This window comes from Ruminococcus sp. NATIVEDY160, assembly GCF_045819885.1.
GTDB lineage: Bacteria > Bacillota > Clostridia > Oscillospirales > Acutalibacteraceae > Ruminococcoides.
The window spans coordinates 1-57,671 of the sequence record NZ_CP162391.1; the positions used below are offsets into that span (position 1 = coordinate 1).

55 protein-coding genes (1 of these 55 running past the window's edge) are annotated in these 57,671 nt (G+C 52.8%); 28 read left to right on the top strand and 27 right to left on the bottom strand.

Annotated elements, in window-relative coordinates; translation table 11 throughout:
- Nucleotides 1-302: 302 nt before the first annotated feature.
- The 7 genes from AB1I49_RS00005 to AB1I49_RS00035 all read right to left on the bottom strand — a co-directional run bounded on the left by AB1I49_RS00005 (nt 303) and on the right by AB1I49_RS00035 (nt 7,489).
- Nucleotides 303-836: a hypothetical protein gene (locus AB1I49_RS00005; RefSeq protein WP_316612066.1), complete on the bottom strand. Its 534-nt coding sequence runs from the start codon at nt 834-836 to the stop codon at nt 303-305.
- Between the two features lie 104 nt (nt 837-940).
- On the bottom strand, nt 941-2,074 hold the full coding sequence (locus tag AB1I49_RS00010) for a resuscitation-promoting factor (protein WP_407721076.1): 1,134 nt from the start codon (nt 2,072-2,074) through the stop codon (nt 941-943).
- Nucleotides 2,075-2,355: 281 nt separating this feature from the next.
- Nucleotides 2,356-3,195 carry an AraC family transcriptional regulator gene (locus AB1I49_RS00015; RefSeq protein WP_316612063.1) on the bottom strand — a complete coding sequence of 280 codons (840 nt, stop codon included), beginning with the start codon at nt 3,193-3,195 and terminating at the stop codon, nt 2,356-2,358.
- Between the two features lie 78 nt (nt 3,196-3,273).
- Nucleotides 3,274-4,185, bottom strand: coding sequence for a dihydroorotate dehydrogenase (locus AB1I49_RS00020; RefSeq protein WP_407721077.1), 912 nt, complete (start codon nt 4,183-4,185; stop codon nt 3,274-3,276).
- Nucleotides 4,178-4,936, bottom strand: coding sequence for a dihydroorotate dehydrogenase electron transfer subunit (locus AB1I49_RS00025; protein ID WP_316609059.1), 759 nt, complete (start codon nt 4,934-4,936; stop codon nt 4,178-4,180). The genes AB1I49_RS00020 and AB1I49_RS00025 overlap by 8 nt, the downstream gene beginning before the upstream one ends.
- Before the next feature lie 27 nt (nt 4,937-4,963).
- Nucleotides 4,964-6,211, bottom strand: a complete 1,248-nt coding sequence (locus tag AB1I49_RS00030) for a transglutaminase domain-containing protein (RefSeq protein ID WP_407721079.1) — start codon at nt 6,209-6,211, stop codon at nt 4,964-4,966.
- Nucleotides 6,212-6,217: 6 nt separating this feature from the next.
- Nucleotides 6,218-7,489, bottom strand: coding sequence for a transglutaminase domain-containing protein (locus AB1I49_RS00035; protein WP_316609061.1), 1,272 nt, complete (start codon nt 7,487-7,489; stop codon nt 6,218-6,220).
- A gap of 129 nt (nt 7,490-7,618) precedes the next feature.
- Here AB1I49_RS00035 and AB1I49_RS00040 point away from each other — a divergent pair, with 129 nt between their 5' ends.
- Nucleotides 7,619-8,155, top strand: a complete 537-nt coding sequence (locus AB1I49_RS00040; RefSeq protein ID WP_407721080.1) for a QueT transporter family protein — start codon at nt 7,619-7,621, stop codon at nt 8,153-8,155.
- A 69-nt stretch (nt 8,156-8,224) separates the two neighbouring features.
- Nucleotides 8,225-9,010 carry a hypothetical protein gene (locus AB1I49_RS00045; protein ID WP_407721081.1) on the top strand — a complete coding sequence of 262 codons (786 nt, stop codon included), beginning with the start codon at nt 8,225-8,227 and terminating at the stop codon, nt 9,008-9,010.
- A 26-nt stretch (nt 9,011-9,036) separates the two neighbouring features.
- On the opposite strand, the gene AB1I49_RS00050 is transcribed toward AB1I49_RS00045, so the two are convergent.
- The 11 genes from AB1I49_RS00050 to dnaA form a co-directional block, all read right to left on the bottom strand.
- Nucleotides 9,037-9,744: a hypothetical protein gene (locus AB1I49_RS00050; protein ID WP_316609064.1), complete on the bottom strand. Its 708-nt coding sequence runs from the start codon at nt 9,742-9,744 to the stop codon at nt 9,037-9,039.
- A 51-nt stretch (nt 9,745-9,795) separates the two neighbouring features.
- A complete protein-coding gene (gene gyrA, locus AB1I49_RS00055) occupies nt 9,796-12,315 on the bottom strand; it encodes a DNA gyrase subunit A (RefSeq protein ID WP_407721082.1) in 2,520 nt (839 codons plus the stop codon).
- A gap of 14 nt (nt 12,316-12,329) precedes the next feature.
- A complete protein-coding gene (locus AB1I49_RS00060) occupies nt 12,330-12,761 on the bottom strand; it encodes an acyl-CoA thioesterase (protein ID WP_216523267.1) in 432 nt (143 codons plus the stop codon).
- Nucleotides 12,762-12,782: 21 nt separating this feature from the next.
- The gene (gene gyrB, locus AB1I49_RS00065; protein WP_216523266.1) at nt 12,783-14,753 is read right to left on the bottom strand and encodes a DNA topoisomerase (ATP-hydrolyzing) subunit B; all 1,971 of its coding nucleotides are present in this window, start codon (nt 14,751-14,753) and stop codon (nt 12,783-12,785) included.
- A 2-nt stretch (nt 14,754-14,755) separates the two neighbouring features.
- Nucleotides 14,756-15,067, bottom strand: coding sequence for a hypothetical protein (locus tag AB1I49_RS00070; RefSeq protein ID WP_316609069.1), 312 nt, complete (start codon nt 15,065-15,067; stop codon nt 14,756-14,758).
- A 2-nt stretch (nt 15,068-15,069) separates the two neighbouring features.
- Complete coding sequence (locus AB1I49_RS00075; protein ID WP_316611274.1) at nt 15,070-15,798, bottom strand: hypothetical protein; 729 nt, start codon at nt 15,796-15,798, stop codon at nt 15,070-15,072.
- Between the two features lie 166 nt (nt 15,799-15,964).
- A complete protein-coding gene (gene remB, locus AB1I49_RS00080) occupies nt 15,965-16,219 on the bottom strand; it encodes an extracellular matrix regulator RemB (protein ID WP_316609072.1) in 255 nt (84 codons plus the stop codon).
- 8 nt (nt 16,220-16,227) lie between these two features.
- Nucleotides 16,228-17,340 (bottom strand): DNA replication/repair protein RecF, encoded by a 1,113-nt coding sequence (gene recF / locus AB1I49_RS00085; RefSeq protein WP_407721083.1) that lies wholly within the window; start codon nt 17,338-17,340, stop codon nt 16,228-16,230.
- On the bottom strand, nt 17,337-17,552 hold the full coding sequence (locus AB1I49_RS00090; protein ID WP_316609074.1) for an RNA-binding S4 domain-containing protein: 216 nt from the start codon (nt 17,550-17,552) through the stop codon (nt 17,337-17,339). Before AB1I49_RS00090 ends, recF begins: the two co-directional genes overlap by 4 nt.
- Entirely contained in the window at nt 17,542-18,648 is a 1,107-nt protein-coding gene (dnaN, locus tag AB1I49_RS00095) for a DNA polymerase III subunit beta (RefSeq protein ID WP_407721084.1), read from the bottom strand. Before dnaN ends, AB1I49_RS00090 begins: the two co-directional genes overlap by 11 nt.
- Before the next feature lie 231 nt (nt 18,649-18,879).
- Nucleotides 18,880-20,202, bottom strand: coding sequence for a chromosomal replication initiator protein DnaA (gene dnaA / locus AB1I49_RS00100; RefSeq protein WP_316609076.1), 1,323 nt, complete (start codon nt 20,200-20,202; stop codon nt 18,880-18,882).
- Between the two features lie 876 nt (nt 20,203-21,078).
- On the opposite strand from dnaA, the gene rpmH reads away from it, so the two are divergent.
- From rpmH to AB1I49_RS00165, 13 genes are all read left to right on the top strand, one after another.
- Nucleotides 21,079-21,213 (top strand): 50S ribosomal protein L34, encoded by a 135-nt coding sequence (gene rpmH / locus AB1I49_RS00105; RefSeq protein WP_216524665.1) that lies wholly within the window; start codon nt 21,079-21,081, stop codon nt 21,211-21,213.
- Nucleotides 21,214-21,273: 60 nt separating this feature from the next.
- Nucleotides 21,274-21,621 carry a ribonuclease P protein component gene (rnpA, locus tag AB1I49_RS00110; protein WP_316609078.1) on the top strand — a complete coding sequence of 116 codons (348 nt, stop codon included), beginning with the start codon at nt 21,274-21,276 and terminating at the stop codon, nt 21,619-21,621.
- Nucleotides 21,622-21,626: 5 nt separating this feature from the next.
- Complete coding sequence (gene yidD, locus AB1I49_RS00115; protein ID WP_407721085.1) at nt 21,627-21,842, top strand: membrane protein insertion efficiency factor YidD; 216 nt, start codon at nt 21,627-21,629, stop codon at nt 21,840-21,842.
- Between the two features lie 18 nt (nt 21,843-21,860).
- On the top strand, nt 21,861-22,856 hold the full coding sequence (locus tag AB1I49_RS00120; RefSeq protein ID WP_316611277.1) for a YidC/Oxa1 family membrane protein insertase: 996 nt from the start codon (nt 21,861-21,863) through the stop codon (nt 22,854-22,856).
- Between the two features lie 27 nt (nt 22,857-22,883).
- Nucleotides 22,884-23,669 carry an RNA-binding cell elongation regulator Jag/EloR gene (jag, locus tag AB1I49_RS00125; protein ID WP_407721086.1) on the top strand — a complete coding sequence of 262 codons (786 nt, stop codon included), beginning with the start codon at nt 22,884-22,886 and terminating at the stop codon, nt 23,667-23,669.
- Between the two features lie 42 nt (nt 23,670-23,711).
- On the top strand, nt 23,712-25,082 hold the full coding sequence (mnmE, locus tag AB1I49_RS00130) for a tRNA uridine-5-carboxymethylaminomethyl(34) synthesis GTPase MnmE (RefSeq protein ID WP_407721088.1): 1,371 nt from the start codon (nt 23,712-23,714) through the stop codon (nt 25,080-25,082).
- 22 nt (nt 25,083-25,104) lie between these two features.
- Entirely contained in the window at nt 25,105-26,979 is a 1,875-nt protein-coding gene (mnmG, locus tag AB1I49_RS00135) for a tRNA uridine-5-carboxymethylaminomethyl(34) synthesis enzyme MnmG (protein WP_407721090.1), read from the top strand.
- Complete coding sequence (gene rsmG, locus AB1I49_RS00140; protein WP_407721091.1) at nt 26,976-27,680, top strand: 16S rRNA (guanine(527)-N(7))-methyltransferase RsmG; 705 nt, start codon at nt 26,976-26,978, stop codon at nt 27,678-27,680. Before mnmG ends, rsmG begins: the two co-directional genes overlap by 4 nt.
- Before the next feature lie 128 nt (nt 27,681-27,808).
- Entirely contained in the window at nt 27,809-28,627 is an 819-nt protein-coding gene (locus tag AB1I49_RS00145) for a ParB/RepB/Spo0J family partition protein (RefSeq protein ID WP_407721684.1), read from the top strand.
- A 319-nt stretch (nt 28,628-28,946) separates the two neighbouring features.
- Nucleotides 28,947-29,714: a ParA family protein gene (locus AB1I49_RS00150; protein ID WP_316609085.1), complete on the top strand. Its 768-nt coding sequence runs from the start codon at nt 28,947-28,949 to the stop codon at nt 29,712-29,714.
- Entirely contained in the window at nt 29,714-30,580 is an 867-nt protein-coding gene (locus tag AB1I49_RS00155) for a ParB/RepB/Spo0J family partition protein (RefSeq protein WP_316609086.1), read from the top strand. The genes AB1I49_RS00150 and AB1I49_RS00155 overlap by 1 nt, the downstream gene beginning before the upstream one ends.
- Nucleotides 30,573-31,853, top strand: a complete 1,281-nt coding sequence (serS, locus tag AB1I49_RS00160; protein WP_407721092.1) for a serine--tRNA ligase — start codon at nt 30,573-30,575, stop codon at nt 31,851-31,853. The genes AB1I49_RS00155 and serS overlap by 8 nt, the downstream gene beginning before the upstream one ends.
- 12 nt (nt 31,854-31,865) lie before the next feature.
- Entirely contained in the window at nt 31,866-32,333 is a 468-nt protein-coding gene (locus AB1I49_RS00165; protein ID WP_316609087.1) for a zinc ribbon domain-containing protein, read from the top strand.
- 52 nt (nt 32,334-32,385) lie between these two features.
- Here AB1I49_RS00165 and AB1I49_RS00170 read toward each other — a convergent pair whose 3' ends face one another.
- The gene (locus AB1I49_RS00170; protein WP_316609088.1) at nt 32,386-33,336 is read right to left on the bottom strand and encodes a glycosyltransferase family 2 protein; all 951 of its coding nucleotides are present in this window, start codon (nt 33,334-33,336) and stop codon (nt 32,386-32,388) included.
- Between the two features lie 154 nt (nt 33,337-33,490).
- On the opposite strand from AB1I49_RS00170, the gene AB1I49_RS00175 reads away from it, so the two are divergent.
- The 6 genes from AB1I49_RS00175 (at nt 33,491) to nifJ (ending at nt 43,724) form a co-directional block, all read left to right on the top strand.
- Entirely contained in the window at nt 33,491-36,256 is a 2,766-nt protein-coding gene (locus tag AB1I49_RS00175) for a YfhO family protein (RefSeq protein ID WP_407721094.1), read from the top strand.
- A 206-nt stretch (nt 36,257-36,462) separates the two neighbouring features.
- A complete protein-coding gene (gene guaB / locus AB1I49_RS00180) occupies nt 36,463-37,944 on the top strand; it encodes an IMP dehydrogenase (RefSeq protein WP_407721095.1) in 1,482 nt (493 codons plus the stop codon).
- A 52-nt stretch (nt 37,945-37,996) separates the two neighbouring features.
- On the top strand, nt 37,997-38,365 hold the full coding sequence (locus AB1I49_RS00185; protein WP_316611284.1) for a CotH kinase family protein: 369 nt from the start codon (nt 37,997-37,999) through the stop codon (nt 38,363-38,365).
- 78 nt (nt 38,366-38,443) lie between these two features.
- Nucleotides 38,444-38,902: a dockerin type I repeat-containing protein gene (locus AB1I49_RS00190; protein ID WP_316611286.1), complete on the top strand. Its 459-nt coding sequence runs from the start codon at nt 38,444-38,446 to the stop codon at nt 38,900-38,902.
- A gap of 81 nt (nt 38,903-38,983) precedes the next feature.
- Nucleotides 38,984-39,934: an ROK family protein gene (locus tag AB1I49_RS00195; protein ID WP_407721096.1), complete on the top strand. Its 951-nt coding sequence runs from the start codon at nt 38,984-38,986 to the stop codon at nt 39,932-39,934.
- A 229-nt stretch (nt 39,935-40,163) separates the two neighbouring features.
- Nucleotides 40,164-43,724 carry a pyruvate:ferredoxin (flavodoxin) oxidoreductase gene (nifJ, locus tag AB1I49_RS00200; protein WP_316609092.1) on the top strand — a complete coding sequence of 1,187 codons (3,561 nt, stop codon included), beginning with the start codon at nt 40,164-40,166 and terminating at the stop codon, nt 43,722-43,724.
- 128 nt (nt 43,725-43,852) lie between these two features.
- Here the strand turns inward: nifJ and AB1I49_RS00205 are convergent, their stop codons facing one another.
- Nucleotides 43,853-45,067, bottom strand: a complete 1,215-nt coding sequence (locus AB1I49_RS00205) for a dockerin type I repeat-containing protein (RefSeq protein ID WP_407721097.1) — start codon at nt 45,065-45,067, stop codon at nt 43,853-43,855.
- Nucleotides 45,068-45,162: 95 nt separating this feature from the next.
- Nucleotides 45,163-45,519, bottom strand: a complete 357-nt coding sequence (locus tag AB1I49_RS00210; protein ID WP_316611290.1) for a SpoVA/SpoVAEb family sporulation membrane protein — start codon at nt 45,517-45,519, stop codon at nt 45,163-45,165.
- Between the two features lie 224 nt (nt 45,520-45,743).
- Between AB1I49_RS00210 and AB1I49_RS00215 the strand changes: the two genes are divergently transcribed.
- From AB1I49_RS00215 to leuD, 6 genes are read left to right on the top strand one after another with little or no spacing between them, the layout of a single operon-like run.
- The gene (locus AB1I49_RS00215) at nt 45,744-46,691 is read left to right on the top strand and encodes an ABC transporter ATP-binding protein (RefSeq protein ID WP_407721098.1); all 948 of its coding nucleotides are present in this window, start codon (nt 45,744-45,746) and stop codon (nt 46,689-46,691) included.
- A gap of 1 nt (nt 46,692) precedes the next feature.
- Complete coding sequence (locus AB1I49_RS00220) at nt 46,693-47,397, top strand: ABC transporter permease (RefSeq protein ID WP_407721099.1); 705 nt, start codon at nt 46,693-46,695, stop codon at nt 47,395-47,397.
- Between the two features lie 12 nt (nt 47,398-47,409).
- A complete protein-coding gene (locus AB1I49_RS00225) occupies nt 47,410-48,894 on the top strand; it encodes a DUF7088 domain-containing protein (RefSeq protein ID WP_316609096.1) in 1,485 nt (494 codons plus the stop codon).
- Nucleotides 48,894-50,372, top strand: a complete 1,479-nt coding sequence (locus tag AB1I49_RS00230; protein ID WP_407721100.1) for a DUF4340 domain-containing protein — start codon at nt 48,894-48,896, stop codon at nt 50,370-50,372. Before AB1I49_RS00225 ends, AB1I49_RS00230 begins: the two co-directional genes overlap by 1 nt.
- A gap of 27 nt (nt 50,373-50,399) precedes the next feature.
- Nucleotides 50,400-51,665 carry a 3-isopropylmalate dehydratase large subunit gene (gene leuC, locus AB1I49_RS00235; RefSeq protein WP_201428195.1) on the top strand — a complete coding sequence of 422 codons (1,266 nt, stop codon included), beginning with the start codon at nt 50,400-50,402 and terminating at the stop codon, nt 51,663-51,665.
- Between the two features lie 12 nt (nt 51,666-51,677).
- Nucleotides 51,678-52,157, top strand: a complete 480-nt coding sequence (gene leuD / locus AB1I49_RS00240) for a 3-isopropylmalate dehydratase small subunit (protein ID WP_201428194.1) — start codon at nt 51,678-51,680, stop codon at nt 52,155-52,157.
- Nucleotides 52,158-52,199: 42 nt separating this feature from the next.
- Here the strand turns inward: leuD and AB1I49_RS00245 are convergent, their stop codons facing one another.
- The 5 genes from AB1I49_RS00245 to AB1I49_RS00265 all read right to left on the bottom strand — a co-directional run bounded on the left by AB1I49_RS00245 (nt 52,200) and on the right by AB1I49_RS00265 (nt 56,663).
- Entirely contained in the window at nt 52,200-52,757 is a 558-nt protein-coding gene (locus tag AB1I49_RS00245) for a hypothetical protein (protein WP_407721101.1), read from the bottom strand.
- Nucleotides 52,758-52,832: 75 nt separating this feature from the next.
- Nucleotides 52,833-53,468, bottom strand: a complete 636-nt coding sequence (locus AB1I49_RS00250; protein ID WP_407721102.1) for a type I phosphoribosyltransferase — start codon at nt 53,466-53,468, stop codon at nt 52,833-52,835.
- A 146-nt stretch (nt 53,469-53,614) separates the two neighbouring features.
- Entirely contained in the window at nt 53,615-54,307 is a 693-nt protein-coding gene (locus tag AB1I49_RS00255) for a bis(5'-nucleosyl)-tetraphosphatase (RefSeq protein WP_316609098.1), read from the bottom strand.
- 36 nt (nt 54,308-54,343) lie between these two features.
- Nucleotides 54,344-55,723: a DHHW family protein gene (locus AB1I49_RS00260; protein ID WP_316609099.1), complete on the bottom strand. Its 1,380-nt coding sequence runs from the start codon at nt 55,721-55,723 to the stop codon at nt 54,344-54,346.
- Between the two features lie 115 nt (nt 55,724-55,838).
- Nucleotides 55,839-56,663, bottom strand: coding sequence for a DNA-3-methyladenine glycosylase family protein (locus AB1I49_RS00265; RefSeq protein WP_407721103.1), 825 nt, complete (start codon nt 56,661-56,663; stop codon nt 55,839-55,841).
- Between the two features lie 78 nt (nt 56,664-56,741).
- Between AB1I49_RS00265 and AB1I49_RS00270 the strand changes: the two genes are divergently transcribed.
- The gene (locus tag AB1I49_RS00270) at nt 56,742-57,452 is read left to right on the top strand and encodes a DUF6062 family protein (RefSeq protein WP_201428189.1); all 711 of its coding nucleotides are present in this window, start codon (nt 56,742-56,744) and stop codon (nt 57,450-57,452) included.
- Here AB1I49_RS00270 and AB1I49_RS00275 read toward each other — a convergent pair.
- A protein-coding gene (locus AB1I49_RS00275) for an HAD-IIB family hydrolase (RefSeq protein ID WP_407721104.1) crosses the window boundary here: on the bottom strand, nt 57,444-57,671 show its 3' end. 588 nt of this gene lie beyond the right edge of the window; 228 of the gene's 816 nt are visible here — the last part of the coding sequence; its start codon lies off the right edge, out of view; it ends in the stop codon at nt 57,444-57,446. The genes AB1I49_RS00270 and AB1I49_RS00275 overlap by 9 nt on opposite strands.

Below are 57,671 nucleotides of genomic sequence, written 5' to 3' on the forward strand. Positions count from 1 at the left end.
TTGTTCGATTTCAACAAGAAACCGTATCTCACTTTAGTGATATTTCACATCGTCGTGAGGCGTTTCTCTCAACCGAACATTGCTATTATACGCCCTTAATACGAAAAAGTCAAGGGTTTTTTCGAAATTTTTTCAAAATATTTTGATTTTCTTTCCTGTTAGCGGTATCTTGACATTTTTCGCCTTTGGAAACACAAGATGTTGTGCTCTACTTTTACACTTTATTTGTTTAAACTATTAGTATAAAAAAGTATATTGCAAAATAAAAGGGCCGGTTTTCATCAACCGACCCTTAATTTGTATTACTTATGGAATTCCTTGAACTTGGTGACGATCTCGTCGCGGAGCTTGTACTCGTCGCTCTCGGTGTTCTCCTCGTTGATTGACTTATCAGTATAAATCATCATATACTTGCCGTTGTCCGAGAGAAGAGCCTTTACCTCGGGCAGGTCGTAGATTTTGAACACGCCGTCATTTTTGACGCTCTTGATTACCTCGTCCGCTGTGGCGTTTTTCTTGTCGGTATTGAACTCGTAGATTTCGATAGTTGCCTTCTTCTTGGTCTGCTCGGTGAACTTTCTGCCCTTGTCCGCGCCGACAAGCTCGTAGTCCATCGAAACGTAGGTGACGTCCTCGTTATCACTGACGGGGTTGATGTAGCCGAAGGACGCGAGGTAGTTGCAAAGACCCTCGAAGTTATTCTCGTAATCGGCAGCTTCCTGACTGAGCGCCTCGTCGCCTGTTGCGACCGCAGTCTTCTGACCCATTCCGAAGCAGCCTGTGGTAAATACTGAAATCATAAGTGCCGCCGCGAGCGCCGCGATAATCTTTTTCATTAATATCAATCCTTTACAAAAGAAAATAGGTGATGTTTGCAATACATCACCTATTATACATGAAAACTCTTGAGAAATCAATCATTTTCTTAAAACACCCGAATTTATTCGATGACGTATACGTTTACGTCGCGTCTGCCCCAGCTGTAGCAGGAGTCAAGCGAGAAGTAGAACACGTCGACAATAGCTGAACCGTCCATAAGCGCGCCGCCTGTATCGATAGCCTTGGCGTAGCCGTAAACATGGCTGCCGTCGGTGGACTCGATGTAGAGCTTTGAGCCGTAAGGAATGAGGTTGGGGTTGATAGCGACGCCGCCCTCGTAAACGGGAGTACCTGTCGCGGTTGACGCACCCGCGGGAGCTGTGTACGCTGTGCCCGAGCCTGTCAGCTTATATTTATAAGAAACCTCGACGCCGTTTTCGTCGGTGAATGTGCCTGCGCCGTCAGCGGAAGCCGCGCCCTTTGTGCCGACGAGAGTGACCTCGTCAACGGGCTTCCTGACAAACTTCTCGGCGATTGTTTCGCTGCTGTCGCGCTCGCCGTCGATGTACTTGACGCGCTTTACGACAGCCTTCTCGCCGTCAACGCCCTCGGTCTTGATCTTGCTCTCGCCGAGGTCGAGCTTGTCGGAATTTTCCTTTACCTTGTCGAAGGGAATCGACTCGGAAACGGTTTCGTCCTTATATGTAACGCGCTTGATCGTGATTGAATCAACCTTGCTGACGGGAGTTGTGCGCTTTACGTCGAGGATATCGTCCTTGCCGAGCTTTACGCTGCCGAGCTTGAGAGCTTCCTCAACCGTGCCGTCGGGAAGAAGAACTTCCTTTGTCTCGCCGTCGGCTGTGATAGACACGGGCTTCGCGTCGAGAATGCGAACCTCGCAGTCGCCGCTGATCTCGCTGTCCGCTGCGGGATAGGAAATCTGATTCTCGCCGAGCTCAACGCCCGCCTGCTCGAGAATATCGGAAACCTTGCCGCCGTTTGAGAGCAGCTTGACAGTATCGTCGCCGTTTACTACGGTGACCTCGTAAGCGGAGAGAACGTGGAAATCGCCGTCGCCGTTGAGATAATCATAAACGGTCTTTTCGGTTGTTTCAGCAGCCGCTGTGTTTACGTTTTCGTCGGGTGTGGTTGCCGCTGCAGCGACAGCGAAGATCGAGCCGAAGCCTACGACCGCCGCCATACCGACAGCGCAAGCCGCCATAAATTTATTGGGTTTGGAATTGTTAAGAGCCATTTCAAAACACTCCTTTGACATCAATTGAAATTGATTTGCAATCGTTTTGCAGGCTGTTCGCCTGTAACGTGACGCATTATAACGCGGTCTTTTGGTAATGTCAAACTAAACAAGTGTTCTGATTTTGTGCAACTCTTACAATGAATTTGCCTATTATTTCAAATTAGAATTATTTTCACGGTATATAGGGCGTGTCTTTCCTGCAAAAAGTTAGTCAATTTGCAAGAATCTCAAAAATAAGCAAAACCCCTCCGATTCGGAGGGGTCAAAGCGTTTTTTTATTATGTTCTGATAGCTATCCGCTTTTTGTACTGGGCGGGAGTGCAGTTATATATCTTCTTGCACTGTGTGATGAACGATTTCACGTTTGCAAAGCCGTTTTCCATAGCCGCTGTCGACACGGTGGAGTTGCCCGTGAGCATGTCGTTGATCGCATTTTCGAGTCTGAGATTAGCGAGATATTCCGAAAAACTGACCTGTGTGACGTTCTTGAAATACTTCGAGAAGTACGACGGCGAGAGGTTGACGACTGCCGAAATCTCGACAAGCGGGATCTCGCGGCGGAAGTTTTCATTGATATATGCGATCGCTGTCTTTGCGTAGGAGAAATCACGCTTTGGCAGCGCCACCGAATCCGCCGAACGGCGGAAGCACATACAGTTGTTCAGAAGCAGGTAGTATATCTTATTTATATATGAAATCTGCAAAAGCGAGGAATAGTCGCCGTTTGTGTCGACCTCGGACATCTTTCTGAGCAGCGCGGCAATGCGGCGGTGCACTTCGTGGTTCTCGCCGATGTCAAAGAACACGCTGTCGATAGACTTGCAGAACATACGTATATACTCAAACGAGAAGTTCACGCAGAGCAGTCTGCAGCTCGTGCCCGAAACGGGTCTGACGAGATGAACGTCCTCGCTGTTGAACAGAATGAAATCGCCCTCCTCGACGATTTTGAATTCGCCGTTGCGGCTGCACTCGCTTCTGCCTTCAATTACATACACAATCTCGGGCTCGCGGTGCCACTGAAGCTCGGTTTTGCGGGTATCTGATGATAGATTTAAGTACATGATTGTTGCGGGAATATTTTTATCATAATTCACAACATCATACTGATAATTCATTTTGCCGTTTTCTCCTTGCACTTGTTGTGTACCGCCGCCTACGCTGACAAGCGGCGGATTAGAATGATATTATAAAAGTTACCACGGTCTGACTGTACCTGTCAGCTCCGTTACGCTTGAAATATTGTTGTCGTCGAGGAACTTGTTGACGCCCTCGGCGATCTTTATCGGCGCGTATGGGTCAGAGAATAGCACCGTGCCGATCTGGAGCGCGGTCGCGCCCGCAATCAGCATCTCAACCGCGTCCTCCCACGTGGTGATGCCGCCCATGCCGATAATCGGGATCTTGATGGCGTTGCTGACCTGCCACACCATTCTCACCGCGACGGGGAATACCGCCGCGCCGCTGAGACCTCCCGTGTTGTTGTGGATGATCGGACGGCGGGTGTTGATGTCGATTTTCATGCCCGTGAGGGTGTTGATCATCGAAACCGCGTCCGCGCCCTCAGCCTCGGCAGCCTGCGCAATCGAGGCTATGTCCGTTACGTTCGGGCTTAGCTTTACGATAAGAGGCTTTTTGCAGTGCGCGCGAACCTCTTTTGTGATGTTGCCGACCGACTCGCAGCTCGTTCCGAACTGCACGCCGCCGCTCTTGACGTTGGGGCATGAGATGTTGAGCTCGATCATGTCGGTGTCGGTCTCGCTGAGCTTCTCCGCCATCATGCAGTACTCCTCGACGGTGTTGCCGGCGATGTTCGCAATGACGACCGTACCCTGCTCCCTGAGCCACGGCAGATCCTCCTTGATGAATACGTCCACGCCGGGGTTCTGGAGTCCGACCGCGTTCAGAATGCCCGAGGGCGTCTCGGCGATTCTCGGCGGCGGGTTGCCGTCGCGGCGCTTGAGGGTTATGCCCTTGCAGGAAATTCCGCCAAGCCTGCTCAGCGGATAGAACTCGCCGTACTCTCTGCCGAAGCCGAAGGTTCCCGAGGCGGCGATAAGCGGATTATTAAAGCTGACGCCGGCTACTTTTACGGATAAATCAGCCATTGAACACTACCTCCTCAGCGTTGAATACGGGGCCGTTCTTGCAGACGTGCTGCATGATCTCCTCTCCGTTTTTGCGTACCTTCACCGCGCAGACAAGACACGCGCCGATACCGCACGCCATTCTCTCCTCGAGGGAGATCTGACACGGCTTTGAGAATTCGCGGCAGACGTCGGCAATAGCCTTTAGCATCGGTGTGGGGCCGCAGGCACATACCTCGTCGACCTGAGAGATATTCTCTCTGAGCAGGTCGGTAACAAAGCCCTTTCTGCCGGCGGTGCCGTCGTCGGTGCAGAGCATAAGCTCCGCGCCCGCCTTGACGAAATCGTCCTGCAAAATCACGAGCGACTCGTTGCGGAAGCCTGTGATAACGAGGGGATTTTCGCACTGAGCTGCGGTGTAGAGCATGGGCGGAACGCCGATGCCGCCGCCGATAAGCGCGTATCTCTTTCCCTTTTCGATATCAAAGCCGTTGCCGAGAGGAGCGAGCACGTCGACCGTACCGCCTGCCTTCATCTGCGACATGATTTTCGTACCCTCGCCCTTGACCTGATAGACAAGGCGGAGCACTCCGTCGCGCGCGTCGCAAACGGAAATCGGACGGCGAAGGCTCTTGTTCGGCACATAGACGTGAGCGAACTGTCCGCAGGCAACGGGAATCTCTCCGTCGCCGTACTCGAGACGCATATCGTAGATGCCCCCGGCGATTTTCTCGTTTGATATCAGCCTTAGCTGACGGATATCATATTTCATTGAACCAGACCTTTCGTTTGGATTGATTTACTCATATTCAAGACTGAACGCCGCGACGTTCAGCTCCTTGTAGGAATAGACCATACAGCCGTCGCCGAGCTGGTGACTTTCGTCGTTGACGCTGTTGCTGTAGTCGAACCAGTCGAGCGCGTAGCTGTCGATGATTTTTTCGACGGTGCCGTCGTAGTCGAGCGAATCGTCGATGCGGAACTCAAAGGTATCTCTTCCCTGCTCGACCGCGATTGAGAGAGCCTCCTCGAACTCGTAGCAGTCGTCGAGGTCGCTCAGCAGCGGCACGCTGTAGTTGAAGTAATTGTACTTCTCGGCGGTGCATTCGGGCACATAGGCGTTGCAGTAGTCCATGTCGCTTTTCTCGCCGTAAACGGGACTTATTGTGTGATCCTGCTTTATGCGCTCGGTCGTCACGTTGAAGTAAAGGTGGCGCTCGATATCGGTGAGCATATATTCAGAGTCCTCGGGCTGGAAGTCGTTCCACGTCGAATCAACATAGTACCACTCTCCCTCAAGGCAGACGGCGTTCCAGATGTGGTTGCCGCCCATCGGGGAATCGCTCTCGCAGGTGCCGTTGATGGGAACGCAGTCGATGCCTGCCTTCTGACAGAGCAGCTGAAAGGCTCGGGTGTAGCCCTCGCAGACAGCTTTTCCGTCGACAAGCGCGCCGTAGGCGTTCTGTTCGTTGCCGATGACCTTGTCCTTCTTTGCCGCCTCGTCGTCGTACTCGCAGCGGTCGAGAAGTGTGTCGTTAATATACAGCTCCTTCTCATAGTCGCTCAGTCCGTCGGGCATATCGTTGAGGATTCTGTCAACGGCTTCGTTGAACTCCTCCTTAGCCTTTGACAGCTCGGAATCCTGCATGGAAATCAGAACGTCGATCTCGGTGTAGGTGGCGTAGGACACATACTCATAGCCGTAGCTGTCGTCGATCCAGAAAACCTCGGGGTGATCGGACTTGTACATCTCGAGAATGTTCCCCATATTGTCGAGCGTGCCGTCGTTGTTGATGACAAAATGCGGGTTGCCGCCCTCGGTCAGGCTGACGTCGAGAATCGAGTAAGCACGGCGTTCCTCGTCGGTTTTCAGAGCCTTATAGCCGTAGCCCTCAAGCTCCTCGCGCCGCTGCTCAGCCGCGCTCTCGATCTTCGGGTCGTTCGCGTTCTCGTCAACAAGAAGCTGATTGAGCAGGCTGACGGGATTGCAGGCGGTCAGTGTAATTGTAAGGCTTGCCGCCAACGCGGCAGTCAGGAATTTTTTCATACGGTTCTATTTATAATCCAGGTCAATAACAATACAGTGGGTCTTATCATAAGAATATAATTTTTTCGGGCGTTCTATCGACGGGTCGTCCTTGTTGTAGAAGTTCGCCGCGTCTGTCCATCGAACGACGTATTTATCCGCAATCTCATCCCTGGCACTGCGGAAATCAAGCCCGTCGCTGATGCGGAAATCAATGCTCGTTCTTTTTTCCTTTGCCGCCTCGATGATCGCGGCGATGATCTCATCATCGTCGTTCGGGTCGGTGATCTCCGTGCAGGATTTTTTGTAGTAATTATACTCGGTAGCGTCGCACTCGGGAATAATCGAATTAAATAACGAATCCTCCCGATCGGGGTCGTCCTCATATAAGGGATTGAAGGTTCGGGTGGGCATTAAATCATCATAGGTTACGTTGAAATAAGCGTGAGCCATTATTCCGCCCATCTGACTGATATCGTTCCATGTAACGTCGACGTAGTACCAGTCTCCCTCGATTTTTACGCAGTTCCACTGGTGGAGCGTATTCTCCTCGGTCTGGTTGCCCTCGCCGTCGGTATGCGTTATGTAGCCGTAGATTTCTGCGCACTCAATACCCGCGCGGTTGCAGAGAAGCTGGAACGCCTCCGAATAGCCCGCGCATACAACTCTTCCGAAAAGCAGTGCACCGTAGGAATTTCTTATCATAGGTCCCGATTTCTCGGTGTCGTATTCGATATTTTTCGTCAGGTAATCGTTGAAATACAGCTCGAGCTCGTAATCCGACGCTTCTTCCGGTGCCTCAGCCATGATTTTTTCCACACGGTCACTGAGCTCCTCCTTCATTTCGTCGAGCTCGTCTCCCTCAAAGGCAAAATAATACTCAACGTCAATGCTGTCGCCGTAGTCCCAGTAGTGATATTCGGTGCCGTCGGCTCCAAGCCAGAAAACCTCGGGGTGGTCGTTTCTGTACGCGCTCATAACACTCCTGAACTCATCGTGACTGCAGTCTGCCGTAAACCTCTCGGGCTCGCTTTTGTTGACAAACTCGTCAACCGTGTCATATGTATCCTTCAGACTGTCGTCTAGAGTATCGTAGCCGCAGGTCATCACGATCGCTTCTCTGTCAGCGGTCAGCTTCTGCTCTCCGAAATCACGCTCGGGAAGCTGAGGCTCGGGTCTGAAAATATAATGCACATTTGACAGCGGCACTCCGGACATATTCAGAAACAATAACACCATAGCGATGATAAATACCGCCGCACAGACGCACATAATGATTTTTCTAACTCTGGGATTCACACACAATCACCTTTAATCACATAGATATACATTATAATTTTATCCTATTTTTGCCATTTAGTCAATTGAAATTTACAATTTTTTGTGATATATTATTGAGTAATATCAACAGATTACGGAGGAATGATTTTGAAAAACAAATCCGTCTATTACCTCACCCAGACGGCTGTTATCGCCGCGCTTTACGCCGTTCTGACAATATTCCAGAGCGTGATCTTTCCCGAGTCGACCTCGGCGGCGATACAGTTCCGCGTCAGCGAGGCTCTCACGATCCTCGCCCTCTACACAAACGCCGCCATTCCCGCACTGACTATCGGCTGCGTGCTCGCAAATATCTCATCTGTCGCTGTGCTCGGCCCTCTCGACATGATATTCGGCTCTATCGCAAGCCTGCTCGCCGCACTGACGATATATCTTCTCAGAAACGTCAGATTTTTCAGGCTCCCGATTCTATCACTTCTCATGCCCGCGCTCTTCAACGGACTTATCGTCGGCTTCGAAATCGCGTTTTTCTTCACGGACGGAGGCTTCTCTCTGAACGCGTTCATTTTCGCTGGCGGCTTTGTGGCTCTCGGCGAACTGGGCGTGCTCTTTGTGCTCGGACTTCCGCTAAGTATTTTTCTCGAAAAGTCGGAACTGTCAAAAAAGCTCTTTATCAGACGCTGACACTCTTTTGGTTGACAATTCAGGCAATAAGGTTTACAATTTATACATCAAAACAACGAGGTAATCAATATGAAAAGATTTACGAGAATACTCACCCTTTCACTGGCGGCGCTTGCGGTATTTTCGCTCGCGGCTTGCTCAGACAACAGCAGCTCCTCGGAATCCGAAGTCACCACCGCCGTGACCGAGGGTACTGTTGACGAGAAGGAAAAGGAAAACGAAACGACTCCGAAGCGCGACGTCAATCTCAGCGAGCTGCACGCTATTAACTACGACGGCAACGACTTCGCCGGAGCGTGGCACATCACCGAGCGCGAGGAAGGCGATACCTACAATAGCTTCACCTATGTTTTTGACGGCGACAGCTCCGCCTACCTGATGATGGGCAGCATGGGATATATCAGCAACTACGAGCTCAATCCCGACATAAACCAGATTGCGACTCAGATGATGTTCGGAATCAACGGCAAGTATACCTACGAGTTTTCCGACGACAAAAATAGCGTCACCCTGACCGACTCCAAGACAAAAAAGAAAACGACGCTCGAGAAATACATGTCCTTCTCCTGCATTCCGCTTCCCGAAGCCGACGCGAAGATCGACAACAACATAGTCGGCGCGTGGAAGGACGACAGCGGCGGATTCCTCTACTTTGACGATCAGGGTATCATGTATGAAACCCAGAAGGGTCTGAGCTTCACCTTCTACAACTACTCCGCCGAGGACGGCAAGATCAACACCAAGTGCTTTATGCCGGACGAAACAAAGGCAAGCGTCGAATATTCCATCGACGGCGACACACTCACCTACAACGGCTACAAGTACGAAAAAGCCGAAACAAGTGAGCTGGTATAACAAAAAGGTGCCTTTCGGCACCTTTTTTATATATCCTTATAATCCTTGAGCTTCCACTCTTCCCTGTGCTCCTCAGTGACGGGAAATACTCTGAAAAGCATCAAGCCCTTCTGAGGGTCGCTGTTGTCCATCTTTGTGCTGAGCGCAAAGACAAAGCCGTCATAGTAGAGCGAGGTATCTGACCCCGTCGTCGTCTTGTAGAAAATATCCTGCAGGGTATTCAGATAGCTGCTGTCGTAGCCGCAGACAACCTGCGCCGCGAGAGCCGCCTTGAGCAGGATACCGTCGCTGTTGTTCTTTCCGTTTTCCTTGTCCGTAAAGCGTTTGACGGTTGTGCCGCAGCCGATATTGACGAGCTTTTCGCTGTCATCCTCTATCGTAGCGGTAAAGTTGATATTCTCGTCGTCGTAGTAATAGTACTGTATCTTGACGCCTTTGTTGTCCTTCGTGACCTGACCGTTTTTTTTCCAGTTATCCATCTTTAGCAGGTCTTTATCGCCGCGGAGCTGCTTCTCGGCGTTGTATTTTGAGGTGAACTCATAGAGCGTCAGGTTGAACCGCCTGCCGTTGACGTTGAAGCTCTCCTCAACCGCGCCGTTATCCTCCGTGAGGTAAGACGGCTCGTCGAAGGTCGCGAGGTGCTCGGGCTGGCTGATGTCGATGCCCGAACCTCCGCAGGCGGCAAGGCTGAGCGCAAGCACAGCGGCAAGCAGGATTGCAATTATTCTCTTCATATAACTCCTTATATTTTTACAGGGCTGTAGATTTTTACAGCCCTGCGATTTTTATTCGTTTGTTTCCTCAGCGGGTTCGGCGGTATCCTCTGCGGATTCATCAGCCGAAGAGTCGTCGGCAACCTCGTCGGTTTCTCCTTCCTCATGCGGAGCGCGCGCGACGGTGACGACCTTGTCGCCCTCACCCATCTTCATGACGGTAACGCCCTTTGAGGGACGTGAGCAGACGCGGATAGAATCGGCAGCGATTCTGATGATGATGCCGTCCTGCGAGATGATTATGATATCGTCGTCGAGGTCGACAACCTTGATCGCGGCAACCATTCCGTAGCGCTCGACATGGTAGTTGATAAGACCCTTACCGCCGCGGCTCTGGATTCGGTAGTCCTCGGGATTGGAGAGTCTGCCGTAGCCCGTCTCGCTGACGGTCAGCACAAGTCCGCCCTCTCTGACGACGCTCATTCCAATGACCTCGTCGCCTTCCTTAAGGGTCAGCGCCTTGACTCCTCTCGCCTGTCTGCCCATCTGGCGGACGTCGTTTTCATTAAAGCGGATAGCGGCGCCCATGCGTGTAGCGACAATGACGTTAGCGTTGCCGTCGGTCATTCTTACCCACGCGAGCTCGTCGCCCTCGTTAAGCTCGAGCGCGATCAGACCGCCCTTGCGCGCGGTGTTGTAGGCGTTGAGCGCGATACGCTTGATTATACCTCTGCGAGTTACCATTACGAGGTACTTCTCCTCGTCAAACTCGTGGACGCGGATCATCGAGGTGACCTTCTCCTCGGGAGAAATCGGGAGGAGATTTGCTATATTGATACCCTTCGACTGGCGGCTGCCCTCGGGAACCTCGTAGCACTTGAGGCGGTAAACCCTGCCCTTATCGGTGAAGAACAGCACGTAGTCGTGGGAATTGATGATGAACATTTCTGTGGCGACGTCCTCTTCGCGGCGCGACATACCCGAAACACCTCTGCCGCCTCTGCGCTGTATCTTGTAGGTGTCAACGGCAAGGCGCTTGACGTAGCCGAACTGTGTGAGCGTGAGGACGCATTCCTCCTGAGGAATCAGATCCTCTATATCGACCTCGCCGCTTATCGCGCATATCTCAGTGCGGCGCGGGTCGGCGTACTTGTTGCGGATAGCGATAAGCTCTTCCTTTACGATTTCGAGCTTGCGGGTCTCGCTGGCGAGAATCTCGAGGAAGTCGGCTATATTTGCCTTCAAGCCCTCGATTTCCTCCTCGATCTTATGGCGTTCCATATTGGTCAGCTGTCCGAGACGCATCTGGACGATAGCCTGAGCCTGTATCTCGTCAAGACCGAAGCGCTCCATCAACGCGGCACGCGCGGACGGCTGGTCCTTGCTCGCGCGGATAATGCGGATAACCTCGTCGATAAAGTCGATCGCGATCTTCAAGCCCTCGAGAATGTGCATTCTGTCCTGAGCCTTCTTGAGGTCGAACTCCGTTCTGCGGCGGATAACGTCCTCCTGGAACTCGATGTAGCACTTGAGCATATCCTTGAGCGTGAGGATCTTCGGCTGACCGTCGACGATCGCGAGCATGATAGCGCCGAAGGTGACCTGCAGCTGGGTGTATGAGAAAAGCTGGTTGAGGACGATCTGCGGAGAAGCGTCGCGCTTGACGTCGATCTCGATGTGCATACCGATACGGTCGGAGTGGTCCTCAATATTCGAAATGCCCTCAATGCGCTTGTCCTTGACGAGATTTGCGATGTTCTCGATCAGGCGCGCCTTGTTTACCTTGTAGGGCAGCTCTGTTACGATAATCTTGAATCTGCCGTTCTTCGCCTCGACGATTTCCGTGCGGGCGCGGACGGTGATTTTTCCCTTGCCGGTCGCGTATGCGGCGCGGATACCGCTCCTGCCCATGATGATGCCGCCCGTCGGGAAGTCGGGTCCCGGCAGACATTCCATCAGCTCGGCGAGCTCGATGTCGGGATTTTCTATGTAGGCGCAGGCGGCGTCGATAGTCTCACCGAGGTTGTGCGGCGGAATTTCGGTAGCCATACCTACGGCGATACCGCTCGAGCCATTAACGAGAAGGTTCGGGAAACGGCTGGGCAGCACGACAGGCTCCTTTAGTCTGTCGTCGTAGTTGGGCACGAAGTCAACCGTGTCCTTCTCAATATCGGTGAGCATCTCCATCGAGATTTTGCTCATTCGCGCCTCTGTGTAACGGTATGCAGCAGGCGGGTCGCCGTCGACGGAGCCGAAGTTTCCGTGGCCGTCAACGAGCATGTAGCGCATCGAGAAGTCCTGCGCGAGCCTTACCATAGCGTCGTAAACAGATGCGTCGCCGTGAGGGTGGTACGCACCGAGCACCGAACCGACGGTGTCAGCGCACTTATGGTAGGGCTTTGAGGGGTCGAGACCGCGCTCAAACATGGTGTAAAGAATACGGCGGTGAACCGGCTTGAGACCGTCGCGCACATCGGGAAGAGCGCGCGCGACAATGACGCTCATGGAGTAGTCCAGAAAGCTCTGCCGCATCTCGTTTTGCAGGTCAACGTCTATAATTCTGTTTTCATTCATCTGCTGTTCGTTACTCATGATTTAACCTCAAATCATAAAACCTTGATATTCTGATTCATTTTTTCATACAGCTCGGGCATGCGCTTTTTCGCGTTGCACGGACGGAAGGTTTTCGCGTCCACAAAGCCGTGCTCAGTGCTGCCGTAGGCGAGCTCGGTCTGGGTATCGTCGGCGTTGATCCGCTTGACGGTGTATGAGAACTCGATCCTCGCCGCCGAAAGGTGGGTGCACCAGGTGCGGATAACCAGCCTGTCCTCATACTGCGCCGGCAGAATGTAGTGCGCCGAAAGATTGCACACGGGAGTCATTATGCCCGACTCCTCCATCTCGGTGTAGGTCGTGTCAAAAAGACGTATAAAATCCGTTCTGCCGATCTCAAACCAGATCGGAAAATTCGCGTGGTGCGCGATACCCATTCTGTCCGTCTCGGCGTATCTGACGGTAACATATGTTCTGGAATGCATGGTTTCCCTCCCTGTCTTATATTAAACGTCCAGATTCTGCACGTACTTGGCGTTCTGCTCGATGAACTCGCGGCGCGGCTCAACCTTGTCGCCCATGAGAATGGTGAAGGTTTCGTCGGCAGCCTCGGCGTCCGTCAGCTCGACCCTGAGCATCAGGCGCGAGTCGGGATTCATCGTGGTTTCCCAGAGCTGCTCGCTGTCCATCTCACCGAGACCCTTGTAGCGCTGAATCTCTGTTTTTCCCTCGATAGTCGCAAGGATCTGGTCGCGCTCGAGGTCGGAATATGCGTATTTATGTTCTTTGCCCTTTGTGATCCTGTAGAGCGGCGGCTGCGCGATATAAACGTGACCCGCCTCGATAAGGGGCTTCATATAGCGGAAGAAGAATGTCAGAAGCAGCGTGCGGATATGCGAGCCGTCGACGTCGGCATCTGCCATGATGATTACCTTGTCGTATCTGAGTTTGCTGAGGTCGAATTCGTCGCCGATACCCGTGCCGAGCGCGGTGATTACGGGCATGAGCTTGTCGTTGCCGTAAACCCTGTCGATACGCGCCTTCTCGACGTTGAGCATCTTGCCCCAGAGAGGCAGGATAGCCTGAATTCTTCTGTCGCGGCCGCCCTTTGCGGAGCCGCCCGCGGAGTCACCCTCGACGATGAATATCTCGGTTTCGCTGCTGTCGCGCGACTGGCAGTCTGCGAGCTTGCCGGGAAGCTGTGCGGACTCGAGAGCTGACTTTCTGCGGACGCTCTCTCTCGCCTTTCTCGCCGCCTCACGCGCTCTTGCCGAGGCGAGAGCCTTCTCAAAAATCGCCTTCGAAACGGCGGGATTCTCCTCGAGATAAACCATCAGCTTGTCGCGGACGAGCTTATCCACCATAGTGCGCACCTCGGTGTTGCCGAGCTTAGCCTTTGTCTGACCCTCAAACTGCGCTTCCTTGAGCTTTACCGAGATGATCGCGGTCAGACCCTCGCGCACGTCCTCGCCGCTGAGGTTCTTGTCGTTATCCTTGAGTTTGCCGAACTTGCGCGCGTAGTCATTCATCACGTAGGTCAGGGCTCTCTTGAAGCCCTCCTCGTGAGTACCGCCGTCGGTGGTGTGAATGTTATTTGCGAAGGTCAGCAGATTCTCGTTGTAGCTTTCGTTGTACTGCATGGCGATCTCGACCGCCACTGTATCCTCCTCGTTCTTTGAGGAGAAATATATTACGTCGGGGTGGATGACCTCGAGCGAACGCTTCTTGTGAATGAAGGTCACAAAACTCTTGATACCGCCCTCATAGACGAAGTTTTTCTTGATGATATTGTCGGCGTCGCGCTCATCTCTGAGCTCGATGTGTACGCCGGCATTGAGGAACGCCTGCTCGCGCAGACGGCGCTCGAGCACCTCGTACTCATAAACCGTTGTTTCCTTGAAGATCTCGGGGTCAGCCTTGAAACGAACCTCTGTACCCTTGATATCGGACTTGCCGATTTTTTCGAGGTCGTTCATGATCTTGCCGCGCTCGTAACGCTGGAAATACACGTCCTCGCCGTCGCAAACCTTGACCTCGAGCCACTCGGAAAGCGCGTTAACAACCGATGCGCCTACGCCGTGCAGACCGCCCGATACCTTGTAACCGCCGCCGCCGAACTTGCCGCCCGCGTGGAGCACGGTGAAAACGACTGTAACGGCAGGCAGACCCGTCTTGCTGTTAACTCCTACGGGGATACCGCGTCCGTTGTCGGTGACGCGGATAATGTCGCCCGGCTCGATAACGACGTCTATCTTTGAGCAGTAGCCCGCCAGAGCCTCGTCGATCGAGTTGTCGACGATCTCGTAAACAAGGTGGTGAAGTCCGCGCGGTCCCGTTGAACCGATGTACATACCGGGGCGTTTTCTGACCGCCTCAAGACCCTCGAGCACCTGTATCTCGTCGGCGCCGTATTCCTGCTCGACCTTGGTGATTTCGATATTCTCTTCGTTTCTTTCGATGTGTTCTGCGTTATCCATAGTTACCTCTTGTTCGTTTTGTTCGTTCTGAATCTGATAAAAAACGGCAGCAGTAAAAACGCCGTGACAGCTAATACGCTGTTGACAATATACACGGTGATGACCGTGGTATGGGGAAATACGTTAAATAAAATTATGTCCGCAATTGTGCATACCGCGAGGAGAATCAGTAGCAAAAGCCATATTCCCTTCCGCGACACCAGAAAGCTCTTTTTGCAGTGGTAGCAGTCCTCCTGCTTTCTGAAAACCGCGCGTCTTACCTCACCGTAGCGGTAGACAGTCCTGCAGTGCGGACAGGTCGGAAGCCTGAACATGATCAAAACCTTCTGTTTGCGGAATACTTATTTCCGTCTGGCCTGTATTCCTTGACGTCGTCCTCGGCTTCCTCAAAGACCTCGGGAACCTCGGCGCTCTCGTCTGCCGGCGGAGTGATGTAGTGGCGGTTCACGCGGCTGCCCTCGGAGTGGAGCTTCTTGAGCGGCGCCTCGTCAACGGAGTGCTGCTCGCTCACGTCGTCGATAACGTGAACCATCGGCTTTTCAGCCTGCGCTGAGGTGGACGAGATATCATTTCTCTCCGCCTGTTCCCTCGCGGTGGTGCGCTCCGCCTTTATCTGGTTGAAGATGTCGGTATTAACTGTGAACTTGTTGCCCGTGTCGATGCCGCTGAACTCGTTGTCGATCTCTGATACGGCGAGATTGTCGGAGTAGGCGATGCCCGCTTTCTTGGCTTCCATCGTCTTTTTGTACTTTCTGAGCGGCTCAAAGCGGACGAACCTCGGTGAGATTATCGTGAAGATAATGAGCGGAACCGCGATAGCGACTATTCCCAGAGGATTATATGTGAGCTTGAGATATACCCAAAGCACGAAAATTGCGATCGAGATTATCGCGCAGATGATGAAGGCGAGGATAACCGAGCGGTTTATCACAACCCTGCTCTCTCTGCCGCAGTTTTTGCACACGTATTCGGCTTTTCTTCTTCTGCTGAAAGCGACGGAATAAGGCACTCTTCTGCCGCAGTAGGGACATTTCTTTTTCTTCATAGAATTACTCCGTTTATAGTGCACCTCTGAGAATAGAGGTGCAGATATTTTATAGTAGATTATTGTCAAAACGTCGAAGTCATACTGACGTATAACAAGGAGTTTTGGCAAGAATATGCTGTGAAAGATTTGTGTCTATGGGCAGCCGGGTATTTTCAGAGGTGCCCTATAGTGATTTCAGCTCTCTCCTGCCCAGAGTCTTTACCGAGAGCTGAGAAATATATACCTTCCTCTCGCCGCGCTCCATACACACCACGAACGATTTCGGAAGCTCGTAGGATACGTTGACGACCTCTCCCCGCTTTTGGGCGAGCGAGAGAAAATCCCTTGTCTTTTTCGAAACCGTGCAGGCGTCGAGGTCGCAGACGGCGATTATATCTTCTGTTTTGATTACAACGTCGTTGCCTAAGTGTAAGTACATGTCAATAATTATTCGACTCTCAGCTCTGTGACTTCGCCGCCCTCAACATAGAACACCTTTCCCTCGTTGAGCTGCTCCTTGTTGGACTTTTCACAGCAGGTGATGAAAACCTGACAGCCCTTCAGCTCATTGAGAAGGTAATCCTGACGGTCGTTGTCAAGCTCAGAGAGCACGTCGTCGAACAGTATAACGGGATCCTCACCCATTCTCTCGCGCAGCACCGAGGCTTCGGCGAGCTTGAGGGACAGAACAGCGCTGCGCTGCTGACCCTGCGACGCGAAAAAACGGGAATTCTTGCCGTTAATCAGAATTTCTATATCGTCACGGTGCGCGCCTGATGCTGTCGAGCCCGTAAAGATTTCATTTTGATAATTAGCCTTGCATTTTTCGAGAAATTTTTGTTTCAGCTCCGCGCGGGAATCGTTCTCCGACGCGCCGAAGCTCGAAACGTACCGCAGGCTGAGCTCTTCGCTTCCGCGCGAAATTCCGCGGTGATAGACCGCCGCCTTCTCGGAGATCATTCTCGTGAATTCCAGCCGCTGCGTTACGATCTCCGCTCCGAGGGTGCTGAGCTGCTCGTCCCAGAGGTCGAGCGTCGGGCGCAGAGCCTCGTTCTTCGGGATATCCTTGAGAAGCGCGTTACGCTGCTTGAGCAGACGGTTATATCTCTGGAGCGTCAGCGCGTTTCTCAGCTTTTCGCGGCAGATAGCGCTGTCGATGAAGTTGCGCCTTTCCGCGGGGCCTCGCTTTATCAGGCTGAGGTTCTCGGGCGAGAACACGACCGCGCAGAATTTCTCTATCAGCGCCGCCGAGGTCTTTTTCTCGACGCCGTTGATTTTAATAAGCCGCTTCGCCGGCTCGATAGTGATGCTCGCGGTCTGCCGTCTTTCCTGACCGAAAAATGCGCACTCCAGGTGTGCAAAGCTCTTGTCGAAGGCGATCAGTTCCCTGTAGCTCTGGGTGCGGAAGGAATGACCGCCGCAGAAGAGCCACAGCGCCTCGATAATATTCGTCTTGCCCTGGGCGTTGTTGCCGTAGATTATATTTACTCCCTCACACGGCTCCAAGGTGAGCTCGGCGAGGTTGCGGTAGTTTTTGAAGGATATGCTCTCTACCCTCATGATTCGACCGTTACCGATACTCCGTCATACTCGGCGGTATCGCCCGCGCGCATTTTCTTTCCGCGCATGGTGCATACCTCGCCGTTGACCTTGACCTCGCCGTTCTGAATGACTATCTTCGCCATTCCGCCGGTTGCGGCAAGTCCCGAGAGCTTGAGCAGATCCTGCAGACGGATATACTCCGTGTCTATCCTAACGGTTTCAGCCTTCATTTGCCAACCTCATGGGAACTACGATGCTGACGAAGTTATCTCCCTGAACGGGCTTGATAACGATAGGCGAAATCGGGCCGTTGAGCTCGAGCTTCACCTCGTCGGTGTCCACGTTCTTGAGCGCGTCGAGCATGTATCTGTTGTTGAAGCCGATCTCCACATTGTCGCCGGCAACTGTAACGCCGATAGTATCGCTTGCGGAGCCTACAGCTGAGGCACATGAGAACCTTATCTCGTCGCCGAGGAACTTGCAGCGCACGGGGCTCTGCATTCTCTCGTTATTCATAAGCGACATTCTCTCGACGGAATTTGTCAGTCTTTTTACGTTGATGACGACCTCTGTCTTTGCGACTGAGGGGATCGTCGTCTTGTAATCGATAAAGATACCCTCGATAAGGCGCGAAATCACCCTGTAATTCTTTACCTTGAAGGTGATGTGGCGCTGTCCGATGATGATATCAACAGGCTCCTCGTCGTCCGAGAGCAGCTTCAATATCTCGAGCTGGGTCTTGCCGGGTACGATGAACGAGGTCTCGCTGTCGCTGGTAACGTTCTCGCGGCGGACAGCCATTCTGTAGCCGTCGATCGCCACGATGGTGAGGACGGAATTCTCTATCTCATAGAGCGAGCCGGTGTAGATGGGCTTCGCGGTGTTTTCGCTTACGGCGTAAACGGTCTGGCGGATCATCTCGCGCAGGGTCTTTGAGCTGAGGTTAATGCCGTCGGTCTGCTCGAAGGCCGGCAGGTCGGGGTACTCGACGGAGGACATGCCCGTGATCTTGTAGTCAGCTGCTCCGCACTGGATATATATAACAAGTCTGTCGTCGGTTTCGATCGTGAGGATCTCCTCGGGCAGATTGCGGACGATGTCAAAGAACAGCCTTGCGCTGATTACGATCTCGCCTTCCTCTTTGATCGTCGCCTCTATGTCGGTTGTGATTCCTATCTCAAGATTATATCCGGAAATGTTGAGCTTGTCTCCGTACGCCTTGACCAGAACTCCCTCCAGAGCGGGAATAGTCGATTTTGAGGAAACCGCTCTCGATACGTTCGAGATAGCTGTCTGCAGATCCGAACGCAAACACGAAATTTTCATTGGTGCTTACCTCTCCAATCTATTTCTTTATTATTTTTCGTAGTAGTAGTAGGTGGTGTGGATTTATAGAAAAACCCATGTTTTCCCGATTCCCAAGCGGAAAAATCTTCCACTGTGAAATGCGTGTGGATTGTGCGCGTGTGTGAGGTGTTTTCCACTTTTGCATTAACACGGCAGGTTAGTACTTCGCTGTTATGTGAATGTGAGTGGAATTCTATAAATATATGCGGCTTATCTGTCCTTGATGTTCTTGATCATGTCGTCTACGAGTTCCTTGGACTTTCTGTCCTTCTCAAGCTGTTCGCCGACCTTTGTGATCGAGTAGAGAACGGTGGTGTAGTGTCTGCCGCCGAAGAGGTTGCCGATCTCCTTTACGGTGAGGTTGGTAAGCTCTCTGGTGATGTAAATCGCGATGTGGCGCGCGTTGCTGACGTTCGCCTTCTTGCTCTTCTGCTTTGTGATGTCCTCGGGAGTCATGCCGTAGGTGCGCGCTACCTCGTCGATAATGCGTTCAACTGTGACCTCGGGCGGAACGTCGTTGTTGAGAACGTCCGCGATGACCTCCTGAACGGAGTTGAGGGTGGGCTTCTCGTTGTTGAGGAAGGACTTCGCCTTGAGTTTCTTGACGGTGCCCTCGAGCTGGCGGATATTTGACTTGAGCTTGTTAGCTATGTACTCGCAGATCTCGTTGGAGATATCGAGGTCGAGCAGCTCTGCCTTGCGCTTGATGATTGCGATTCTTGTCTCGAAATCAGGCGGCTGAATGTCCGCGATAAGGTCCTGCTCAAAGCGCGAGCGGAGACGGTCGTCGAGGGTGCGGATCTCCTTGGGCGGACGGTCGGAGGTCAGTACTATCTGCTTGTGCGCCTCGTGAAGAGCGTTGAAGGTGTGGAAGAACTCCTCCTGGGTACTCTCTTTGCCGCCGATGAACTGGATATCGTCGACGAGAAGTACGTCCGCGTGGCGGTACTTCTTGCGGAACTCCGCCATCTTCGCAAGACGGAGGGATTCGATAAGCTCGTTTGTGAAGTCGTCGCCCTTGATGTAGCAGATCACCTTGTCGGGGTCGTTCTTCTTTATCTCGTTGCCGATAGCGTAGAGCAGGTGGGTTTTGCCGAGACCCGAGTTACCGTGCAGAAAGAGCGGATTGTACGCCTTTGAGGGGTTTGTCGCGACGGCAAGACATGCGGCATGAGCGAACTTGTTTGAGGGGCCTACGATGAAGGTATCGAAGGTATACTCGTAGTTAGAGTCGGTCTTTTCCTCAATGACCTGCTTTACGGGCGTGGGAATATTGGCTTCCTCGGGGGTTTTGAGGTCGATTTCGAACTTGTTGTCAAAGATAGCCTCAAACGCCTCGTTAAGGAGCGGAATATAGCAGCGCTTTATTGTCTGACGGTGAAAGTCGTTGGGAACGATAAGATACGCCGTGTTGCTGTCAAAGTCGAGGTTCAGCGGCTTGATGCGGCTGATCCAGGTGTTGTAGGCAACGTCGGTGATTTTGTTCTGACAGTAGGAGCAGATAAGTTCCCACGCGTCGTTAAATGAATTCATAGCTTAAGTCTTTCCTTTCCTATAGGGGAGATCCCGGCTGCCTGTACGCCGAAAAAACAGTGTTTGTCGGCTGTGCGAGCGGAATTCTGATTTACGCGCGGACTGAGGTCATGGCGTAAAAATGCCGGAAAAATCTCTCTGTTCTACTCATTTCGCAAATTTCCCCACATTAATAATCATTCTATATTATTATACAACTTCTGTTCTGAAATTGCAAGCATTTTAAGCAGAGGTTTGTATAGTGATTATTATACTATTTAAATAGAAACGGAAGCGGAGTTTTGGAATAATTGAAAATTGAAAATGAAAAATTGAAAATTAAGGGTCGCTTGCGCTCCGATTGATAAAGTGGAAATATTAAACTGTGAGTATGGAAAAATGAGGAAAAAGTGGTTTTGTAAAGAGAAAATGGGAAAAGTTGGTGTGAAAAGAATGTTGAAGTCAGTCAGAGGGATAATAAAAAGCTAAATCCGCACCGGCTCAAAGAAAAGGGAACGTCAAAGTCAGATGAAACACTTCCCGCGAAAAATGAAATATCAGCGACAATCCGTACCGGCTCAAAGAAAAGGAAACGGAAGAGTCAGATGAAACACTTCCCGCGAAAAATGAAATATCAGCGACAATCCGCACCGACTAAAAGAAAAGGGAACGTCAAAGTCAGATGAAACACTTCCCGCGAAAAATGAAATATCAGCGACAATCCGTACCGGCTCAAAGAAAAGGAAACGGAAGAGTCAGATGGAACACTTCCCGCGAAAACGTGCACTATCAGCAAAATAAAACTTAAAGTACGCGATTTAAAATACTTGACGAATGGGGGAAAATAAGGTATAATGCTATATTGCAAGGCTATATTTTGAAGGGAGGGTTTTAAGTATGCTGAGAACATACCAGCCTAAGAAGCTCCACAGAAAGAAGGAGCATGGCTTCAGAAAGAGAATGTCCACATCTAACGGCAGAAAAGTTTTAGCAAGAAGAAGAGCTAAAGGCAGAAAAAGGTTGTCTTACTAAAGAAAAGGCCACTTTTCAATGTGGTCTTTCTTTTGTTGCGGAGACGGTTGGAGGCTGAAAATGCCAAGGTATGTGACTATTAAGGAAAACAAGACGTTTTCCAGACTGTACAGAAAAGGAAAGTCTTATGTCAGTCCCGTGCTTGTGACGTACGTACTCAGGGGAAGGGACAGGCAGCTGCCGCCGCGCTACGGAATAACCACAGGAAAAAAGGTTGGCAACGCTGTCAGGCGTTCAAGGGCGAGAAGAGTAATCAGAGCGTCTTACGACCATCTGTATCCCGAAATAAAGAAGGGATATGAGATAGTCTTTGTGGCGAGGGCAAAAACGCCGTATGTCAAGACGCAGGATGTTGAGAAGGCTATGAGATACCACCTGAAACAGGCAGGAATACTTATAGAACGGTGATCGACATGAAAAAGGTACTGATTTTATTGATTAAATTCTACAAGTTCGCAATTTCTCCTTACACCCGTGCCCACTGCAAGTATATACCCACCTGTTCGCAGTACGGACTTGAGGCTATTGAACGCTTCGGAGCGCTGAAGGGCGGCGCTCTGACCTTGTGGCGTATTCTGCGCTGCAATCCTTTTTCCAAGGGCGGGTACGACCCTGTCCCCGAAAAATGAAATTAAGCGAGGTTTTATATGCAAATTTTCGGTTTTCTCGGTAATATCCTCGGCTATGCGCTGTGGGCTGCATTCTATGTGTTTCAGAACTTCGGACTCGCGATTATTGTATTTACCGTTATCGTCAAGCTGCTGATTCTCCCGTTTTCGGTAAAACAGCAAAAGTCAATGGCGGGAACAGCAAGGCTTTCCAAGAAACAAAAGGAACTGAAGGAGAAATACGGCAACAACCGCCAGCTTCTCCAGGAGGAAATGAACAAGCTCTACGAAAAAGAGGGTATTAAGCCCATGGGCGGATGCCTTACCACGATTGTCCCGATGCTTGTTCTCTTCGGCGTATTCTACGCCGTTGCTTATCCGCTTACGAACACACTTCACCTCAACGGTGACGCCGTTAATTCGGCAGTGACTTACATGTCAAAAATCCCGGGATATGTTGCAAATTCAAATCCCAACTATCAGCAGATCGCGCTGCTCGATCTGTTTAAGTATGACCAGTTTGTCGCACAGTCGTCGACAATCAATTCGCTGTTTACTGCAGACAACATCGCGGCTATCGACCACTTCTCCGACGGCTTCGGCATGTTCGGACTCGATTTGCTCAGCGTACCCGCCGACCACGGTTTCTGGTCAGTGTACCTGATTTTCCCCGCGCTCTGTCTGGTTTCGAACATCGGCTCACAGTTTATTATGACTAAGGTCAACAGCAGCGCTATGGGTCAGCAGCAGGGCTGCATGAAGGTTGCAATGTACCTTCTCCCGCTGTTCTCGGCTTACATTACGTATTCGGTACCGAGTGCGCTCGGTTTCTACTGGTTTATTTCCGCGATCATCAGTCTTATACAGTCTATCGTGCTCGCGAAGGTATTAAGTCCCGCGAAGCTCACCGCAAATAGCGAGGCAAGACACGCCGCTCTGCTCTTTGCGAACGAAGCTAAGGTTCCCTATGTATACGCGCCGAGCGAGAGCGCTTCGGCAGGTAATGTAAACGCCAAAAAGAAAAAGAAGAAGTAAAGTTTTGGAATTTTTCAGAGGTAGAAAATGATTAAAGAAGCTATATGCGAGGGCAGCGACGTTCAGGACGCCCTCAAAAAAGCAAAGGCACAGCTCGGATTGGATGAGACTGCCGAGTATGAGTTTGAAATCATTCAGACAGAGGAAAAGAAAAAGTTCGGTCTTTTCGGCGGCAGACCCGCAAAGGTCAGAGTGTTCATCAAGGACACCCCCGACGAGAGAGCCGAGAAGTTCCTCAGAGATGTGCTTGATAAAATGACGCTCCAGAGCGTTGAAATCGAGAAGAGTACCGACGAGAACGCCGTTGAGTTCAACCTCTCCGGCGAGGAGGTAGGCTTCGTGATCGGCAGAAGAGGCGAGACTCTCGACGCTCTTCAGTATCTGACAAGTCTTGTAGCGAACCACGGCGAGGATCCTTACATCAAGGTCACCGTCAATACGGGCAACTACCGCGAGAAGAGAGAAAAGACTCTCGAGATACTCGGCAGAAAGCTCGCGTTTAAGGCAATCAAGACAGGCAAAAAGACCAGCCTTGAGCCGATGAACCCCTACGAGAGAAGAATTATCCACACCGCTGTTCAGAAGGTCAACGGCGCGATTTCGTGGAGCGAGGGCGAGAACGCGGCGCGTCACGTCGTGATCGGTCCCGACCCGAAGGTCAAGCAGTACCGCAAAGGCGGCTATCAGAATAACCGCAGAGGCGGCAGACGTTCTTATAACGGCGGCAGAAAGTCCAGCACAGCGCCTGTTAATCCCGACAGAGTACCGCTCAATGAAGGCGGCGAAACAGGTCTTTACGGCAGAATTAAGTAATTGAGGAGCGGATCATTCCGCTCCTTTTTTGTAGGTAAAAATATGAAAACTAACTCAACCATCGCCGCGATAAGCACCGCCCAGGGTGAAGGCGGCATCGGCGTGATAAGGGTGTCGGGCGACGGCGCCATAGAAATCGCCGATAAGGTATTTAAGAATATCAATAATAAAAAGATCAAAGATATGAAGGGCTACACCGCCGCCTTCGGAAGCATCGTCTTTGAGGGCGAGAAGCTCGACGAGGCTGTCGCGCTTGTTTTCAGAGCGCCTCACAGCTATACGGGCGAGGACGTTGTGGAGCTGTCGTGCCACGGCGGAATGTATATCACAAAGCAGGTGCTCAGAGCGGTTCTTGAAGCCGGTGCTGTTCCTGCCGAAGCCGGAGAATTCACAAAGCGCGCGTTTCTCAACGGCAAGCTCGACCTCACAGAAGCCGAGGCGGTTATCGATATCATTTCCGCTAAGAGCAAAAGCGCCGCGCGTTCGGCTATATGCGTAAAGGAAGGCGCGCTCAGAAAGAAAATCACCGAGGTCAAGGACGATCTGCTTTCATTAACAGCACACCTTTCCGCGTGGGCGGACTACCCCGAGGAGGACATCGCCGAGGTTAGCGATGAGGATATTCTCGTCACCTGCGAAAGGGCGGAGTTCACCCTCAAAAGACTTCTCGATACATACGACTCGGGTCAGGCGGTCAAGCAGGGAATAGACACCGTTATCGCCGGCAGACCGAACGTCGGCAAAAGCACGCTGATGAATCTTCTCTCCGGAACGGAGAAAAGCATAGTCACGGATATTCCCGGCACGACGAGAGATGTTGTCGAGGATACGGTTCTTGTCGGCGACGTTATTCTCAGACTCAGCGATACCGCGGGTCTGAGAGATACCGACGACGCGGTTGAAAAAATCGGCGTTGACCGCGCTAGGAAAAAGCTCAGCCAGTGCGGACTGCTGCTCGCGGTTTTTGACAACAGCCGTGAGCTTGACAGCGACGACTTGGAGCTGATTGAAATGTCGCGCGAGGTTCCGACCGTCGCGATAATCAATAAAACCGATTTGCAAGCTAAATTAGATATAAACAAAATAAAATCTAAAATCAGCAATATAGTATATGTATCCGCAGCGAAAGGCGAGGGCAGAGAGGATATTATAAACGCGGTTGAAAAAATCGCGGGTACTCAGAACCTCAACCCGAGCGAGGGTATTCTCTCGAACGAAAGACAGAGAAGCAATGTTTATAACGCGCTGAACTCCGTGAGAGAAGCAAAGGCGGCGGTTGAAACGGGAATGACCTTCGACGCGGTCACCGTTTCGCTCGAGGACGCGATTTCAGAGCTGCTTGAAATGACGGGCGAGAAAACAAGCGACGAGGTCATCGACCGCGTATTCCACAACTTCTGCGTCGGAAAATAGACGCGACTAAGGAATGATTTATATGACATACTCAGCAGGCAGTTACGACGTAGCCGTAATCGGCGCGGGTCACGCGGGAATCGAAGCCGCGCTCGCCGCCGCAAGGCTCGGCTGTCACACTGCTATTTTTACAATCAATATGGACGCGGTCGGCAACTGTCCGTGCAACCCCTCGATCGGAGGTACCGCGAAGGGTCATCTTGTCCGCGAGCTGGACGCCCTCGGCGGAGAAATGGGCAAGACCGCCGACGAGTGCTTCTTGCAGTCGAGAATGCTCAACCGCGGCAAAGGCCCTGCGGTGCACTCACTCCGCGCTCAGATCGACAGGAGAAAATACGCCGACACGATGAAGCACAAGCTCGAGCTGCAGGACAACCTCGAGCTGCGTCAGGCGGAAATCACGGACATCAAAAAGGTAGACGGCGGCTACGAGCTGACCACACATATGCTCGCGGTGTACTTCTGCAAAACCGTTGTCGTCGCAACGGGTACATATCTCGGCGGAAGAATCTACGTCGGCGAGGTCAGCTACGAGAGCGGCCCCGACGGAACCTTCCCCGCGACAAAGCTGGGCAAGAGTCTTAAAGACATCGGCTTACCTCTCCGCAGATTCAAGACAGGTACGCCTGCGAGAGTGCTCAGACGTTCAATAGACTTCTCTGAGCTTGAGGTGCAGAAGGGTGACGAACCGCCCGAGCCTTTTTCATACGAAACAGAAAGCCTCGGCGAGAACAAGGTCGACTGCCACATCAGCTACACAAACGACGAAACAAAGAAAATTATTCTCGAAAATATCCACCGCTCACCATTGTACGCCGGACGTATCGAAGGCGTAGGTCCGAGATACTGTCCGAGCTTTGAGGACAAAATCATGCGCTTCAAGGACAAGCCGCGCCATCAGCTTTTCATCGAGCCGTGCGGCGAGAACACCGAGGAGATGTACCTGCAGGGCATGAGCAGCTCACTTCCCGAGGAGGTACAGCTCAAGTTTTATCACACGATAAAGGGCTTGGAGAATTGCGTGATGATGAGGCCTGCATATGCGATCGAATACGACTGCGTTGACCCGACCGCGATGAACCCGACGCTTGAGTTCAAGGACTTCCCGAACCTCTTCGGCGCGGGACAGTTCAACGGCAGCTCGGGCTATGAGGAAGCGGCGGCTCAGGGCTTTGTCGCAGGAGTTAACGCCGCGCATAAGGTTCTCGGCAGAGAGCCGTTCATTCTTACTCGCGCGAATTCCTACATCGGCACTCTTGTCGACGATCTCGTCACAAAGGGAGCGAACGAGCCGTACAGAATGATGACCTCACGCAGCGAGTACAGACTTGTTCTCCGTCAGGACAACGCCGACGTGCGTCTGACCCCGACGGGATATCAGCTCGGACTTATTTCCGGGGAACGCTGGCAGAAATTCCTCAAAAAGCAGGAGGATAAGAAACGCGAAATCAAGCGCCTTAAAGAAACAGTGATTTCACCGACCGAGGAGGTCAACCGCATACTTGTTTCACGTGAAACATCTGAGATTACAACTGGCATTCGTCTGATTGAACTGATGAAGAGGCCGCAGCTCGATTATGAATGCCTTGCGCCGATCGACGTTGACAGACCGCAGCTCGACCGCAATGTGATAGAGCAGGTGCAGATAGAGATAAAGTACGAGGGTTATATTCAGAAGCAGCTACGTCAGGTGGAGCAGGTTCGCAAGCTCGAGGACAAGCACTTGCCGAAGAACTTCGACTACCGCGAGATAAAAGGTCTGCGTCTGGAAGCGCAGGAAAAGCTCAATAAGATACAGCCGCTCAATATCGGACAGGCTTCGCGTATCTCGGGAGTTTCGCCCGCGGATATAAGCGTGCTTTTGATATGGATGGCGGCGAATAAGGAGCGGCAATGAGAACATATTTAACAGAAGCTATCAAGGACTACAAAATCAAACTCAGCGAGGAACAGCTCTCTCAGCTCGAGCGGTACTTTGAACTGCTTTGCGAGTGGAACGAGAAAATAAACCTCACCGCGATCACCGACCCTAAGGGCGTAGCGGTAAAGCACTTCGCCGACAGCCTGAGTATATTTAATTATATTAATGTGCCGCAGAACGCGCGCGTAATCGACGTGGGAACGGGCGCGGGCTTCCCGGGAGTGGTTCTCAAGATTGCCCGACCCGATATTCAGCTCACGCTTCTCGACAGCCTGCAAAAGCGTCTGAACTTTCTCAGCGTCGTCTGCAACGAGCTGAACCTTGACGCGGAGCTGATTCACAGCAGGGCAGAGGAAGGCGGTCAGGACTTAGACCTCCGCGAGGGCTTTGACCTCGTAGTTTCACGCGCGGTGGCACAGCTGAATATTCTCAGTGAGTACTGCGTTCCGTATGTAAGACTTTCGGGCAGGTTTGTCGCCTTCAAGGGAACAGCCGAGGGCGAGATAAAATCCGCGAAGAAGGCAATAGGAATCCTCGGCGGCAGGATAAAGAATATCCATACCTTCGATCTTCCGCTCGAGGGCGGCGGCAGAACCCTTGTTGAGATAGAAAAGGTCAGCCCGACGCCGGAAAAATATCCGCGGCAGAACGGAAAGATAAAATCCAAGCCGCTCTGACAATCTCCGACAAAAGAATATATAATAATCGCTCACAATGCGACATAAACCGCACACCCGTTATGGTATTATAATAGCACAGGGACAACCCCTGATGCTGACTGAGGGTGATGCGGTTGAATTTTTTGGTGAAGAGCGAAAACATAATCTCTGAAATCCCCATCATCAAAATCCGCCCCAACAAGGCGCAGCCGCGAAAGCAGTTCAACGAGGACGACCTTTCAGCCCTGTCGCGCTCCATCGCGGAGAACGGCATTTTGCAGCCGCTGACCGTCCGCAAGGTAAGCAACACCGAATACGAGCTTATCGCGGGCGAGCGCAGACTTCGCGCCGCAGTGACGGCAGGCCTGCGGAAGGTGCCGTGTATCGTTGTTCGCTGCTCTGAAAAAGAGTCTGCCATATATGCTCTCCTTGAAAATCTCCAGCGGGCTGACCTCGGCATGTTTGAGGAAGCCCGCGGAATTTCAAGGCTGATACGTCGCTACGGACTGACGCAGGAGCAGGCGGCTCAAAGGCTCGGCAAGAGCCAGTCGGGAGTCGCGAACAAGCTGCGACTGCTGCGGCTGACAGAGGACGAGCAGGAGTGGATCGAAAAGGCGGGACTGAGTGAACGTCACGCCAGAGCGCTCCTGAGGATAGAAAACGAGGCGACCCGCCGTGAGGCACTCTCGCGGATAGTCGCGGACAACCTCAACGTTAAACAGACCGAACACCTCGTCGGCATCTTACTCCATTCCACCCCTAAGCCCGAGAAGGCGAAGGGTAACAGCAAGGCGGTGATAAAGGACGTAAGGATTTTCCTTAACACCATTAATAAGGCGATTGATACGATGCGCCTATCGGGAATTGACGCACAGTCAAACAAAACAGACACAAATGATTTTATCGAATACACAATACGAATCCCGAAGGCAAAGACATATCCGCCCGACAAATTTGTTTCATAACACGCAGGTGCGGAAGTTTTGATGTACATATAAACCCCAAATTACCCATAACATACCCTTTTCTCTGAAATTTTTCAACCTGCGTGTTTGATTTTACTTTCCACCATGGGTGCGAAAGCATCCGTTCCACTCATACCCATTTCCTTATCTAACCCCTTGCGAGCAGGCGTACCTTAGCGGTACGTCTGTTTGCGTTTTAAAACATGTTTCACGTGAAACATTATTAAATAAATTTAAAAATACACTTCAAAAACAATGGCAGTTGTGATATAATTAAAACCGTGATTTGAAAAACAAAAGAAGGAAGGGTATAGAACCTTTGGCTAAGATAATAGCAATCTCAAACCAGAAGGGCGGCGTAGGCAAGACGACCACCGCGGTCAATCTCGCGGCATGTCTCGGCGCTCTCGGAAAAAAGGTACTGCTCGTCGACGCTGACCCTCAGGGCAACGCGACCAGCGGCGTGGCGATCGACAAAAGCAAGGTGAAGCTCTCGACCTACGACATTCTTGTGGAAGGGGCAAAGGCGGAGGAATGCGTACTGACAACGCCGTATCAGAATCTACATCTGCTGCCCTCGTCGATAAATCTCGCGGCGGCGGAGCTTGAAATCGTCGAGAAGCCGAGGAGAGAATCGCTGCTCAAGAACGCCATTCTCCCGATAAAGCAGTATTACGACTACATAATCATCGACTGTCCGCCGTCGCTCGGACTTATCACGGCGAATGCGCTCACAGCGGCGGACACGTTTATCGTACCGATCCAGTGCGAGTACTACGCGCTCGAGGGCTTGTCACAGCTCATGAGCACGGTGCGCAGGATCAAACGCCAGTACAACTATACAATCGAGCTCGAGGGCGTGCTGCTGACGATGTACGACGGCAGACTCAACCTCACCCAGCAGGTCGTGGAGGAAGTCAAGAAGTTCTTCCCGGGCAAGGTGTTCGGCACCGTTATATCGCGCGGAGTAAGGCTCTCAGAAGCGCCGAGCTTCGGAATGCCCGTCATCTACTATGACAAGAGCTGCAAGGGCAGCTTCGCCTACACTGAGCTCGCGAAGGAAATAATTGCAAAGGAGAGACGCTGATGGCAAAAAAACTGGGCGGCTTGGGCAAGGGTCTGAACGCCATATTCATCGAAAACGACAGCGAAAAGGGCGACGGAGCCGTCACCCTCAAAATCTCCGAGATCGAGCCGAACCGCTCGCAGCCGCGGCAGAGCTTTGACGAGGCGGCACTGAGCGAGCTTGCTGAGAGCATTTCGGCGCACGGACTGCTGCAGCCGCTGCTTGTACGTCCGCTTCCGCTCGGCGGATATGAGATCGTCGCGGGCGAGAGACGTTACCGCGCGTGCAGAATGGCGGGACTGACAGAGGTGCCTGTCGTTATCCGCGAGCTGACCGAGTCCGAAACAATGGAGCTGGCGCTGATAGAAAACCTGCAGCGTGAGGACTTGACACCGCTCGAGGAAGCCGAGGGCTATAACGTGCTGATGAAGGAGCACAACTTCACTCAGGAAGAGGTCGCGCAGTCGATGGGCAAGTCCCGTCCCGCGATCGCGAACGCGCTCAGACTTCTGAAGCTGCCCGAAAGTATCCGCGAAATGCTCAGAGAGGAGCAGATTTCGGCAGGTCACGCGCGCGCGCTGCTCACGCTTGAAAACGAGGAGCAGATGAAGGCGGTCGCGGAGGAAATTATTAAGAAAGACCTCTCCGTCCGTCAGACCGAGGCGCTTTGCAAAAAGCCCGTAAAGGTCAAGACCGAAGAGAAGCCCGAAAGACAGCCGTCGTTCTACAAGATGGTGGAGCTGGCGCTCAACGAAAGCCTCGGCAGAAAGATCACCGTCAGCAAGAACAAGAAAAAAGAGGGCGGAGTCTTACAGATTGAATTCTATTCCGACGAGGAGTTACAGGAGTTATCAAATTTATTAAGCAAGGAGAACAACAATGATTGATATTAAATTTTTAAGAGAAAATCCCGACGCGGTCAAGGAAAATATCAAAAAGAAATTTCAGGACAGCAAGCTCGGTCTGGTAGACGAGGTTATCGCGCTCGACGCTGAGAGCCGCGCCGTAAAGCAGCAGGCTGACGACCTCAGAGCAAACCGCAACAAAATCTCAAAGCAGATCGGTATGCTGATGGGTCAGGGCAAGAAGGAAGAGGCAATGGCTATCAAGGAAGAGGTCACAAAGCAGGCGCAGCTTCTTTCTGAGCTTGAGCAGAAGGAAGCCGAGCTCAGCGCGAAGGTAACAGAGATCATGATGCGCATTCCTCAGATCATCGACCCGTCCGTACCCATCGGCAAGGACGACAGCGAGAACGTTGAGATCGAGCGCTTCGGCGAGCCTTTTGTACCCGAATTCGAGGTACCCTACCACACCGACATTATGGAGAAACTCAACGGCATTGACCTCGACTCTGCGCGCAAGGTTGCCGGCAACGGTTTCTACTATCTCATGGGCGACATCGCCAGACTTCACAGCGCGGTTATTTCCTACGCGCGAGACTTCATGATTGACCGCGGCTTTACCTACTGCGTACCGCCGTTCATGATCCGTTCCAACGTCGTAACAGGCGTTATGAGCTTTGCCGAGATGGATTCGATGATGTACAAGATCGAGGGCGAGGATCTCTATCTGATCGGTACCTCCGAGCACTCGATGATCGGCAAGTTCATCGACACGATCAATCCCGAGGAAACCCTTCCTCAGACACTCACCAGCTACTCACCCTGCTTCCGCAAGGAAAAAGGCGCTCACGGCATTGAGGAGAGAGGAGTTTACAGAATCCACCAGTTCGAGAAGCAGGAGATGATCGTCGTCTGCAAGCCCGAGGATAGCAAGATGTGGTTCGACAAGCTCTGGCAGAACACAGTCGACCTCTTCCGTTCAATGGATATCCCCGTTCGTACACTCGAGTGCTGCTCGGGCGACCTCGCCGACCTCAAGGTCCGTTCGCTCGATGTTGAGGCATGGTCACCGCGCCAGAAGAAGTACTTCGAGGTAGGCTCCTGTTCAAATCTCGGCGACGCTCAGGCACGCCGCCTGAAAATCCGCGTCAGCGGCAAGGGCGGAAAGTACTTTGCACACACACTCAATAACACCGTTGTAGCACCTCCGAGAATGCTTATCGCATTCCTCGAGAACAACCTCAACGAGGACGGCTCGATCCGCATTCCCGAGGCTCTCAGACCTTACATGGGCGGCAAGGAAGTAATCGGCAAGTAAGGAGGAAAATATATGAATTGTCCTAACTGCGGAGCGCCCGTAACGAATCCCGATTTCTGCGGCAGCTGCGGCGCTCAGCTCAGAGAACCCAAGAATACAAACTACGGCGACAGCTACAACTCCCAGACCCAGCCGAGACATACTCAAAGACAGCAGCAGCCTCCCGTATATACCCAGCCCACAAACGCGGGCTTCGGCACATACGCTCAGACTCCCATGCGCGGCTATCACCCCGACGAGCACGTTTCGACATGGGGCTGGATCGGCAGATGGCTGCTCATGTGCATTCCGATTCTGAATATCGTCCTGCTCCTAGTTTGGGGATTTGGCGGCAGCAGCAAGCGCTCGCTTGTAACATGGGCGAGAGCACAGCTGGTTCTCACACTGATCAGCGTAATCATAGCGGTTATCGCGGCAATTATTATGGCTGTCAACGGCGTAAATATCTTTGAATCAATTCAACACGCTTTTCAAGGCTAAGAAAAAAGTGGTAACGATTATCGTTACCACTTTTTAAATTGAAAGTTGACAATTACTTTTCTTCGTTATCCTCGTCCTCGAAATTAGAGAACTTTGTAATGTAAATCGGTCTGTCCTTTGACTCCATGTAAATCCTGCCGATGTATTCTCCGAGAATACCTATCGACATTTCGGTCAGTCCGCCGAGAAAGAGCACTGCGCAGAGGGTGGTGACGTAACCCGGGGTCTGGATTCCGAAGAACAGAGTCTGAATCAGCGTTACGATGATATAAATGAGGGAGAGGAAAAAGATTATCGCGCCCATAACCGCCGTGAATCGCAGCGGTGTGACGGAGAAGCAGGTGATACCGTCGATTGCGTACTTGAAGAGCGAGGAGAATTTCCACGAGGACTTGCCAAGCTCTCTGTCGACGGTCTTGAACGTGATCCACTTTGTATTGAAGCCGACCCACGAGAATATACCCTTTGAGAATCTCTGAACCTCGCCGAGCTCGAGAATAGAGTCGACCATCTGTCTTGTCATCATTCTGTAGTCCATCGCGCCGTAGGGATTCTTTACGTCGGTCATGCGGTTGGACAGGCGGAAGAACAGCTTTGAGAACGCGCCTCTGAAAAAGCTCTCGCCTTCGCGCTCGTCGCGCTTTGTGGCGCAGCAGTCGTAGCCCTCGTTCATAGCCTCGAGCATCTGCGGAAATACCGCGGGCGGGTGCTGCAAGTCCGCGTCCATAACGACGACATAGTCCGCGTCGCAGTGCTGCAGACCGGCGTACATGGCGGCTTCCTTTCCGAAGTTGCGCGAGAACGAGATGTATTTGATGTTGTCAAACCTCGCGGCGAGTCGCTTCATGACGAGATACGTCTTATCCTTGCTGCCGTCGTTTATGAGGATATAGCGGAAGTAATATTCGGGCAGGGTATCGATGACCTTGTTTGTTTCCTCGACAAAGTGCTCGAGACCTTCCTCTTCGTTATAGCATGGAACTACCAAATCAATAGTTTTCATATGAATAGAACCTTTCGATTAATATGTACCGAAAATCATTATACCAAACAATAACCGAAAAGTCCAACAAATTTCAAAAAAAATATTTACCTCAGACAAAAAACGTGATACAATAAAATGGTTAGCAAAAAAATAATATGGAGGTTCATAAAACATGCCTGTTTCAACAACGAACAAGGCGCTGCCTGCCAAGGAACCAAAGAAACGCAGCTTCCGCGAGTTTGCCATTCGCAACCGCTATATATGGCTGTCGTTCCTGATTCCATTTGTGCTGATGGTAACCGCCTTTGCTCTGATGAGCGTTTCACCCTTCGGAGACAAGCAGATTCTTGTTACCGACCTGTGGCACCAGTACTTTCCGTTCCTCGCCGACTTCCAGTACAAGCTCCAGCACGGCGAGTCCTTTTTCTGGACATGGTCTGTCGGTGGCGGCGTTAACTACTTCTCGCTGATGTCCTACTACCTCGCGAGTCCCGTTAACTTCCTGTCGGTGTTCATACCTGCCGACTGGCTGCGGGAGTTTCTGATGTTCTCCGTAGCGCTCAAGATCGCTCTCGGCGGCGCGTTCACCGCCTACTTCTTCAAGAGCGTCTATAAGCGCAACGACGTGTCGCTGATCATGTTTGCCTGCTGTTTCTCGTTCTGCGCCTACTTCATGGGCTACTACTGGAACACTATCTGGATGGACACGGTATGCATCACTCCGCTTGTCGCCCTCGGAACGGTCAAGCTCCTTACCGAGAACCGCTTCCGCCTCTTCACCGTGAGCCTTGCGCTCGCGCTGATAATGAACTACTACATCGGTCTGTTCGTATGTATCTTCGTGCTGATGATATTCATCGGCTACTCCATCGTTTACTGGAGCGGCATGAAGAACTTCTTTGTCAATCTGCTCAAGACAGGTATCTTCTCGCTTATCGCGATCGGTCTGACGACCTTCTTCCTGCTGCCTGCATTCATGGCGCTCAAAAACACCCACGCCTCGGGCAGCACCTTCCCGTCGACATTTGCGATAAACATCGGCGGCAGCAACGACTTGCTCGGAGTGCTCCGCGCGCTCAAGAGCATCACCGGCAGCTTCGCGAACTTCACCTGCGCGGCTAACAAGGCGGCTGACGCTCTGCCCAATATCTCATGCTCGGCGTTCGCGATGTTCTTCGGCTTTCTCTCTCTGACAAGCCCGAAGATCCGCCTCAGAGAGAAGATCGTCAGCATGGGACTGATTTTCTTCATGTTCCTCAGCTGCATTATCCGTCAGCTCGACTACATCTGGCACGGCTTCCACTTCACCAACATGATTCCGTACCGCTTCAGCTTCCTGATCAGCTTTATCTTGATCGTTATGGCGTTCCGCGCGTTCACGACGATCAATTCGATCAGCGTAGTCGGCGCACTTATAGCCACGGCAATGAGCATAGCGGTTATCCTGATGATGGTCGGCGACCCCGGTACCGAGAAGATGTTTACCGACCACCCCGACTGGCAGATTCCGAACCTTATCGCAATTGCGGCGCTGACGGTATTCATCGCGGTGGTAGTAATACTGTATACCAAGCGCGTCATACCGAAAACCGTAATGATCATCGCGCTGATGGTTGTCACAATTGCCCAGAGCGGCGTCACCGCGTATCTCGGCGTTAACCGCACGACCGTTACAGGAACATATGAGTATCCCCGCGGCGGCGAGAACATGGTAAATATCGTCAACACAATGAACGAACGCGAGGCTGACACACCCGAGCTGTGGCGTGCCGAGACTGCGACGACCCAGACCCTCAACGACGGCGCTCTCAACCACTACCACGGTCTGTCGATGTTCAATTCAATGGCGAACGAGAACATGACGCGCTTCTTCGAGAATTTCGGCATGATGGGCTGGAAGAGCGGCAACCGTTACACCTACGCCGAGAGCTCGCCCGTCACAAACCTCTTCATGAATCTCAAGTATATCATCGCGCGCAGCGGCAAGGTCAACAATACCTACGACCTCGCCTCGGTCAGCGCGTCGGGCAGCGTCGGACTGTTCCAGAACACCCACTACATTCCGATGGGCTTCATGACAAACTCCGCGCTCGGCAACTGGCAGGAGAACGACAACGAGGATCAGTTCAATCCGTTTGAGAAGCAGAACGAGTTCTTCAAGTACGCGACCGGCATTCAGGACGACGTATACACCAGACTCGAGGTCGTATCACAGGGTCACACCGAGGCGGAAAAATTCACCGTCATCAAGAAGGAATACGGACTGTACGATTTCAGCTGTGTTGACACCACGACCACACCTCACGTCAAGTGGAACTACGAGGCTCCGAAGGACGGTCTGTATATGATGTACGCCGACATTCAGGACGGCGACGACGTGACCGTTATGGTTAACGACGTGGCTCAGTCCGCGAAGTACGGAATGGCGCGCTCATATGTTGCCTGCATAGGCTACTTCAGCAAGGGCGACAAGATTTCCGTCTACGCCGACCTCAAGACAGGCTCGTCGGGCAAGGCGAGGGTCTATGTCGATATGCTCAACAAGGACGTCTTTGAGTCAGGCTACGCAAAGCTCAGCGAGAGCGTCATGACTACGACAAAGTGCACCTCTAGCTCGATGGAAGGCACGATCAATGTCAAGGAAAACGGACTGTTCTACACCTCTATTCCATACGAGAAGGGCTGGACGGCGACCGTCGACGGACAGAAGGTCGACATCACACCCGTCGGCAACTCTCTGCTCGCGTTCCCGCTTGAAGCAGGCGAGCACGAAATCAAGCTCAAATACTATCCCAACGGCTTCTGGGCGGGCTTCGCGGTATCGATGATCTGCGCGTGTCTGTTCGCCGGAGCCTGCGTGCTGGTATATGTGCTCAGGAAAAAGATAATGCCCGAGCCTGTGTATGAATCACAGCTCGACGGCATGGACGAAAAATAAACAATATAAAACGGGAGTCTCACGGCTCCCGTTTTATAATTGAAAATGAAAAATTGAAAATGGAAAATTTCGGGTCGCTTCGCTCCGGTTAATAATATTTGTTTTTACTGCAATAAATAATCATTGGTAATAAAAAAATACGTATTGCCAAAACCGTCGTTTTTTGCTATAATAAAGGGTATATTAAAACAGGATGGAGGAATAGTATGCTGAATATCAACTACAACGACAAATTCGGCAAAGAGGGTCTGACCTTTGACGACGTGCTTCTGATTCCGGGTGAATCCAACGTCGAGCCGAAGAATGTAGATGTTTCTACCAATCTTACAAAGACCATTCGCCTCAACACACCGCTGATGACCGCGGCGATGGATACCGTCACCGAGACCGCTATGGCAATCGCGATGGCGCGTGAAGGCGGCGTGGGTATTATCCACAAGAACATGGATATCGAGAAGCAGGCGGACATGGTAGACCGCGTAAAGAGATCCGAGAACGGCGTTATCGTAAATCCGTTCTTCCTCTCGCCCGAGAACACCGTCAAGGACGCTGACGACCTCATGGGCAAGTACAAGATCTCGGGTGTGCCGATTTGCCGCGAAGGCAAGCTCATCGGCATTATCACCAACCGCGATATGCGCTTTATGACGGCGGCGGATTTCGCTCAGCCGATTTCAAAGGTTATGACTCAGGAGAACCTGATCACCGCTCCCGTGGGTACCACGCTTGAGCAGGCACAGAGCATTCTGCGCGAGCACAAGATCGAGAAGCTCCCGATCGTCGGCAAGGACGGCAGTCTCAAGGGACTCATCACGATCAAGGATATCGAGAAGAGCGTGCAGTATCCCAACTCCGCGCGCGACGACAAGGGCAGACTTATCTGCGGCGCGGCAATCGGCGCGACAGCCGACGTGCTCGACAGAGTGGCGGCTCTTATCGAGGCAGGCGTAGACGTGGTTGTACTCGACTCCGCTCACGGTCACAACTCCAACGTAGTAAACTCCGTAGCCAAGGTAAAGAAGGCGTATCCGAACCTTCCTCTCATCGCGGGCAACATCGCGACCGCGGAGGCGGCAAAGGCTCTTATCTCAGCGGGCGCGGACGCCGTAAAGGTAGGCATCGGCCCCGGTTCAATCTGCACCACCAGAATCGTCGCGGGTATCGGCGTACCCCAGATCACGGCTATCTATGACGCGGCTTGCGAAGCGTCGAAGTACGGCATTCCCGTAATCGCCGACGGCGGCATCAAGTACAGCGGCGACATCGTCAAGGCTCTTGCCGCAGGCGGCAGCGTAGTCATGGTCGGCTCGCTCGTTGCGGGCTGTGAGGAAAGCCCCGGCGAAAACGAGATCTATCAGGGCAGACAGTTCAAGGTATACCGCGGAATGGGCAGCCTCGGAGCTATGGGCAAGGGCAGCGCTGACCGCTACTTCCAGGCGAGCAACCGCAAGTTCGTACCCGAGGGCGTTGAAGGACGTGTTCCCTACAAGGGAATGCTCTCCGACACGGTTTACCAGCTCATGGGCGGCCTCAAGGCAGGCATGGGCTACACGGGCTGCGCTACGATCTCAGAGCTTCACGAGAAGGCACAGTTTGTACGCATTTCGGGCGCAGGTCTCAGAGAGAGCCATCCGCACGATATTCAGATCACAAAGGAAGCTCCCAACTATTCCTATAATTTCAGCTAAAATCAAAAGGGTTGTCCGCGCGGCAGCCCTTTAACTTTAGGAGATGTCAAAGATGAAAAAATTTATTTCTCTTCTGCTCTGCACCACCCTGCTTATCAGTCTCTTTTGCATAAATGTCAACGCAGCAGAAGCCGAAGAGTTGACTGTTCCGAGAGTCTACGTCACCACCGACGACGGCAACGGCAACACCATTGAAAAGGCTGACGGCTACGTCGGCGCGAACATAAAGATCGAGGATGTCGACGGCAGCGTTCTCGAGGATAAGGCGAGCTTCAAGGTTCGCGGCAACAGCACCGCGCTCGCCGAAAAGAAGCCGTTCACCTTTAAGTTCTCAAAGAAGAAGGACGTGCTCGGCATGGGCAAGGGCAAGAAGTGGGCGCTGCTCGCGAACTGCTTTGACCCGACGCTGATGCGCAACTAAATCGCCTTCGATATCGCGCACGAGCTCGGCATCGACTACACCTCGAACCAGAAGTACGTCGAGCTGTGGGTCGACGGAGTGTTCAAGGGCTGCTACACCCTCATGGAGCCTGTTCAGCAGGGCAAGGACAGGGTCGATATCGATATCGAGAGCAACAACGGCATGAAGGACTTTCTGATCGAGTACGAGTACAACCGCGAGGAGGAAGGCGTCACCTACATCAAGTCAAACGGCTACCGCTTCGCGCTCAGCGAGCCCGAGGAACCTACCGCGGAGCAGCTTGAGTACATTCAAGAAAAGGTCGATATAATGACCGCCGCGATGGTGAGCAAAAATTACGACAGGATAACCGAGGTTCAGAAAATCTGCGCCGATATCATCACCGCCGACGGAAGAACAAAGGCGGCTGCGGATATCAACGGCGACGGCGTGATAGACGTTACCGAGGCGACGAAGATACAGCAGAACCTCGCGGAGATTTTCACCGACGGATATACGAGGAACATCGGAAAAACATTCCGTTTTTCAGTTTCGTAAAAATATCTAAATTTTTATTGCGTTACCTGTATTTTTGTGGTATGATAAAACCATAAAATTTAAAAACAAGGAGTGTTTTAAATGTATAGACTGGGAATTGACCTCGGCGGCACCAACATCGTAGCGGGTTTGGTTGACGAGGAGTACAAAATCGTGGCAAAGGTTTCGTGCAAGACGAACGTTCCGCGTCCCGAAAGCTCGATCTGCGACAGCATGGCAGAGGTCGCTCTGAAGGCTTGTGAGAAGGCAGGCGTTTCGATCGACGAGGTCGAGAGCATCGGCATCGGCGTACCGGGCGCTGTAAACCCCAAGACGGGCGTGATTGAGTATTCCGCAAACCTTCACTTCCACAACTGGGAGGTTGTGAAGATGATGCAGGAGCGCCTCAACAAGAAGGTTCTGATCGAGAACGACGCTAACGCGGCGGCTCTCGGCGAGTTTCTCGCAGGCTCCGCAAAGGGTACTAAGAACGCTGTTGCAATCACCCTCGGCACAGGCGTCGGCGGCGGTATCATCATCAACGGCAAAATCTACAGCGGCTCCAACTTTGCGGGCGCTGAGCTGGGTCACATGGTAATCGTCAAGGACGGCAAGGAGTGCGGCTGCGGCAGAAAGGGCTGCTGGGAAGCGTATTCCTCAGCGACGGGTCTTATCAACCTGACAAAGGAGAAGATCCTTTCCGACAAGCTCGACTACAGCTATATGCTCAAGCTCGCCGACGGCGACATCAACAAGGTAAACGGCAAGACCGCGTTTGACGCCGCTGCGGCAGGCGACAACGACGCTCAGGAGGTTCTCGACATCTACTTCGGCTACCTCGCTACAGGTCTTGTAAACATCATCAACATCTTCCAGCCCGACGTACTCTGCATCGGCGGCGGTATCTCCAACCAGGGCGAGAACCTTCTCCGTCCGCTGAGAAAGATCATCGAGGAGGAGCGCTACACCAAGCACAACGACAAGCAGACTATCCTCTGCACCTGCACCCTTGGCAACGACGCAGGCATCATCGGCGCGGCGTTTTTGGATTAATAAAAATTTAAATTTACATCTCAGGGGAGCTCCTTCCGGGCTCCCTTTTTTCGCGTAAAAGGAAATGTGCAGAATCAACAAACTTTTAGTACGCGTTTTAAAAATAATACTTTACAATGGTTGGCAAAAGTGATAAAATATAGGGTAATGAAACGTGTGTTTATCTACACGTTGCGGCTTTCTATCAATTCACCTAAAGCCGTTTGATTAAAAAGGAGGACGAAATCCCATGGCAAGAAAAATGAAAACCATGGATGGCAACAGCGCGGTTGCTCACGTGTCTTACGCGTTTACCGACGTTGCGGCTATCTATCCCATCACACCTTCTTCCGTAATGGCTGACCTTACCGACCAGTACTCGGCTAACGGCCTTAAGAACCTTTTCGGAAGAGAAGTTCAGGTAACTGAGATGCAGTCCGAGGGCGGCGCTGCAGGCGCGGTTCACGGCTCTCTCGCGGCAGGTGCGCTCACCACCACCTACACCGCTTCTCAGGGCTTGCTCCTGATGATTCCTAATATGTACAAGATGGCGGGCGAGCTGCTTCCCGGCGTTATCCACGTATCGGCACGTGCTCTCACCAGCCACGCTCTCTCGATCTTCGGCGACCATTCAGACGTATATGCCTGCCGTCAGACAGGTTACGCAATGCTCTGTTCCAACAATCCTCAGGAGTGTATGGATCTCGGCGCCGTTGCTCACCTCACCGCTATCAAGGGCAGAGTTCCCTTCCTGCACTTCTTCGACGGCTTCCGCACCTCTCACGAGATCCAGAAGATCGAGGAGTGGGACTACGCTGACCTCGCAGATATGCTCGACTGGGACGCTGTAGAGGAATTCCGCAGACGTTCACTCAACCCTGAGCACCCCGTAACCCGCGGTACCGCTCAGAACGACGATATCTTCTTCCAGGCACGCGAGGCCTGCAACCAGTACTATGACGCTGTACCCGAGGTTGTTATCGAGTACATGAACAAGGTCAACGAGAAGATCGGCACCAACTACAAGCCCTTCAACTACTACGGCGCAGCTGACGCTGAGCACGTAATCGTAGCTATGGGTTCTGTCTGCGACTGCGCAGAGGAAGTTGTTGACTACCTCAACGCTGCAGGCGAGAAGGTTGGTCTGCTCAAGGTAAGACTTTACCGTCCCTTCGTCGGCAAGTACATGACCGACGAGCTTCCCAAGACCGTCAAGACAATCTCCGTTCTCGACAGAACAAAGGAACCCGGCTCCATCGGCGAGCCTCTCTACCTCGACGTTCTCGCAGCTCTCAATGATTCCGAGTTCGCAGGCGTAAAAGTATACGCAGGCCGTTACGGTCTCGGTTCCAAGGATACCACACCCGGCGACGTTATCGCTGTTTACAGAAACGCTGAGTCCGAGGCTCCCAAGAAGCGCTTCACCATCGGCATCGTAGACGACGTCACCAACCTCTCACTCCCCGTAGTTGAGAATCCCGACACCACTCCCGCAGGCACCCACAGCTGTAAGTTCTGGGGTCTCGGCGCGGACGGTACCGTCGGTGCCAACAAGAACTCCATCAAGATCATCGGCGACCACACCGACATGTACGCTCAGGGCTACTTCGCTTACGACTCCAAGAAGTCCGGCGGTCTTACCGTATCCCACCTGCGTTTCGGCAGCACACCGATCAAGTCCACATACTACATCTCCAAGGCTGACTTCGTAGCCTGCCACAACCCCTCATACGTTGACAAGTACGACATCGTTGACGACCTCAAGGAAGGCGGTTCGTTCCTGCTCAACTGCGCTTGGGACGTTGAAGAGCTCACCAAGCGTCTCCCCGGCAAGATGAAGAGAATCCTTGCCGAGAGAAAGATCAACTTCTACACCATCGACGCTATTCAGATCGGTAAGGAAATCGGTCTGGGCGGCCGTGTAAACACCGTACTTCAGTCCGCGTTCTTCAAGATTGCCGACATCATTCCCGCTGAGGAAGCTAAGGAATTCATGAAGGCTGCCGCGAAGAAGTCCTACCTCAAGAAGGGTCAGGCTATCGTAGACATGAACTATGCCGCTATCGACCGCGGTATGGAAGACCTCAAGAAGGTCGAGATCCCCGCTGACTGGGCTAACGCCGCAGATGACGCCGTAGCTGACAAGGCTGACGGACAGGGCGCTCTCGTTGAGTACGTAAACGGCATCCTCAAGCCCGTTAACGCTTACAAGGGCAACAAGCTCCCCGTATCCGCGTTCGTTGACCACATCGACGGTACCTGCCCCAACGGCTCCGCTGCTTTCGAGAAGAGAGGCATTGCGGTAGACGTTCCCGAGTGGCAGAGCGCTAATTGTATCCAGTGTAACCGCTGCGCGATCGTATGTCCGCACGCTGTTATCCGTCCCGTTCCCATGACAGACGCCGAGGTTGCGGCTGCTCCCGAGGGAACAGAGGCTATCCCGATGATCGGCCTTAAGGAACTCAAGTTCGTTATGACCGTTTCCACCCTCGACTGCACAGGCTGCGGCGCTTGCGCTCAGGTATGCCCGGGCAAGAAGGGCGAGAAGGCTCTCGTTATGAAGCCCATCGATTCTCAGAGACCCAAGCAGGCTCTCTTCGATTACGGTCTGACCGTAGACGAGAAGCCCGAGGTTGCAGAGAAGTTCAAGTTCACAACCGTCAAGGGCAGCCAGTTCAAGCAGCCCCTGCTCGAGTTCTCCGGCGCGTGCGCAGGCTGCGGCGAGACTCCTTACGCTAAGCTCGTTACACAGCTCTTCGGCGACAGAATGTTCATCGCCAACGCTACAGGCTGCTCCTCCATCTGGGGCGCTTCCGCACCCGCTACTCCTTACACCACCAACAAGAAGGGCTACGGCCCCGCGTGGATGAACTCCCTCTTCGAGGACAACGCCGAGTTCGGTCTCGGTATGGCTCTCGGTCAGAAGGCTATCCGCAACAGACTCGTTGGTTATGTAACCGAGATCAAGGATACCACCGACAACGCCGACCTCAAGGCAGCTTGCGAGGGTTATCTCGACACTATCACAGATTCCACCTCTTCACGTCCCGCTACCGACGCTCTTATCGCAGAGCTCGAGAAGGCTGTTGACGACGCTAAGGTCGGCGAGCTTGCAAAGAAGACCCTCGTTGACAAGGACGAGCTTGCCAAGAAGTCCATGTGGATCTTCGGCGGCGACGGCTGGGCTTATGATATCGGCTTCGGCGGTCTCGACCACGTAATCGCTTCCGGTGAGAACGTAAACATTCTCGTATTCGACACAGAGGTTTACTCCAACACAGGCGGCCAGTCCTCCAAGGCTACTCCTATCGGCTCCGTTGCACAGTTCGCAGCTGCCGGTAAGGCTGTAAAGAAGAAGGACCTCGCTGCTATCGCAATGAGCTACGGCTACGTTTACACCGCTCAGGTAGCTATGGGCGCTGACAACAACCAGGTACTCAAGGCTATGGTAGAGGCTGAGAGCTATGACGGTCCTTCACTGATCATCGCATACGCTCCCTGTATCAACCACGGTATCAAGGGCGGCATGGGCATCGCTCAGCTCGAGGAGAAGAAGGCTGTTGACGCAGGCTACTGGAACCTCTTCCGTTACGATCCCAGACTTGCTGCTGAGGACAAGAATCCCTTCCAGCTCGACAGCAAGGCTCCCACAGCTTCCTACCGCGACTTCATCATGGGCGAGGTTCGTTACAACGCTCTCACCCGCAAGTTCCCCGAAAGAGCAGAGAAGCTCTTCAACGAGGCTGAGAAGTACGCTGAGCAGAAGTACGCGCATCTCTCCAGAATCGCAAGCTTCGAGGACGCGACCTGATTTAACACAAATCAATACAAATAATAAAGGGCTGCCGCACATTCGTGCGGCAGCTCCGCTTTTGTCTGCATAAAAATAAGCCGTCAGGAGAAAACCCTGCCGGCTGTTATTTTTCCGGGAATATCTGTCTATATCAACGTCATCGCGAATTCGCCTGCTAATGCGGTGCCGTCGCGGAACTCCGCGAGGTATTTCTGGATGCAGGTGACGTCGAGGATCGAGATGCGGCTGTCGCCGTTCACGTCGGCGAGATACAGTTGGTTTTGACTGAACTTCACGAGATCGATCGCCGCGCGCTGGATCAGGGTCGCGTCCGCGATCGTCAGCTTGCCGTTCATGTCCACGTCGCCGAAGCAAATGTCGCCGTGAAACGCGGGTGCGGTGGTGGCGGGTGAGGTCGTCCATTCCTGCGGAAGGGTCGTTACGTCGGGAAGGGTCGTCGGGTAGGTCACATCGGGGTCGGTGGTGAGCTCAACGCCGTCTCCGCTGATAGTAAGACTTCCGCCGGGGGCGTATGCCCTAAAGCTGACGGTGCCTTCGCTGCGCACATAGAACCATTCGTCGCTGCTGAAAACGAGTTCATCCGGCCAGATGCAGGAATAAACATTGAGTGTTGCCTTATAGGGTGTGTCAAAAACAGGCAGATCGCTGATGTCTGCGGTGAACGTGGGGGAGAAGCCCATGACAGCCTGATACATGCCGCTTTCCATTACCGCGCCGTCGGGACGGTAGATCTTGAGAATGCAGTAGAGCTCCAGCGTCTCACCGATCGGTTCGGAGGTGGGCTCCATGGTGGTGGGAGTTTCTTCATATGGCAGCGTGTACTCGCTGTCAGTCATTTCGAGATCAACGTTCCGCTCAACCGTGAGCGTGTCGGTGAAGGCGTGGTAGCGGAAGGTGACCTCGGTGTCCTTCCTCACATAGAACGCGATGTTATCCTCTTCGCAGTATTCGGGAGGATCGGCGGGGAAGATGGCGGAATACAGCGCGACGTTGCACTCATAGGGATAAGGAGACGCTTTGAGCGTCAGAGTCTCATAAAAATAGAGATCATCCGAGCTGCCGGTCTGCGTCATGGCGTATTCGGGCATGGCGGGATAGTCGAGCTCGGGCTGGGAGATGACGAGCTTGGGGATCACTTCAAAGACGGGAGGCATCGGGTCATCCGGATAGGTCGTGCTGAATTCCTCACAGTGGTTGGTGCCGCCTTGGATGTCGCCGTTTGTGCCGACGGGAACAGGGGTTGTTGCCGCCGAGGTGCTGACCGCCATGACAGTCATGAACGAAACGGTCATAACGAGCGCCAGAAGCACCGCGAGCAGCTGCTTTGCCGTGGTTTTCATAAATGCAATCTTCCTTTCTAAATAACACGTATTCCGCGTTTTTCTCCATTATAGCATAGAAATTGCATTTTAACCACAGCAAAAATATACAAACCTCAGTCCTTGCCCTTAGCCTTTCCCAACAAACCGCCTAACAGGCTGAAAATGATCGCCGCACCGATACCCGCGGCGGCGCTTTTGAGTGCGCCCGTGAGGATTCCGAGAGCGCCGTCCTCGCGCAGAGCGTCCTTCATACCCTCCGCCATCAGGTTGCCGAACCCGCTCAGCGGCACAGCCGCGCCTTCGCCCGCGAAGTCCGCGAGAGGCTGATACAGTCCGAGCGCGCTCAGCGCAACGCCCGCGATAACAAAGCCCGTCAGGATTTTGGCGGGGGTGAGTTTTGTTTTGTCGATCAGGAGCTGACCGATAAGGCAAATCGCTCCGCCGACAAGAAATGCGTAAATGTATTGCATGGAAAAACTCCTTTTTAATTGAAAATTGAAAATGTAAAATGGAAAATTAAGGGTCGCTGACGCTCCGATTTGATAAAACGTCATTAATCATTGTTTCCGCGTTTGCCGTAAAAATTCGTGAATGTGAAATTCCGTTGAAAATTTTGATAAATCTCTACCCAAACGGCGATTTTTGTGGTAATATTATTATCGGTGTTTTATAGAATAAGCAAGGAGTGAAGTACATGATTGAGGTGAAAAACCTTACCAAGCGATACGGCGACATCAAGGCTCTTGACGACATCAGCTTTACTGTCGATACGGGCGAGGTTCTGGGTTTTCTCGGGCCGAACGGCGCGGGCAAATCCACGACCATGAATATTATCACGGGCTACATATCGTCTACCTCTGGAACCGTCACGGTTGACGGAACCGAGATTCTCGAGAACCCGCGCGAAACCAAGCGAAAAATCGGCTATCTGCCCGAGATCCCGCCGCTCTATCCCGAGATGACGGTGCGCAAGTATCTCGAGTTCATGTTCGACCTCAAGAAGGTCAAGCTGCCCAAGAAGGAGCACATCGGGGAGATCATGCGGCTTGTACGCATCACCGACATGGCTGACAGACTTATCAAGAACCTGTCAAAGGGCTACCGCCAGCGCGTGGGCTTCGGTCAGGCGCTGCTCGGAAATCCGCCGGTGCTGATTCTCGACGAGCCGACCGTCGGCCTCGACCCCAAGCAGATAATCGAGATCCGCAAGCTTATCCGCAGCCTGGGCAAGAAGCACACGGTGATCTTCTCCTCGCACGTTTTGTCCGAGATCTCGGCGACCTGCGACAGGATAATCGTAATTTCCGAGGGCAGGCTCGTGGCTGACTCAAAGGCAGACGAGCTCTCGAAGGCTCTCGCCGATACCCAGAAGCTCTCGCTGACCGTTGAGGGTTCACCGTCCGATGTTCTCGGCGAGATCAAGAAGATCCCCGGGGTCAAGAAGTACATGAAGGTTCGCGAGCTTGGCGAAAAGAGCGCGGTCTACAGCGTAGAGTACGGCAACGACTTCGATATCCGCAGAGAAGTATTCAGCGCGATGGCGCGCATCAACGCCCCGATTCTCGAGATGAAGTCGGGCAACGAGAGCCTTGAGGATATGTTCCTCAAGCTGACTCAGGGCGCGGGAAAGGCAGGTCGATAATATGGGCGCGATATTAAAGCGCGAAATGTGCGCGTATTTCAGCTCCGCGACGGCATATGTCGTGCTGGCGGTGTTTTTCTTCTTTTCGGGATTGTTCTTCAATTTCTACGTATTCGCCCAGAACAGCACCAGCCTCACATATGTATTCTCAAACATGTTCTTCATCATAATGTTCCTCATTCCGATAATCACGATGAAGTCCTTTGCCGAGGAAAAGAAGCAGAAGTCCGACCAGGCGCTGCTGACCTCACCGTGCTCTCTGACTGAGATCGTGCTCGGCAAGTTCCTCGCGGCGTTCCTGATGTTCGCGATGTGCAACGTGATCTATCTTATCTACGCGGTGGTAATCTCGTTCTTCGCGCAGCCGCAGTGGTCGGTTATCCTCTGCACTCTGCTGGGAACTCTTCTGCTCGGAGCCTCGATGATAGCGATAAACGTGTTCATCTCGGTTCTGACGGAGAGCCAGGTAGTCGCGGCGGTTCTCGGCATGGGCGCGGGACTTCTCATCAGCATGATGAGCTATTTCGTGAACAACATCAGCATTCAGTGGATCTCCGCTGTGCTCGAGAAAATCAGCTTCATGAAGTACTACGAAAACTTCACATACGGTATTCTCAGCATTACCGACGTGATATTCTTCCTGAGCGTGACGGCGCTGTTCCTATTCTTCACCGTCCGCGCGCTCGAGAAAAGACGCTGGAGCTAAGGAGGTATTAATATGGAAAAGAAAAACAATTCCTCCAAGGGCATCAAGGCGTTTCTCAAATCGAGAAAGGCGCGCCACGGAAGCCTTGCCGTCGTACTTGTGATCGCGGCGGTCGCGCTTGTCGTGGTACTCAACATAGTTGTGGGACTGCTCGTCGAGCGGTTCCCGAACCTCAAGATGGATCTGACCTCCAACAGCGCGTACGCGCTCTCAGACGACGCGGAGGACTTCATGTCCCACCTCGACAAGGACGTTAATATGTACATTCTCAGCCCCGAGAACGACTTTGTGGGCAACGGCGAGTACTTCGTTCAGGCGAAGAACCTGCTCGAGAAGATGGAGGCGGCTTCAAACGGCAAATTCACCGTGTCCTACATCGACACCACCTCAAATCCGTCCTTCACCAACAAATACAAGAACATCGACTGGAGCTCCAAGGACACGATGGCTGTCATGGAGTGCGGCGACAGATATCAGGGCGTCAAGACAGACGACTGCTTCACCTACGACGAGCAGTACCTCTCGGCGGGCTACTACCAGGTCAACGGTACGACGATCGAGCAGGCGACAGTCACCGCGGCGATGAAGGTCACGACAGAGAACCAGGTCGTCGTCGACTTCATCACGGGCAACCAGGAGAGCGACTACACCGCGCTCAAGTCACTGATTTCGAATAACGCCTATGACGTTCGCGAGGTATCTCTCCTTACGGACGACCTCGACGAGGACGCTCAGTTCGCTATAATCTACGCGCCGAAGGTCGACCTCGACGCCAAGGCTGTCGAGAAGCTTGAGAAGTGGCTCGACAACGACGGCAAGTACGGCAGGAACCTGATCTACATTCCGGCTCCCGAGAACACCGACACGCCAAACGCCGAGGCGCTGATCGAGGAGTGGGGCATGAAGCTCACCGACGGCTTCGTATACGAAACGAGCGAGGATCACCTCCTGAGCAGCTCCGATATGTTCGTATTCATCACGGACTACAACGAATACTACACCGACGGCCTCAAGAACAAGGACATTCCCGTCATGGTTTACCAGACGCGCGGAATCGAGATCACCGACGAGAACACCTCTCACGCGCTTCTCAACGCGTCCGACCGCGCGGGCATCTTCCCGACTGACGCGGACGACAGCTTCAAGCCCGAGGACGGCATCACAGGCAAGAAGATAGCCGTTGCCGCCGAGAGCGTCAAGAGCAATTCCGACGCGGAGTCAAGGCTTATCATCTACGGCTCCGACAGAATGTTCTCGTCCGACTTCATGACGATGAACAGCCTCAACAACGCGGACTTCTTCATGAGCGTGCTCAACACGGTTTCCGACAAGTCTGACGAGAGCGTTACGATCACGGGCAAGAAGCTCGACAATACAGAGCTCGGCGTGACCGACGTCAACACAACGGGCGCTATGAGCATAATCTTCATCGGCGTGATTCCCATTGCAATCCTAATCACCGGCATCATAGTATGGCTGCGCAGGAGGCATATGTAATGAGTAAGAGCAAAAAGATAACACTGATAGCGATAATCGCCGCGGCGGTAGTCCTCACGGGAGTGATGGTTCTGCTGCTTCTCCTGCCGAAGGGCGGCGATTCCGACAGCAGCGCCGCTACTCCCGACGAAGCCGCGGACATCTCCCTGAGCACCGACGCAAACGGCGTTCACCAGGCGGTGATCGGCAAGACGGGCGGCAGCAAAAACGGCTACGGTACCCTGATGGAGTATGTGCCTGCCGACATAAAGACCATCCACGTCGAGAATGAAAACGGCACACTCGACATCACCGCCAACACCCCCGAGGGTGAAGCGACAGAGTACACTCTCGTAGGATTCGAGGATTTTAAGATCCGTTCGGGCGTGCCCGATCAGATCGCGAACGCGGCGGCTACTCTCTCGTTCACAAGAATAGCGGGCGAGGACAACGGCGGCAGCGAATTCGGCTTTGACAAGCCGCGTTCCGTCGCGGAAATCGCCTTCACGGACGATACAAAGGAGGTCATCACCGTCGGCGCGGACGCTCCGCAGTCGAAGGGCACCTACATCAAGTTCGGCGACGGCAAGGAGATATACGTCATCGATACCGACACCGCGAATAACTTCCTGCTCGGCGTGAATGATATGATAAGCCTGACGATCAACGACACCGCCGACAGCACCGACAACTCAGGCGCACAGACTATCAACGTGACCTCAAACGGCGCGTCGTTCATCCTCGAGAGATACACGGGCGTGAAGTTTTCATCTACCTATTACCTCACCGAGCCGATGACGAGATTCGCGAGCGAGAGCGAGTCGAGCAAGATAGAGGGCGGTATCCGCGGCCTGTACGCGGACACGGTGAAGTATGTCAATCCGTCCGACTCTCAGCTCAGCGATGCGGGACTCTCACAGCCCTACGCGACGCTCAATGCGGATTATCCAGACACAAGCGTCAGCCTCTCGGCTTCAAAGCCCGACTCCGACGGAAACGTCAACATCATGCTCAGCGGCAGAAGCATCGTCTACACGATCAAGGCGGAGAAGGTTCCGTGGGTCGAGACGACATACGAGAAGCTCTGCAGCGAGTACGTGCTCTATCCCAAGATGACAGCGCTGACGGGCTTCGAGGTCAACGGCAAGGCGTTCAGGCTCAGCACACGCGAGTCACACACCACCGACGACGAGGGCAACGAGAGCACCTCTTATGTAACGACCGTATTCCTCGGCGGCGAGGAGATACAGATCGAGAACTTCTCGGGCTTCTGCTCGGACGTGGGCATGATCGAGCTTGCCGACCCCAACGAGGGCAGCACAAGCGGTGAAGCGACCCTTACAATTAAGTACACCTACGAGGACGGCGACTCAGACGACGTCGCGTTCTATCCCGACACCGACACACTCTACACCGCCGTTGTCAACGGAAAGGTGATGGGTCACGCGAGAAAGTCCGACATCACAAGAGCCCTCGAGGGTCTTGAAAAATTTAATTAACATATTAAAAAATTGGAGTGATACAATATGGGTATGACAATGTCCCAGAAAATCCTCGCGGCTCACGCGGGGCTCGAAGAAGTCAAGGCTGGTCAGCTGATCAACGCCAAGCTCGACATGGTTCTCGGCAACGACGTTACCTCGCCTGTCGCGATCAACGTTTTCGAGCAGAACGGCGCGACCGCGGTTTTCGACAACACAAAGATCGCGATGATCATGGACCACTTTACGCCTAACAAGGACATCAAGGCGGCGACGCTCGTTAAGCAGACCCGCACCTTCGCGAACAAGTACGACATCAAAAACTTCATGGACGTCGGCATGATGGGCATTGAGCACGCGCTTCTGCCCGAAATCGGTCTTGTGGGCCCGGGCTGCCTGTGCATCGGCGCGGACTCTCACACCTGCACCTACGGCGCGCTCGGCGCGTTCTCAACGGGCGTAGGCTCAACCGACATGGCGGCAGGCATGATCAGCGGCAAGGCATGGTTCAAGGTTCCGTCCGCGATCAAGTTCAATCTCGTCGGCAAGCCCAAGGGCTATGTCAGCGGCAAGGACGTTATTCTCCACATCATCGGCATGATCGGTGTTGACGGCGCTCTCTACAAGTCGATGGAGTTCACGGGCGAAGGCGTTGCGGAGCTGAACATGGACGACAGACTCTGCATTGCCAATATGGCGATCGAAGCAGGCGCGAAGAACGGTATCTTCCCCGTAGACGACGTAACCCGCGAGTACTGCAGCGGCAGATATCAGGGCACTCCCGTCGAGTACACTGCCGACGAGGACGCTGTTTACGACGAGGAATACACGATCGACCTCGGCGAAATCCGCCCGACCGTCGCTTTTCCGCATCTTCCAGAGAACACAAAGACCGTCGACGAAATCGGCGAGGGTGAGGTAAAGATCGACCAGTGCGTGATCGGCTCCTGCACAAACGGCAGGATCTCCGACCTCAGAGCGGCCGCTGAGATTTTCAAGGGCAGGAAGCTCGCCAAGGGCGTGCGCTGCATCGTTATTCCCGGCACCCAGAAAATCTGGCTGCAGGCTATGCACGAGGGTCTGTTCGACATCTTCGTTGAGGCAGGCGCTGTCGTTTCAACACCCACCTGCGGTCCCTGTCTCGGCGGCCACATGGGTATTCTCGCGGCAGGAGAGAGAGCTATTTCGACAACCAACCGCAACTTCGTCGGCAGAATGGGTCACGTCGACAGCGAGGTCTATCTCGCAAGCCCTGCTGTGGCAGCGGCAAGCGCGGTGGCAGGCTACATCACCGACCCGGAGAAGGTTTAAGGAGGAAAGACAATGAACGCAAAAGGCAGAGTACATAAATTCGGCGACAACGTCGACACCGACGTAATCATTCCGGCGCGCTACCTCAACACTGCGTCCCACAAGGAGCTCGCGGCTCACTGCATGGAGGATATAGACGCGGAGTTTGTCAACAAGGTGAATGAGGGCGACATCATGGTTGCCGAGAAGAACTTCGGCTGCGGCTCCTCGCGTGAGCATGCTCCCATCGCTATCAAGGCGAGCGGCATTTCCTGCGTGATCGCGTCGACCTTCGCGAGAATCTTCTACCGCAACTCGATCAACATCGGACTTCCGATTCTCGAGTGCGACGAGGCTGCGAAGGAAATCAAGGACGGCGACACGGTTTCGGTTGACTTCAACACGGGCGTCATCACCGACGAAACCACAGGCAAGACATATCAGGCAGAGCCCTTCCCCGAGTTCATTCAGAACATCATTCAAAAGGGCGGACTTATCAACTCAATTCTTTAAAATATTGAAGGGTCGGCTGAGTGCCGACCCTGTTTGCTTTACTTAATTGTAGAATTTATTACCGCATTTTGCGCAAAAAATTGAATCTCCGGGTGATTCATATCCACATAATAAGCATTTTTTGGGTGGATTTTTCTCTTGAGCAGAATCATAGAATGTGTTTGAGGTTGAAGAATACGATTGGTCTTCATTTATTTTACAAATAATCATTTCTTTCATTGCCTTTGCAAACGCTTCGGGTAATTGTGAATCGTTGTTTTCGTTTTTAATCCAATATTCACCTGTAATTTTGCCATAGTCATTATAATCAACAGAAGCATTATATTTACTTATTCCACTTTGAGACGAATAACGCAAAAAAACGGTTGTGTTATCTATGGATGATACTTTAAGTCGCTTAAACTGTTTTGCTGTTTTTTTGGCTAATTTTGTAAAGTCGTCATATGTTAGAGAAGGCGGAAAAGAACAGGGTGTATTTTTTCTTCGAGCCTCTTCAAGTTTTCTTTCTTTTATATCTTTATGGTTTTTTCTTAATGCTGCAATTCCTATGAGAGAACCTCCTACTAATAAGGTTCCAAAAAGCAAATCCTCAATAGCCATATAAATTTTCCTATAAAAAAGAGAATCAATAAATACAGTTGCCAAACAACGACGTTTGCGACAGCCTGTTTACTCTTACAGCGCCGAATAGCCGTAGCTGTTGACGAGAGCCTCTATCTTTTCGCCGCGCTGGCAGATCGGGCAGCGGTGCGGCTTGTAGCTCTGGTAGTCGCCGAGGTCGTTCGGGTCGAAAATCGAGTGGACGGGGTGACCGTCGCACTCCTCGACAGTCGCGAAAATTGCAGAAATACCTACGACGATACCGCCGTAGTATTTGATTGCGTCGACCGCTGCGAGAGCGGTTTTGCCCGTGGTGACGGACGCGGCGAGAATCAGGATGTGCTTGTTGTGAACCATCGGGATAAGGTTGTCGCGGAAAATCATCTGACCGCCGCCGATGAATTCGGGGCTGACGACGTAGATAGTCTGGTGGGCGTTCATGTTGACGAAGTTGTCCGCGGTCAGTTCGCGCGCGATGGAAGCGCCGATTACCTCGGTGCCGTCAAGACAGATGATAGTGTCGACGATAGTTGACGCGCGGTAGGCGGCAACCATCTCTTTTGCGACAGCCTCAGCCTCGGACAGACGGGTTTTCTGAGTCGTCACGTCGATGTAGTAGTTCGTGTGGCAGTGCATGGTCGCAAAGTGACCCTTCTTGACGCGCAGAAAGACATTTTTGTTTTTGGTTCTGATTTTATATTCGCGTGACATAAGCGCCCTCCCGAAAAATTCATAAAAACTATTTTCTGATATAATTAATCTTACAACATATTGACAAAAAATGCAAGGGCTTTTTCGCATATTGCGCAAATTTGATACAAAAAAGGAGAGGCTTGAATTCAAACCTCTCCGATTTTTTATACTTTAAGATGAATCGTCAGCTCAGCCTTTTCGATTATGCGAAGGTCGTTGTCGTAGGAGCAGAGCTTGCGCGCCTGCTGCAGATCGACCCAGATGTAGCTGTCGATCTCCTCCTCCTGAATCTTCACGTTGTCGGTGAAGGCTCGCGCGAGGAAGAATACAACGCGCTTGCGTATCTTGCCGAAGGGACTGTACTCGCTGATTTCGCGGAAGCCCTGAACGAGAGTAACGTCCAGTCCCGTTTCCTCCTTGATCTCGCGGATAGCGGTCTCCTGTTCGGTCTCACCCTCCTCGATGTGACCCTTCGGGAAGCTCCAGTACCTGCCGTTATTGTTCTTGACGAGGAGAATCTTTGTGTTCTGCCGCGTCTTGTAGAAAATTATGCCGCCGCAGGATTTCTCGTACAGACAGCGTATCGACTTGAGCTTTATGTTTCTCAGCCGCGAGAGGATCTTTCGCAGCTCGGGCTCATAGAAAACCTCGCCGTAGGTCGATACGATCGGGCGTTCTCCGTCAAGCCCCTCAAATTCGGCGACAGCCACGACAACGCCGTCAAAGTATTCTTTTATCTTTTTCCGCGTGACGACATAGGCGCTCTTGTTTGAAACGCTGCCCGTGCCGATACGCGCGGAGTAAAGTCCTTCGCTGATGCTTCCGAACAGCGAGACATTGACATTTTCCGCAATCATACTGCCGCCTCCTTTCATTATTTTTCAGACAAAGATCTAATTGAACATACCCGTCATGCTGTCGAGCTGGAGCTGGGTGTTCGCGCTCATAACGCCGTTCGCGAAGAGCACGTCGGTGATGCCGTTCTCCACGCAGTAGGCGGGAAGGGTCTTGCCGACGGTCGAGGAGAAGTAGCGGAAATCGACTACGTGAACCTCCTCGTAGTTGTTTGTAAAGTACGGAGCGAGGGCGTTGCCGTAGCTCTCCTTTACGATAACGAGCTTCTTGCCCTTCTCGGCGTTCTCGGACTTCGACTTGATAACGGTCAGCGGATTGTCGCCGAAGATGAACACGCCGTAGGTCAGGGAGCCCTCTGTCGCGCCCGAGTAATACGGACTGTCGTAGGTCTCCGTCGCGCCGCCGTCGTAGGTGAGGGTCATCTCTGTTCCGTATGGGAACTCCCAGTAGTGAACGGTGTCGGAGTCAAGGCTCGGAGCGGAGTTTGTGAAGCTGCCCGTGAAGCCGTCGATCGTCTTTTCGGTGCAGTCCTCGAGCTTGAGGGCGGGCATGTTGTTTGTGTCGGCGAACGCCTTGTATGCGTAGTACGCTCCCAGACCCGTCCAGTGGTGGTCGGACTTGAAGTAGATGTACTCCTCGTTGTGGTCGGCGAGGTAGTTATAGATATTAATGGGGGTGACGTTCTTGTCCATCGCCGCGTACGCGGTCTTGATGCTATCTGCCTGAGAGGTCGAAACGATGTCGCCTGACTTGAGACGCTCGGGCAGACCGTACTCGGTGTGGTTCGGAATGATCATGTCGTACACCTTGATGCCCGGCAGCTTGCCTGCAAGGGTGTTTATGGTGTTGGCGTAGGTCTTGGAGTGCTCGTCGTCGCCGCCGAACAGCTCGTAGCCCGTCTTGTTCCAAACGTAAATCGAATAGTACAGCTCGCCGTTTGTGTTGTCGTCCTTGATAACAGGCGTCTTGAAGTAGGTCGGCTGCAGATCCTGCGACAGCGAGGAATTGCTGTTGGCCGCCTCGTCCTTAGTTGCGGTTGATGTACCGCCCTGCTGAGCGATCGTGTCGGTCGAAACCTTGTCCTTGTCGCCGCTGCCCGATGAACAGCCGCGTATCATGAGCGAGAACAGCACGATGATCAGCACGAGGATAGCAACGCCCGTTCCGACGATGATCGCGCGGTTCCTGAGTCTGCGCTTGCGCTGAGCCTCGCGCCTTCTGCGCGCGCTCGCGTTTCGGTAAACGGGTCGTCCGCTCGCACCGTTATTCGGGCGGCGCTGCGGCTGAGAGCCGTTTCTCGGGGGATATGAGTCGTTTCTCTGTGGACGGGCACTGTTCCGATGGGGCTGACTCGGAGCCTGACGTCTGCGTCGGTCTATGCTGTCGTCAAAATTGTCGAGGTCTTCGCGGGATACCAATTCACACACCTCCGTTTGATTTTTGAATTATTGTTTTGTGTGCGCAAAACATATATATTTATTATACAACATATTAATAATAAAAACAACAGATTTTTTGAGATTTTTTGACTAATTATGTCTGTTCAAAGAGCTTCGGATTCATTCTGCTGTAGTGAAAAATATACTGTTGGGCTATGCCTGCGTACTGTCCAAAATCCCCGGGAGTCATACCGGGAAACAAGGTCGCCATCGCGCGCTTCATCCATACGTCGAGCGGAAACGCCTCTATCCTGTGCAGTCCGAACAGCAGGGCGCAGTCCGCGACCTTGACTCCGACGCCCGTGATCTGCATAAGCTCGCGCCGCGCTTCATCGTAGTCACAGCTGCGGCACTTCTCAAGGTCAACATCGCCGTCAGCGACCTTCCTTGCAGCGTCTACGAGATAACGGTTGCGAAAGCCCGCCCTAAGCGGTGCTAAGTCTTCGGCGGTGAGAGAAGCCATTTTCTCTGCGTCGGGAAAGGCGTATGTGCCGTCGGGCAGCCTGTCGCCGAACTGCTCGCAGAGCCTTTGAACGATACCTTTTATGCGCTTGATGTTGTTGTTCTGCGAGATGATGAAGGTGCACAGCGCTTCATACGGCTCCTGCCTGAGAATGCGTATGCCGGGAGCGTATTTCGCGGCGTCGGCGAGTATCGGGTGAATGGCGCTTATTTCCTCGCGGATTTTGCCGTAGTCGAGCCCGAGGTCAAAGTAGCTGTGCCACAGCTCGCGGTCGCTCTCGTCCGCGTTTTCTATATATAGATCCGTGCCGTCGAGCCTGACGGTTACGCTTCTATTGAACGCCACGCCGTCAAAGCCGCCGTCCTCACGTTCGACCCAGCGGAAGCTCTGACCGCAGTCGAGCGTCTGGGCGAGGTCGAGATCAGTCACGTTCTCAAATTTCAAAAACTTTTTCATAAATATATCTCTCCGAACTTCCACAATGAATTATTATGTGGTACAATGTATTTATCAACTGATTTAGGAGTTTTTGCCATGAAAGAGACCATTGTTACCATACCTATCAACGACCTCTTTGCGCCGAAGTGCGGTTGTCCTCTCTGCCGTATGGAGGAAATGCTCGAGGAGCAGTACGTCACGTTTATCACAGGCGACGCGATGATGGAGCCGAGCGTGCGAGTCGCGACGAACAAGAAGGGCTTCTGCCACCGCCATTTCTCGCGCATGACACAGCTCGGACAGAAGCTGCCGAACGCCCTTATTCTCGAAACCCACCTCGAGGTCATCAGGGACGAGCTGATGCCCAAGAAGCTCGGCGGCAAGCCGGATAAGAAGAAGCTCGAGGCTATCCGTCAGACGATGAACTCCTGCTACGTCTGCGACAGGGTAGAGGCGGATATGTTCCACCTCGTCGCCACGGTGTTCGCGGAGTGGTCAAAGGGCGGAGAGTTCCGCAAGACCTACAGCGAGCAGCCATTCATCTGCCTCAAGCACTATCAGTTCATCATGACCGCCGCGATGGGCAAGGGCGGAGTTCCGTCAAAGCTGCTCGGTGATTTCCACGCAGAGACCGCCGCTCTCACCAAGAACTACCTCGAATCGCTCTACGGCGACATCAAGCATTTTGTGTCGATGTTCGACTACCGCAACCGCGGCAAGGACTGGGGCACCTCGACCGACGCTATCGAGCGCAGCATCGAGTTCCTCACCGGCGAGAAGCCGACCGTCGCGGAAAAATCAGAGTAAAAATTTAATAAGCTCGCGCACGCCGCCCTCGTCGTTAGAGGGAATGATCTTGTCGGCGGCTCTCAGACAGGCAGGAGTGGCGTTGCTCACGGCAGCGCCCAAGCCCGCGAGCGCGAGCATATCAGCGTCGTTGTCGGCATTGCCGGCAGCGGCGGTATTTTTTATGTTAATATCAAGCAGTCCACAGAGTCTTTTCAGCGCGTTCGCCTTAGTCGCGGT

What these genes read in the sequence shown, in the direction of transcription:
- mnmG (WP_407721090.1), top strand. Translation starts at nt 25,105, where the DNA reads ATGACATACTCAGCAGGCAGTTACGACGTAGCCGTAATCGGCGCGGGT.
- rnpA (WP_316609078.1), top strand. Translation starts at nt 21,274, where the DNA reads ATGCCAAGGTATGTGACTATTAAGGAAAACAAGACGTTTTCCAGACTG.
- AB1I49_RS00030 (WP_407721079.1), bottom strand. Translation starts at nt 6,211, where the DNA reads ATGAAAAAATTCCTGACTGCCGCGTTGGCGGCAAGCCTTACAATTACA.
- AB1I49_RS00175 (WP_407721094.1), top strand. Translation starts at nt 33,491, where the DNA reads ATGCCTGTTTCAACAACGAACAAGGCGCTGCCTGCCAAGGAACCAAAG.
- AB1I49_RS00245 (WP_407721101.1), bottom strand. Translation starts at nt 52,757, where the DNA reads ATGGCTATTGAGGATTTGCTTTTTGGAACCTTATTAGTAGGAGGTTCT.
- AB1I49_RS00090 (WP_316609074.1), bottom strand. Translation starts at nt 17,552, where the DNA reads ATGAAGGCTGAAACCGTTAGGATAGACACGGAGTATATCCGTCTGCAG.
- rpmH (WP_216524665.1), top strand. Translation starts at nt 21,079, where the DNA reads ATGCTGAGAACATACCAGCCTAAGAAGCTCCACAGAAAGAAGGAGCAT.
- AB1I49_RS00050 (WP_316609064.1), bottom strand. Translation starts at nt 9,744, where the DNA reads ATGAAGAGAATAATTGCAATCCTGCTTGCCGCTGTGCTTGCGCTCAGC.
- gyrB (WP_216523266.1), bottom strand. Translation starts at nt 14,753, where the DNA reads ATGGATAACGCAGAACACATCGAAAGAAACGAAGAGAATATCGAAATC.
- yidD (WP_407721085.1), top strand. Translation starts at nt 21,627, where the DNA reads ATGAAAAAGGTACTGATTTTATTGATTAAATTCTACAAGTTCGCAATT.
- AB1I49_RS00230 (WP_407721100.1), top strand. Translation starts at nt 48,894, where the DNA reads ATGAGTAAGAGCAAAAAGATAACACTGATAGCGATAATCGCCGCGGCG.
- recF (WP_407721083.1), bottom strand. Translation starts at nt 17,340, where the DNA reads ATGAGGGTAGAGAGCATATCCTTCAAAAACTACCGCAACCTCGCCGAG.
- AB1I49_RS00010 (WP_407721076.1), bottom strand. Translation starts at nt 2,074, where the DNA reads ATGGCTCTTAACAATTCCAAACCCAATAAATTTATGGCGGCTTGCGCT.
- AB1I49_RS00250 (WP_407721102.1), bottom strand. Translation starts at nt 53,468, where the DNA reads ATGTCACGCGAATATAAAATCAGAACCAAAAACAAAAATGTCTTTCTG.
- AB1I49_RS00045 (WP_407721081.1), top strand. Translation starts at nt 8,225, where the DNA reads ATGAAAAGATTTACGAGAATACTCACCCTTTCACTGGCGGCGCTTGCG.
- AB1I49_RS00025 (WP_316609059.1), bottom strand. Translation starts at nt 4,936, where the DNA reads ATGAAATATGATATCCGTCAGCTAAGGCTGATATCAAACGAGAAAATC.
- serS (WP_407721092.1), top strand. Translation starts at nt 30,573, where the DNA reads ATGATTGATATTAAATTTTTAAGAGAAAATCCCGACGCGGTCAAGGAA.
- dnaA (WP_316609076.1), bottom strand. Translation starts at nt 20,202, where the DNA reads ATGAATTCATTTAACGACGCGTGGGAACTTATCTGCTCCTACTGTCAG.
- nifJ (WP_316609092.1), top strand. Translation starts at nt 40,164, where the DNA reads ATGGCAAGAAAAATGAAAACCATGGATGGCAACAGCGCGGTTGCTCAC.
- AB1I49_RS00220 (WP_407721099.1), top strand. Translation starts at nt 46,693, where the DNA reads ATGGGCGCGATATTAAAGCGCGAAATGTGCGCGTATTTCAGCTCCGCG.
- AB1I49_RS00165 (WP_316609087.1), top strand. Translation starts at nt 31,866, where the DNA reads ATGAATTGTCCTAACTGCGGAGCGCCCGTAACGAATCCCGATTTCTGC.
- guaB (WP_407721095.1), top strand. Translation starts at nt 36,463, where the DNA reads ATGCTGAATATCAACTACAACGACAAATTCGGCAAAGAGGGTCTGACC.
- rsmG (WP_407721091.1), top strand. Translation starts at nt 26,976, where the DNA reads ATGAGAACATATTTAACAGAAGCTATCAAGGACTACAAAATCAAACTC.
- AB1I49_RS00205 (WP_407721097.1), bottom strand. Translation starts at nt 45,067, where the DNA reads ATGAAAACCACGGCAAAGCAGCTGCTCGCGGTGCTTCTGGCGCTCGTT.
- dnaN (WP_407721084.1), bottom strand. Translation starts at nt 18,648, where the DNA reads ATGAAAATTTCGTGTTTGCGTTCGGATCTGCAGACAGCTATCTCGAAC.
- AB1I49_RS00225 (WP_316609096.1), top strand. Translation starts at nt 47,410, where the DNA reads ATGGAAAAGAAAAACAATTCCTCCAAGGGCATCAAGGCGTTTCTCAAA.
- AB1I49_RS00075 (WP_316611274.1), bottom strand. Translation starts at nt 15,798, where the DNA reads ATGAAGAAAAAGAAATGTCCCTACTGCGGCAGAAGAGTGCCTTATTCC.
- mnmE (WP_407721088.1), top strand. Translation starts at nt 23,712, where the DNA reads ATGAAAACTAACTCAACCATCGCCGCGATAAGCACCGCCCAGGGTGAA.
- leuD (WP_201428194.1), top strand. Translation starts at nt 51,678, where the DNA reads ATGAACGCAAAAGGCAGAGTACATAAATTCGGCGACAACGTCGACACC.
- leuC (WP_201428195.1), top strand. Translation starts at nt 50,400, where the DNA reads ATGGGTATGACAATGTCCCAGAAAATCCTCGCGGCTCACGCGGGGCTC.
- AB1I49_RS00210 (WP_316611290.1), bottom strand. Translation starts at nt 45,519, where the DNA reads ATGCAATACATTTACGCATTTCTTGTCGGCGGAGCGATTTGCCTTATC.
- AB1I49_RS00215 (WP_407721098.1), top strand. Translation starts at nt 45,744, where the DNA reads ATGATTGAGGTGAAAAACCTTACCAAGCGATACGGCGACATCAAGGCT.
- AB1I49_RS00265 (WP_407721103.1), bottom strand. Translation starts at nt 56,663, where the DNA reads ATGAAAAAGTTTTTGAAATTTGAGAACGTGACTGATCTCGACCTCGCC.
- AB1I49_RS00060 (WP_216523267.1), bottom strand. Translation starts at nt 12,761, where the DNA reads ATGCATTCCAGAACATATGTTACCGTCAGATACGCCGAGACGGACAGA.
- AB1I49_RS00015 (WP_316612063.1), bottom strand. Translation starts at nt 3,195, where the DNA reads ATGAATTATCAGTATGATGTTGTGAATTATGATAAAAATATTCCCGCA.
- AB1I49_RS00195 (WP_407721096.1), top strand. Translation starts at nt 38,984, where the DNA reads ATGTATAGACTGGGAATTGACCTCGGCGGCACCAACATCGTAGCGGGT.
- AB1I49_RS00120 (WP_316611277.1), top strand. Translation starts at nt 21,861, where the DNA reads ATGCAAATTTTCGGTTTTCTCGGTAATATCCTCGGCTATGCGCTGTGG.
- AB1I49_RS00170 (WP_316609088.1), bottom strand. Translation starts at nt 33,336, where the DNA reads ATGAAAACTATTGATTTGGTAGTTCCATGCTATAACGAAGAGGAAGGT.
- AB1I49_RS00070 (WP_316609069.1), bottom strand. Translation starts at nt 15,067, where the DNA reads ATGTTCAGGCTTCCGACCTGTCCGCACTGCAGGACTGTCTACCGCTAC.
- AB1I49_RS00020 (WP_407721077.1), bottom strand. Translation starts at nt 4,185, where the DNA reads ATGGCTGATTTATCCGTAAAAGTAGCCGGCGTCAGCTTTAATAATCCG.
- AB1I49_RS00185 (WP_316611284.1), top strand. Translation starts at nt 37,997, where the DNA reads ATGAAAAAATTTATTTCTCTTCTGCTCTGCACCACCCTGCTTATCAGT.
- AB1I49_RS00155 (WP_316609086.1), top strand. Translation starts at nt 29,714, where the DNA reads ATGGCAAAAAAACTGGGCGGCTTGGGCAAGGGTCTGAACGCCATATTC.
- gyrA (WP_407721082.1), bottom strand. Translation starts at nt 12,315, where the DNA reads ATGAGTAACGAACAGCAGATGAATGAAAACAGAATTATAGACGTTGAC.
- AB1I49_RS00005 (WP_316612066.1), bottom strand. Translation starts at nt 836, where the DNA reads ATGAAAAAGATTATCGCGGCGCTCGCGGCGGCACTTATGATTTCAGTA.
- AB1I49_RS00270 (WP_201428189.1), top strand. Translation starts at nt 56,742, where the DNA reads ATGAAAGAGACCATTGTTACCATACCTATCAACGACCTCTTTGCGCCG.
- remB (WP_316609072.1), bottom strand. Translation starts at nt 16,219, where the DNA reads ATGTACTTACACTTAGGCAACGACGTTGTAATCAAAACAGAAGATATA.
- jag (WP_407721086.1), top strand. Translation starts at nt 22,884, where the DNA reads ATGATTAAAGAAGCTATATGCGAGGGCAGCGACGTTCAGGACGCCCTC.
- AB1I49_RS00255 (WP_316609098.1), bottom strand. Translation starts at nt 54,307, where the DNA reads ATGATTGCGGAAAATGTCAATGTCTCGCTGTTCGGAAGCATCAGCGAA.